Here is a 51,399-nt window from a genome sequence, read left to right as displayed (position 1 = left end):
ACGCAGGCCCTGGTGATACTGGCTCGCAAGCTTGCCCGGATCGTATTTGCACTGCTAAAAGGGCAAGGTGAATACCAACCGAAAGCAGGTTGAGGGCTTCCCCTCAACCATAGAATCTCCCACAATTTGATCTCATCGAATCCAGATTCTGCGACGACATCAATCTGTAAAAACCATCCGCTATACAGGACGCCCCGCTTATAACAAAAAGGCCGTCCACCCATGCCCTTCTCGCCCCAGCGCCTGGCGCTCGTCATCGCCCTGTTGATCAGCACGGGGGCCAGTGCCGCTCCGTATAAAACGGTGCAGATCGATACCGCCACTACCACCGCGCAAACCCTCGGGGGCGCGGACACGCTGACGATCTCGGCGCCGGGCAGCATTACCAATGCCGGCAAGACTGTCAGCCTCAAGGACGGCACGGCCGGTGCCGGTGTGGTGATTGATAACGCGGGGCAGATCGTCTCGACGGGTGGCCGGGCGATCGACAGCAGCGGCGACCTGACCCAGGCGCGCAACTACAGCATTTACAACCGCTCTGGCGGGCAGATTCTGGGGTTCAACGACGCGTTGCGCATCGACAGCAACTTCGTCAGCGGCAGCCTGTTGATCGATAACAGCGGCATCATCCGCTCCACCACCGGGCAAGGTCTGGACCTCGATGCACTGCGCAGCGCCGGTGTCACGACCACGATCATCAACCGCGCGGGCGGACTGATTCGTGGCGACGCCAGCGACGGCATGAAGACCGGCGCCAACGCGACCATCACCAACTATGGCGAGATTTCCACTGGCGACTCGCACAACGCCGACGAGAAATTCGACGGCGTCGACATCGACTCTGCCACCGGCGTGACGGTGACCAACTACGGCAGCATTTCCGGGGGGCGTCACGGCATCACCACGGACCTCGGTGCGACGCTGACCAACTATGGGCAAATCACCGGGCGCAACGGCTCCGGTTTCGGTTCCGACGGCGACGGTACGGTGATCAACCACGGCACCATCACCGGTGCCTATTCCGGATTGCAACCCAACGGCGACGGCGATGGTGTGGACATCGACAAAATCGCGCACATCGAAAACTACGGCACCATCCAGGGTGTCGGTGCCGGTGGCGTGGATAAAAACGGCTTTGCCAACGGCAGCGAAGGTATCGCGCTGGGTGGCGGCTATGTGTTGAACGCCCAAGGCGCGATGATCAGCGGTGCCAACAGCGCCATATTGGTCGACGACGGCAGCGGCGGCTCGGGCTTGGCAGCCACCACGCTGGAGAACTTTGGCACCATTCAGGGCCTCGATGGTTTTGGCGTGAAATTCGTCGGCGAGTTCGCTGACAGCGTCATCAACGGCGGCACCATCAGTGGCAGCAACGGCCTGGCGCTGGACCTCGGCGGTGGCAACGACAACCTGATCCTGCGCAATGGCAGCCGCTTCATCGGTGCCGTCGATGGCGGCAGCGGCTACGACCGTGTGGTGATGGACGACGCGGCGGGCGGCAGCTTAGGCAGCAGTCGCAACTTCGAGTGGCTGGAGGTCAAGCAAGGCGCCTGGACCCTGACCGGCAACGGTGATTTCAGTGATGGCGGCGCCGTGCGCAATGGCGCGACGCTGATCAATCAGGGCGGTATTGCCGGCAGCATGACCGTCGACGCCGGTGGTGTGTACGCCGGCGGTGGTTCGGTGGGCAATTTGCTGGTCAATGGCACCCTGCAGACCAATACCCGCGTTGGCACAGCGACCATCACCCACGACCTGAGCATGGGCAGCGGTTCGACACTGGCTTATGGCGTCAACGCCGATGGCAGCAGCGCACCGGTCAAGGTCGGCGGCACCGCCAACCTCAATGGCGCGACTCTTGCGGTGAATCCCGGCAGCGGCACTTATCCTTGGCAAAGCCAATACACCGTGTTGCAAGCAGCGAGCGTCAACGGCACCTTCAGCAAGGTCACCAGCGACTACGCGTTTCTCACGCCAACCCTGGCCTATACCCCGACTCAGGTCGACCTGACCTACACCCGCAACGATGTCGCCTTCAATGATTTCGCCACCACCGGCAACGGTGGCCGCGCCGCCAACAGCCTGGCGACCCTCGGCAAAAACAACGCGCTGTACAACGCGTTGCTCAACACCACCAATGCCACGGCCGGCGGCGCGATCGAACAACTGAGCGGCGCCAGCAACGCCAACCTGACCAGCGCAACCCTCGGCGCCAGCAGTCAGGTCGGCGGCAGCATGCTCTCGGCGATGCAGCAGATGGGCGGTGGCTCGGGCTTGCTGGTGGGCCTCGACCAGCGCGACACACCGGTCCTCGCGGCTAATGGCGTACCCAATGAAGCCCGCAACCTCAACGATCCGAACGCCCAAGGCCGGCTCTGGCTGCAAGCCATCGGCGGCTACGGCAAGCTCGATGGCGAACATGGCAGCAGCGGTCTGGAACAGCGCAGCAAAGGCACGGTGCTTGGCGCCGATTGGGCGCTCGATGGGCAATGGCGCCTCGGTGTGCTTGGCGGTTATTCGAAAACCGACCTGGACGCCACCGGTGTCGATGGCAACGTCGAGAGCTGGCATGCCGGCGTCTATGCCCTGCGCCAAAGCGGCCCATTGGCTCTGCGCCTCGGCGCGGCGTATAGCGGCCACCAAGGGGAAAGCAAACGTACCGTCGCCTTCAACGGCTTCAGCGACCGACCCGAAGGCGACTACGACGCCGACAGCCAGCAGGCTTTCGCCGAACTCGGTTACGCCATGGGCAGCGGCCGCCTCAGTGCCGAGCCGTTCGCCAACCTCGGCTACCAGCGCTACCACCGCGACAGCTATCAGGAAAAAGGTGGCGCCGCGGCGCTGCAAGTCGACGGGCAAACCGAAGACAATTTCAGCACCACCTTCGGCCTGCGCCTGGCACACCTGAACAGCCTGGATAACGGCATGAGCCTGACCCCACGCATGACCGCCGGCTGGAAACACACCTACGGCAGTGTCAGCAACTCAACACGGCAAGCATTCGTGGTGGGCGGTACGGCGTTCAGTGTCGATGGCAGTTCGCTGGATCGCGACAGCCTGGTACTGGAAGCCGGTCTGGATGTGGGCATCGCCGCCCGTCATACGCTGGGCATCGGCTACAGCGGCGAGCTTGGCAACAACAGCCGAAATCACGGGTTGATCGGACAGTGGCAGATGAGTTTTTGATCGTGGCTAGCCGCAATCGTCCGGTTCTGGTGTAAGAAAAAGCGTCTGTCCGAAACCGATAAATACAGCCGTTTTCCTACGGCTGTCCTTAATTCCTCACGACCTGGCGATACCCCCTGCAACGTCGCCAGATGCGCCTGACATCGCGCTTGCGGCCTCCATTTTAGAGTTTGGTCTCTAGTCAACAGAGGCCAAAATCGATGCCCACTCAACACAAATACCGACCACAAAAACTCGCCTTGGCGATTGCATTTGCCTTGGCTTTTACAGAGTTTGCACAGGCTCAAGAGCCCGTGACGGAACCAGCCCCTCCCACCAACAAATCGGCGCAGACGCTGATCAAAGAGCTCGACGCTTTCGCTAAAACCGCCACGTCCCACTCCATCAAAAACACAGAAGATTGGGGCAAACTTGAACTCGGCGATGTCGATGAAGTGGTCAGGGTGCTTACCCCGCAAGCGTTCAATGGGGTTTTGGAGGGTGGTGCGGGTGAAAACCTCCTGCAACTCGAGGCTACAAAAGGAGGAACGCTTGGCGAAAGCCGCCAATTCCAGCGACTGGATGTAAAGAAAGGTACTTGGACGCTGACCGGTTCCGGTGACTTCAGTACGGGCGCTCTGGTTCGGGCAAAAGCGGCGCTGAACAATGAAGGACATATCGCCGGCGATGCATGGGTCCAGGGTAGCCTGAGCAATTCGGGGAGCATCGACGGTCGTGTCGACATCTACGAACAAGCAACCTTCAGTGGTCGCGGAAGCGTGGGCGCCCTCAACGTAATGGGCCACATGCTCGTCAACAAGGCGCAAGGCGCACCCAAGATAAAAGGCGACATGGCCCTCGCCGAAACGGCGGTATTGTCCTATGAAGTCCACCCGGATGGTTCGAGCGAAACTATCAAGGTCGACGGCACTGCCAGACTCGGAAATGCGACGTTGAAAGTGGTCGGTGTGGGCAATGATTTTCCGCAGACCAGCGAGTACACCATCATTGAAGCCAGCAAGGTTGAGGGCGAGTTCGGTCATGTCGAAAGCAACCTGGCATTCATGGACGCGAAGGCAGATAGCAAAGAAAAGACGGTGGTTCTGACCTACTCCCGTAACAAAGTACCGTTCAAAGTATTCGCACCTGATAAAAGCGCTGAAAACTTCATCGACAGTCTTGAAGAACTTGAAACTGCTCATACGGAGCAGAGCCCATCCCAACCCCCAAATGCCGCCGTCACCGCCCTCCTCGGAGCCAGGACCACAACAGCTCCCTGGATCATCGAAATACTGACCGGCGATAGCAACGCCAACCTCGCCAAAACCACGTTGAACAGCGTCACCCCTGTGAGCGCCAGCATGCTCTCGGCCATGCGCCAATTGGACAGCGCAGGAAACTCCGACAATCAAAACAACGCTCCCCGTCTGGCCGCTGGCAGTAAAGATAACGGTCGGGTCTGGCTTCAGGCATTGGGTCATGGCGGGAAGCTTGATCGCGACTTTCAGGACCTGAAATATTCCACCGAAGGTCTGGTGCTAGGTGCTGATTGGGGCATCGGTGAGCACTGGCATCTGGGTATGATCGGCGGTAAATCCTCGACGCGTATGGACAGCCGACAGCTCGACGGCGACCTCGACAGCTGGCACCTGGGCGCCTATGCCCTGCGTCAGAGTGGCCCGGTAGCGCTGCGGCTGGGTGCGACGTTCAGCAACCACGACGGCAGCACCAAACGCGAAGTCAGCTTCTATAGGTTCAGCGACCGCCCGAAAGGTCGTTACGATGCCAATACCCAGCAAGCCTTCGCCGAGGTCGGCTACAACCTTGGACGCGGCAACGTCGGCTTCGAGCCATTCGCCAGCGTTGGCTACCAACGCTACCAGCGCGACAGCTTCACGGAAAAGGGTGGCGCGGCGGCACTGAAAGTCCACGGGCAAAGTAACGAGAATCTGAACAGCACGTTCGGGCTGCGTCTGGCGCAAATCAATGGGCTGGATAACGGCATGCAACTGACACCGCGTTTCAGCGCAGGCTGGAAACACACCTACGGCGAACTCGACAGTTACACCCGCCAACGCCTGGTGACGGGCGGCCGCGACTACACCGTTTACGGCGCGCCGCTGGATCGTGACAGTTTACTGATCGATGCGGGACTCGACCTTCGGGTATCGGCCAACAACACCTTGGGCGTCAGCCTCAATGGCGAAGCCGGCGGTGACGGACGTAGCTATGGCGTGACGGGGCAATGGCGGATGGCGTTCTGATCATCAACTGACTCAACATAAAACCTGTAGGAGTGAGCCTGCTCGCGATGGCGGAGTGTCAGGCAACATTTAGATCAACTGACACTCCGCCATCGCGAGCAAGCTCGGCTCCTACAAGTTCTGCGTCACTCACAAAAAACGCAGGAAAAAAAAAGGGGAGCACATGCCCCACCGAGGTTTAAAGCGTTGTATCGAGGCCGTTAACTCAGCCCTCGATCTCGATCAGGATTTCGCCCGGGTTCACCCGGTCGCCCTTGGCCACGTGAATGGCAGTGACTTTACCGGCGATGGCCGCTTGTACTTCGGTTTCCATCTTCATCGCTTCGGTGATCAGCACGGCCTGGCCCGCCTTGACGGTGTCGCCTTCCTTGACCAGCACATCGACGATGTTGCCAGGCATGGTGGTGCTGACATGACCCGGCGCGGTGGCTTGCTTGCGCTTGCTGCTGCCGCCGCTGACGAATTCGTTGAGCGGTTCGAATACCACTTCTTCCGGCATGCCGTCGATGGACAGGTAGAAGTGACGCTTGCCTTCAGCCTTGACGCCGACACCGGTGATGTCGACGCGGTAGGTTTCGCCGTGAACGTCGATGACGAACTCGGTCGGTACGCCTTCGCCGCCAGCCGAGGCCACTTTGCCCGCTTCCGGAATCGGCAACAGCACTTCAGGTGTCAGGGTGCCGGCAGCGCGTTCCTCGAGGAACTTGCGGCCGATGTCCGGGAACATGGCGAAGGTCAGCACGTCTTCTTCAGACTTGGCCAGTGCACCGATGTCGGCACGCAGCTTGGTCATTTCCGGTTTGAGCAAATCAGCCGGACGTACGTCGATCACTTCTTCGCTGCCGATGGCCTGGCGACGCAGCTTCTCGTTGACTGTGCCCGGCGCCTTGCCGTAGCCGCCTTGCAGGTACAGTTTCACTTCGTTGGTGATGGTCTTGTAGCGCTCGCCGGCCAGCACGTTGAAGAACGCCTGGGTACCAACGATCTGCGAGGTCGGGGTCACCAGCGGCGGGAAGCCGAGGTCTTCGCGAACGCGCGGGATCTCTGCCAGCACTTCGCTCATGCGATTGAGTGCGCCCTGCTCTTTGAGCTGGTTGGCGAGGTTGGAAATCATCCCGCCCGGCACCTGGTTGACTTGAACACGAGTGTCGACGGCGGTGAATTCGCTTTCGAACTGGTGGTACTTCTTGCGCACGGCGTAGAAGTACAGGCCGATTTCCTGCAGCAGTTCCAGGTTCAGGCCGGTGTCGAACTCGGTGCCCTTGAGTGCAGCAACCATCGACTCGGTACCCGGGTGGCTGGTGCCCGAGGCGAAGCTGGAAATCGCAGTGTCAATGTGGTCGGCGCCGTTTTCGATTGCCTTGAGCTGGCACATCGTCGCCAGGCCTGCGGTGTCATGCGAGTGAATGAACACTGGCAGCGACTGTTCGGCTTTCAACGCCCGAACCAGTTCGCCAGTGGCGTACGGGGTCAGCAGGCCGGCCATGTCTTTGATCGCCACCGAGTCGCAACCCATGGCTTCCATCTGCTTGGCTTGCGCCACGAACGCGTCGATGGTGTGCACCGGGCTGGTGGTGTACGCGATGGTGCCCTGAGCATGTTTGCCGGCAGCTTTCACTGCTTCGATAGCCACGCGCAGGTTACGCACATCGTTCATGGCGTCGAAGATGCGGAACACGTCGATGCCGTTGACTGCGGCCTTGGCAACGAAGGCTTTGACCACGTCGTCGCTGTAGTGGCGGTAGCCCAGCAGGTTCTGGCCACGCAACAGCATTTGCAGGCGCGTGTTAGGCAATGCCGCACGCAATTGACGCAGACGCTCCCACGGATCTTCTTTCAGGAAACGTACGCAGGCGTCGAAGGTCGCGCCGCCCCAGCATTCCAGCGACCAGTAGCCGACTTTGTCGAGCTTGTCGCAGATCGGCAGCATGTCTTCGGTGCGCATGCGGGTCGCCAGCAGCGATTGGTGAGCGTCGCGCAGGATGGTATCGGTTACATGAATCTTCTTGCTCATTGTTCTATTCCTCACAGGCCTGCGTGGGCGGCGATGGCGGCGGCGATGGCCAGGGCCAGCTCTTCGGGTTTGCGCTTGATCGAGTAGTTGGTCAGTTCAGGATGGCTTTCAACGAAGCTGGTGTTGAACTGGCCGCTACGGAATTCCGGGTTGCGCAGGATTTCCTGGTAGTACGCGGCGGTGGTCTTGACCCCTTGCAGACGCATGTCGTCTAGGGCACGCAAGCCACGGTCCATCGCTTCTTCCCAGGTCAACGCCCACACCACCAGTTTCAGGCACATGGAATCGTAGAACGGCGGAATGGTGTAACCGGTGTAGATCGCCGTGTCGGTACGTACGCCGGGGCCGCCGGGTGCGTAATAACGGGTGATCTTGCCGAAGCTCGGCAGGAAGTTGTTTTTCGGGTCTTCGGCGTTGATCCGGAATTGCAGGGCGAAACCACGGTGGTGGATGTCTTCCTGTTTCACCGAAAGCGGCAGACCGGAAGCAATGCGAATCTGCTCACGGACAATGTCGATGCCGGTGATTTCTTCGGTGATGGTATGTTCCACCTGCACCCGGGTGTTCATCTCCATGAAGTACACCTCGCCCTCGGCGAGCAGGAACTCCACGGTACCGGCGTTCTCGTAACCCACGGCCTTGGCCGCACGCACCGACAGGTCGCCAATGTAGGCGCGCTGTTCAGGGGTCAGCTGTGGGCTCGGGGCAATCTCGATCAGCTTCTGGTTACGACGCTGGATCGAGCAGTCACGCTCGAACAGGTGCACCACGTTGCCAAAGCTGTCACCGAGGATCTGCGCTTCGATGTGTTTCGGATTGACGATGCACTTTTCCAGGAACACTTCCGCGGAACCGAAAGCCTTGGTGGCTTCGGAGATCACACGCGGAAAAGCTTGTTCAAGTTCTTCTCGGCTGTCACAGCGACGGATACCCCGGCCGCCACCACCGGAGGTGGCCTTGAGCATGACCGGATAACCGATGCGGTCGCCTTCGATCAAGGCTTCGGCGATGTCCGCTACGTTGCCTTCGGTTCCCGGGGTGACTGGCACACCCGCCTTGATCATGCTGCGACGGGCTTCAGTCTTGTCGCCCATACGGCGAATCACTTCAGCCGATGGGCCGATGAACTTGATGCCGCGCTCGGCGCAGATGTCCGCCAGTTCAGCGTTTTCCGACAGGAAGCCGTAGCCGGGATGCAATGCATCACAACCAGTTTCCACCGCCAGATTCACCAGTTTTCGCGCGTTCAGGTAACCCGCCAGCGGCTCGGCACCAATGCTGTGGGCCTCGTCCGCACGCTTCACATGCAAGGCATGACGGTCGGCGTCGGAATAGATCGCGACCGAGCGAATGCCCATCTCGGCGCAGGCACGCACGATTCGTACGGCAATCTCACCACGGTTGGCGATCAGGATCTTTGTTATCACTTGGAGTTTCCCTTGAGCCGGTGGTACCCACGACCTGCTAGACCAGGTCGACGCGTGACCAAATGTTTCATTTTGGTCGCAGGTCCACACTAGCGCCCGCAAGGGATTAACAAAAATGAATAATTATTGGGTCATGCATAAGTAAAGACTTATAGTTGACGTATCAGCCTACGGCAAGAGCGTCTAAAAAATGCGTAAGTCATTGATGCGTATGACATTGCGTCAATTGCAAATCTTCAATGAAGTCTGTGATTTGAGGTCCTACAGCCGCGCAGCCGACGAAATGTCGCTCACACAACCGGCCGTCAGCCTACAGATTCGTCAATTGGAAGAGCTGATTGGTCAGCCTCTGTTCGATTATGTCGGCAAAAAACTCTACATGACAGAAGCAGCCGAAGCTTTGCAACGCGCCAGCCGGGACATTTTCGGGCGCCTGGAAAACCTCGATATGCAGCTGTCGGACATGCAGGGCTCGTTGCAGGGCCAGTTGAAACTTGCGGTGGAATCCAGCGCCAAATATTTCGTGCCTCACCTGTTTGCCGCGTTCAAGCGCCAGCATCCTGAGGTCAATCTGCAACTGACGGTGGTCAACCGAGGCCAGGTGATTCGGCGTCTCTCCGACAACCGGGATGACCTGGTGATCATGTCCATGGTGCCGCAAGACATGGGGTTGGAGTTCTTGCCATTCCTCAATAACCCGATCGTCGCAGTGGCTCCACCGGATCATCCGCTGTGCCATATGGGACCGCTGCGCTTGCAGGATCTTGAGCCGTACACCCTGCTGTTACGCGAACCCGGCTCCGGGACGCGCATGGCATGCGAAGAGTACTTCAAAGAGAAGCGCGTGCACTTCAACCAGACCCAGGAAGTCTCGTCAGCCGAAGCCCAGCGTGAATGCGTGTTGGCAGGTCTGGGCGTAGCGCTGTTGACGCGCCACGCCCTGAACCTTGAACTGGCGACCGGCGGGTTGATCGAGTTGCCGGTCGAAGAACTGCCGCTATACCGCAGTTGGTGCCTGGTGCAAGCCAAGGCTAAACGCTTGTCACCAGTGGCCCACGCATTCCTTGCGTTCGTGCGTAGCGAGCGGGTGCAGATCAGCGGCCTGGTTGAGCGCTTCGACGGGAAGCTGTCGGTGCGGCCTGCCAGTAATTGAGTTCGAGCTCTTCAGAAAAATCGCCAATCTCGGCCAGAAGCTGACGGCGCTCGCAGCGATCTTCGATAGCGCGGCGAAACTCCATGCGGCGCTGATCTTCTTGCTGACGACGGGTTTTGACAGCGCTGTTGCGTTCTTCGTAAGGCAGGGCCATTTCGAGTCTCCCAAGACGATTACGGGAGTTTCACGATAGGCGCGAGGGATGACGGTTTGGCGGCCGAAGAGTTACAGAGAGATGAAAATTCAAAAATCAAAAGATCGCAGCCTTCGGCAGCTCCTACAGGGAATGTGCATACCTGTAGGAGCTGCCGAAGGCTGCGATCTTTTGATCTTAGTCGTCCAGCGCTTTCACCGACTTCGGCGACAACCGCAAGCTGCGCAGGCTGCGTTTGACGCTCTTGAGGTGGTTGACCAGGCTCGGTCCACGCGCCATGGCCACGCCCATCGCCAACACGTCGATCACCACCAGGTGAGCGATCCGCGAGGTCAGCGGCGTGTAGATTTCGGTGTCTTCATGCACATCGATCGCCAGGTTGACGGTCGACAGCTCGGCCAATGGCGTCTGGCTCGGGCACAGAGTGATCAACGAAGCACCACTCTCACGCACCAGGTTGGCGGTAATCAGCAGATCCTTGGAACGCCCGGACTGTGAAATGCAGATCGCCACATCGGTCGGCTTCAGGGTCACCGCCGACATCGCCTGCATATGCGGATCGGAATACGCCGCCGCGGTCAGCAGCAAGCGGAAAAATTTGTGCTGCGCATCCGCCGCTACCGCACCCGAGGCGCCGAAGCCATAGAACTCGACGCGTTGGGCCTGGGACATCAGCGTCACCGCCCGCTGCAACTCCACCGGATCGAGTTTCTCGCGAACCTCCATCAACGTGTGCAGGGTGGTGTCGAAGATTTTCAGGCTGTAGTCGGCGACCGAATCATCTTCGTGGATCGCGAACTGTCCAAAACTCGCGCCCGCCGCCAGGCTCTGGGCCAGCTTGAGCTTCAGGTCCTGGAACCCGGAGCAACCGATGGCACGGCAAAAACGCACGATGGTCGGCTCGCTGATACCGACGCTATGGGCCAGGTCGGCCATGGAACTGTGCATCACGGCCGCGGGGTCAAGCAGCACGTGATCGGCGACCTTGAGCTCCGACTTGCGTAACAGGTGGCGAGACTGGGCGATGTGTTGCAGCAGATTCAAGGGGCTGGACTCTTTGTTATTGGCAGGTGCCGGGGATGTAGCACGCTTGTAGTTATACTACATGAATCGGCATTTTGCCTGCTCAATGCGTTACCGAATCCCTCGATTTCAGGTGCCCGCGCCTCATGTAGCACGCATGACAGGGACCTAATCGCATGCTCAGAACCTGTCTTAATAGATAAATATCAAATTGGCAGTTCTAATAAAGTTCAAAGATAGTTATGCCTGCAACCCACAACACAACATACAGACTTACAAATACAACCAATAAAAATCACCCACTCATAAGTTGGTCTGGATATATTGATTGCGCAGGAAGCAAAAAATAAATTAAAGGAGTTACACATTATGAGCATTAAAACAAAAGGCTGGACCGCGCAAATCGATCGCATGCCCGGCGCTGCGTCTTTCCGTACCTTTGGCACCGTAACCGTTGCCCATACCGGCATTACGCCTATGCTGGAAAAAACTGCAATCCAGGATAAATCCTTCGATCTGCGCCTGGAACTCAAATTGGTAAAATCCAACGAGGTTTCCTTGCAGGTAGAAACCGACAAGTTTGTAGAATATAAAGTAATGGGCGATTCCAATGTCACTGGCGTCAGCATTTTCTACGAAGGAAAGTTACTGCACCATATCGACAAAGTTCTAATTACCAACTAATAACCCATCAGCTTCCTGGCTTCCCGTCGGCACCTAACGTGTCCGGCGGGAAGTCGAGCCGTTCACACGGCACATTGCTCTCGCAGCAGACTCGCCAAACCATCCGCCTCAATGGGTCGACTGATCAGATACCCTTGCACCTCATCGCAGCGTTCGGATTTCAAAAACTCAAGCTGCTCGCGCCGCTCGACACCCTCCGCAACCACCTTCAACGACAGGCCGTGCGCCATGGCGATGATCGCCCGAGTGATTGCCGCATCCTCGCTGCCCTCCCCCAAACCGCGAATGAACGCCTGATCAATCTTCACATAATCCACCGGAATCCGCTTGAGATAGCTCAGGGATGAATAGCCAGTGCCGAAATCATCAATCGCCAGTTTCACGCCCAGATCTCGTAGCTGCTGGAAGGTCGCGATGATGTGTTCGACGCTGTCCAGCAATTGGCTTTCGGTAAGTTCCAGCTCCAGAAAGCGCGGCTCCAGCCCGGTTTCTTCCAGCACTTGACGCACCAGACTGACCAGTTTTCCCTGGCGCAACTGATGCACCGACAGATTGACCGACACCCGGATCGCTTCAAGCCCCTGGCGCTGCCACTCACAGGCTTGCCAGCAGGCCTGGCGCAGCACGAACTCGCCGATCGGGCCAATCAACCCGGTTTCCTCGGCCAGACCGATGAAATCCCCCGGTGGCACGCGGCCCATGGTCGGATGATCCCAACGCACCAGCGCCTCGGCGGCATTCAATTTGCCCGTGGCGAGGCACAGTTTCGGTTGGTAGAACACCTTCAACTGCTTCTCTTCAACCGCTTTACGTAGCTGGTTTTCCAGCTGCAACCGCTCCAGTGTGCTGGCTTGCAGGCTGTCGGTGTAGAACTGGAAGTTGTTGCCGCCCAAATGCTTGGCGTGTTGCATGGCCATGTTCGACTGACTGACCAATGCAGAAATTTCTCGGGCACTGTCCGGCAACAAACTGATGCCCATCGACGCACTGACCACCAGTTCATGGCCCTCGACCGTCACCGGTATGCGCAACTTGTTCGATAACCGTGTCGCCACCCGCGCGAGACTCGAAAGGTTGCCGTAGGAGTTGAACAACACGGCAAACTCGTCACCGGACAGGCGCGCGATCGTGTCTGCCTCCGGCAAGGCATTGACCAGTCGCCGTGCCATTTTCTGCAATAACTGGTCGGCGACTTCATGACCCAGGCTGTCATTGAGTTGTTTGAACCGGTCGAGATTGATGTGCAGCAACGCCAGGCTGCGATAACCGCCCTGTCGCACCCGTTGATGCGCCTCACTGAGCCGTTCACGGAACATCGAGCGGTTGGCCAGACCGGTGAGCTCGTCGTAATGGGTCAGGTAGCGCATGCGCTCTTCGGATTCTCGCCGAGCGGAGAGATCCGCGAAGAAGCCCACAATATGACTCACCTTTCCCCGGGGATCGCGGACCGTATTCAGCTGCAGCCATTGGGGATACATCTCGCCGTTCTTGCGGGTTTCCACTAATTCACCCTGCCAACTGCCGTGCTGCTCCAGCGCTTGATGAATCGCCGTGTAATGCCGGCGTGCGTCGCGGCTACACGGCAACTCGATCACGTTTCGACCCAGAATTTCCTCGATGTCATAACCCGTCACGCGACTGAAGGCCTGATTCACCGCGATCAGCGCGTAATTGGGGTCAAAAATCACGATGCCTTCGCTGGCGGCCTCGAACACCGTCGCCGCCAATTGCTGTTGTTCTTCAAGCGCCTTGCTCGCGCTGATGTCGCGGCGAGTGCCGACCATGCGGATCACCCGGCCGTTTTCAGCACGCTCGACGGCCCGCCCACGGTCCTCGATCCAGACCCAGTGGCCGTCGCCATGCCGCACGCGATACTCGATCTGGTAATCCTCGGTGCGCCCTTTCAAATGCTCGACCAGCGCCCTTTTCAGCGCGGGAAGGTCCTCGGGGTGCAGGCGAGGCTTGAGGTGGCGCAGGATTGCCGTCACCTGTTCCGGCTCCAAACCAAACAGCTCCTGAATCTGCGTGTGATGCACTTCGTCGGTTTGCAGGTTCCAGTCCCACAGCCCAAGTTCACTGGCCTTCAATGCCAGCGCCAGGCGCGCCTCGCTCTTGCTCAGCGCCTGGTTGGCGGCGTCCAGCTCCAGGTTGCGCTGGGCGACGCGGCTTTCCAGATCGACCTGGATTTCGCGCAACTCGTCTTCAGCACGCCTGCGCTGTTCGATTTCCTTGGCCAGCTTCTGATTAAGCTGGTCACCGCAATTTTGCGCTTGTTGCAGATGCTCGATCAGCGCCTGATTCTGGAAGCGTCGCAACAGGCCGCGATCGATAAGGCGATTGACCTGCCAGGCGACCACACTCAATGCGCCCAGCAAAATCAGGCCAAACCAGCCCCAACCGTGCTGTTGTTCGTCACCACCCCAGAACATGAAGGCGATGGCTGGCAACAGGCAGGGCAAAGTGAAAGACAGGAAGGCCGGCAAACTGACCGCGTAGGCCACGCTGGCCGAGAGCGCCGCCGCGCCGATCAGGCCGAACACCCAGGCTTGCTGAATGAAGTTATCGGCGGGGACCAGCGCGATGCCGGCACCGGCCAGGGTCAAGCCGGTGAGGCCGGAACCCAGCAAAAACATCCGTCGCCAGATGGGGTGGGCCTGCCGATTGGGAATCGCCGAATCGAAGGCCGCCACCTGAATCACCCGCAGCGCCACCAATGACAACAACCACACCAGCCAGACGCTGACCAGGAAGTAGCGCTGCGGACTCCAGAGCAACCCGGCGCAGACCAGACCATTGATCAACATGAACAGTGTGGGCAGCAAGGAGCCCTGATAGAGCAGACGCGTGCGTTCGACCGCCATTTCCATGGCGTACTGTTTTCGGATAACCCGGGGCTCCACGGTGGGGCCCGACAGGTCGGAGCTGAAGGTCATAGGCAATGTTCTTGTTCTTATAATGACGAGCATGGGGCCCGAAACGTCGACGGAGCATACACAAGCCAGTGCCCGGACCAAACTGCCCCCGGTCAAAAAACAGACAAAAGTATTAGCCCGCCGATCCGCTGCAAATTCCGCCGGACGAGTGCAGTCAACGCTTACAGCCAATGACTGACCGGTCGTCCTGCGCGCCTCTTTCATCGGCTAATGCAAAGCGGGGTTTGCCCGGTGTGACGTCGCCCCCTAGAATGCCCCGATGCGCGATGATCTCTCCCTTCTGCTGAACTCCCTCAACGATGCCCAACGGCAGGCCGTAGCGGCCCCCGTGGGTCGTCAGTTGGTCCTGGCCGGTGCTGGTTCCGGCAAAACCCGAGTGCTGGTGCACCGTATCGCCTGGTTGATCCAGGTCGAAAACGCGTCGCCCCACTCCATTCTGTCGGTGACCTTCACCAACAAGGCCGCTGCCGAGATGCGCCATCGCATCGAGCAGCTGATGGGTATCAACCCGGCCGGCATGTGGGTCGGCACCTTCCACGGCCTGGCGCACCGCTTGCTGCGGGCGCACTGGCAGGAAGCAGGCTTGAGCCAGACCTTCCAGATTCTCGACAGCGACGACCAGCAGCGGCTGGTCAAGCGGGTGATCCGCGAACTCGGCCTGGATGAGCAACGCTGGCCGGCCCGTCAGGCCCAATGGTTCATCAACGGGCAGAAAGACGAAGGTCTGCGCCCGCAACACATTCAAGCCAGCGGCGACCTGTTCCTGGCGACCATGCGCGGCATCTATGAAGCCTATGAGGCGGCGTGTCTGCGTGCCGGAGTTATCGACTTCTCCGAATTGCTGCTGCGTGCACTCGACCTGTGGCGCGATCATCCGGGCCTGTTGGCGCACTATCAAAAGCGCTTCCGGCACATTCTGGTGGACGAGTTCCAGGACACCAACGCCGTGCAGTACGCCTGGTTGCGCCTGTTGGCCAAGGGTGGCGACAGCCTGATGGTGGTGGGCGATGACGACCAGTCGATCTACGGCTGGCGCGGCGCGAAAATCGAAAACATCTATCAGTACTCCGAAGACTTCCCGGACGCCGAAACCATTCGTCTGGAGCAAAACTACCGCTCCACCGCCGGCATCCTGAAGGCCGCCAACGCCTTGATCGCCAACAACACCGGGCGTCTGGGCAAAGAACTGTGGACCGATGGCGGCGATGGCGAAGCCATCAATCTGTACGCTGCGTTCAACGAACACGATGAAGCCAGGTATGTTGTCGAAACCATCGAAAGCGCGCTGAAAACCGGCCTGTCTCGCAGCGATATCGCGATTCTGTATCGTTCCAACGCCCAATCGCGCGTTTTGGAAGAAGCCTTGTTGCGTGAGCGCATTCCGTACCGCATTTATGGCGGTCAGCGCTTCTTCGAACGGGCTGAAATCAAGAACGCCATGGCCTACATGCGGTTGCTGGAAGGCCGTGGCAACGATGCCGCGCTGGAACGGGTGATTAACGTCCCGGCCCGTGGCATTGGCGAAAAAACCGTCGAAGCGATCCGCGACCATGCGCGCCACAGCGATGTGTCGATGTGGGAAGCGATGCGCCAACTGGTGGCCAATAAAGGCCTGACCGGTCGCGCAGCCAGCGCGCTCGGCGCATTCATCGAGTTGATCGAAAACCTCGCCGCCAAGTGCATGGAGATGCCGCTGCACCTGATGACCCAGACGGTCATCGAGCAGTCAGGTTTGATCGCCTACCACGAAGCGGAAAAAGGCGAGAAAGGCCAGGCCCGGGTAGAAAACCTTGAGGAACTGGTCAGCGCTGCGCGCAACTTCGAAAACAGTGAAGAAGACGAAGACCTGACGCCACTGGCAGCATTCCTCGGCCACGCATCGCTGGAGGCCGGCGATACGCAGGCCGACGAGCACGAAGACAGCATTCAACTGATGACGTTGCACAGCGCCAAAGGCCTGGAATTCCCTTACGTGTTCCTGGTGGGCATGGAAGAAGGCCTGTTCCCGCACAAGATGAGCCTGGAAGAGCCCGGCCGCCTTGAGGAAGAGCGCCGTCTGGCCTATGTCGGCATCACCCGCGCCATGCAGAACCTGGTGATGACCTATGCCGAAACCCGACGCCTGTACGGCAGCGAGACCTACAACAAGGTGTCGCGCTTCGTACGCGAAGTGCCGAAAGGCCTGATCCAGGAAGTGCGGCTTTCCAACAGCGTCAGCCGTCCGTTTGCTGGAAACCAGTCGATGAGCGGTGGCAGCCTGTTCAGCGGCAGCGAGATTCCGCAGACCGGTTTCAGCCTCGGCCAGACAGTACGGCATTCGGTGTTTGGCGACGGCGTGATCCTGAACTTCGAAGGCGCTGGCGCACAGGCGCGGGTCCAGGTGAACTTCGGCGAAGGCAGCAAGTGGTTGATGCTGGGCTACGCCAAGCTGGAAGCGATCTAGCTCATCTGTAGGAGCGAGCTTGCTCGCGATAGCGGTAGTTCAGTCGATAAAATTTTTGGCTGTGAGTCCTCATCGCGCGCAGGCTTGCCCCCACAGGGTTCAACGCCAAACCTTTCCTACAGAACTTATCCACTCATCCTACAGACCAAAGTTAACAGGCCTTATTGCGCTGACTGAAGCTGAACCCGACCTGTCAGGCAAAAGCCCGAAACACTCTGCCGCTAGCCAGTAACACTTCAGCTGTGCAACATGGCGCGCGTGCCTTCCACAAATGGGAATTCCCTTTATGAAACGTTTTCTTAGCATCGCCATGGCGTTGTGCATCGGCCTGACGATGAGTCTCGACGTCAATGCCGCCAAGCGCTTCGGTGGCGGCAAAAGCGCAGGTGCTGCGCCGACTCACCAAACCAGCCAGATGGCTCCTTCTTCTCCAGGCATGGGCGGCGCTGCGGCGACCGCTGGTGCTGCCGGTGCCGCTGGCGCTGCAGCCAAGGCTGGCGGTGCTTCGCGCTGGCTCGGCCCTCTGGCCGGTATCGCGGCCGGTGGCTTGCTGGCGTCCATGTTCATGGGCGACGGCTTCCAGGGCATGCAGATCTTCGACATCCTGATCATGGCGGTCATCGCGTTCCTGGTCTTCCGTTTCATCGCCGCTCGTCGTCGCAAGCAGCAGGAGCAATTCGCTCCGGCCGGCCACGCGCCGATGCAGCGTGAAGCGTTCGAGCAGAAGCCAGCCATGGGTTCGATCTTCGGTGGTTCGGCCGCACCCGTTGCCGCCCGTCCGGTGATCAACGCTCCGGCCTGGTTCAACGAACAGAGCTTCATAGAAGCCGCGCGCAGCCACTTCCAGTCGCTGCAACAGCACTGGGACGCGAACGAAATGGACAAGATCTCCGAGTTCGTGACCCCGCAGATGCTCGAGTTCCTCAAGCGCGAACGTGCTGACCTGGGTGACGCCTTCCAGTCCACCTACATTGATAACCTCAATGTGCAACTGGACGGTGTGGATGATCGCGCCGACAAGACCATCGCCACCCTGACCTTCAGTGGCGTGTCGAAATCCTCGCGTTTCGACCAGGGCGAAGTGTTCAGCGAAAGCTGGAACATGGAACGTGCACAGGGTGAAAACCAGCCTTGGCTGGTCGCAGGTATCCGCCAGAACGGCTGATTACCCTCCGCGCTTCACTTGCTGTAATAAAAACCCCAGCCTCGGCTGGGGTTTTCTATTTCGCGGTTGCATCTATAGCAAGCTACTGTATAAACCGCCCCATATAAACCGCGCCATACAAGCAAGAGGATCCCGGACGTGGAAGAAATCATCGAACAACTGCGTGAAGCCAACGAACCGGTACCGGTCCCCTTGGAGTTGCCCGACGAAGATCTGCTGGTGGAAATCGAAGAACAACTGTTCATCGATATTCCGTTTGTCTTCAGAGAGTTTTTGCTGACCGTCAGTGACGTTGTCTACGGCAGCCTGGAGCCGGTGACCGTCACCGACCCGCAATCCCACACCTACCTGCCGGATGTTGCTGCCAACGCCTGGGACGCCGGTGTCGATCGTAGCCTGATCCCGATCTGCCAGGACGGTGATGACTACTACCTGGTCGAAGAGGATGGCACCGTAGTGCTTTGGCAGGCGGAAGAAGAGCTGATCGCCGAAGAAACCTGGGAGTCGGTATGGCACTGGGCGCGGGACGTCTGGCTGGAAAGCTGAGTCAGCCGACGCCCCACTGGATCAGTGCCCTGGCGAATCCTTGTGATTGTCCAGGGTATCCAACAACGCCACCTGCATGCGCGTGTGGACGCGGATAAACCAGCGCCACAGCACCGCCGCCACGGCGGCTGCGACCACAGCGATCAGCACCAGCAACTTGTTGGTCGGCAGAATACTGGCCGACAAGGCTGCCAAAAGCAGGAAAATCACCAGCAGCGAGAGAATCGGGATCACTTCGGAGATCACCCGGCGCACTCGCTCTGTGTGGCGGCCCGCCATTTCAGGCTTCACGCCCATTTCCGCGAGCAACATCGACAACGCCTTGAGCTTGCGATAAGCGGCAATCAGGAATGGTAGCGACAGCAGCAACGCACCGCCCCAGATCAATGCCTTCTGCCAGCTCGGATCGCTGACCCAGTCTTGCAGGTAGGTGGAGATTCGTTCGGCGAAGTAAGCACCCGCGAAGAAGATCGCGATCACCAGCGCCAGATTGACCCCGACCTGAAGCAGGATCCGTCGAATCATCGACGCCAGCAGCGCGCCCTGGCCCTGCGGCTGAATACTGCGCAGCCATTCGCCATACATCCCCAACACCCGGCCCAGGCGCTGCGGCATCACTGCAGCCAATTTGATCGACAGCGGATCTGCCGCTCGAATCAGATAAGGCGTCAGCAGCGTGGTGATCACCGAAACCGCCACAGCAACCGGATAAAGAAAGTTGCTGGTAACCTGCAAGGTCATGCCCAGCGAAGCGATGATGAAAGAAAATTCCCCAATCTGTGAAAGCCCCATCCCGACGCGTAGTGAGGTGCGTCCGTCGTTGCCGGCGATAAAGGCGCCGAGACCGCAGGACAACATTTTGCCGAGTACCACCGCCACCGTGATCACCGCGATTGGCCAGGCGTATTGCAGCAGGATCATCGGGTCGAGCATCAGACCGATGGCGACGAAGAAAATCGCACTGAACAGGTCGCGAACCGGTTCGATCAGGCGTTCGATCTTCAGCAACTGCCGGGATTCGGCCATGATCGCGCCAATCAGGAACGCGCCCAGGACCATGCTGTATTCAAGCTTGACCACCAGCAGGCAGAAGCCGAAACACAGGCCCAGCACGGTGATCAGCAGCATTTCATTGCTTTCGAATTTGGCCACGTAAGCCAGCAATCGCGGCACCAGCAAAATGCCGATCACCAATGCGACGATCATGAACAACGAGAGCTTGCCGACCGTCGAGAACACTTCGCCGGAGCTGACCGTGCCGCTGACCGCGATGCTCGACAGCAAGGCGATGATGCCGATACCGAGGATGTCTTCGACGATCAGCACACCGAAAATCAGCTGTGCAAAACGCTGATTCTTCATCTTCAGGTCGTTGAGCGCCTTGACGATGATGGTGGTCGAGGAGATCGCCAGGATCGCGCCGAGGAACAGTGAATCCATGGTGTTCCAGTCGAACCAGCGGCCGATTTCGTAGCCGATCCAGATCATCAGCACGATTTCCAGGAACGCTGCAATAAACGCCGTGGCGCCGACCTTGAACAACTTGCGCAGGCTGAATTCCAGGCCCAGGCAGAACATCAGGAAAATCACCCCGAGTTCCGCCAGGGTCTTGATGGTCTCTTCGTCGTGGATCAGCCCGAACGGTGGGGTGTGCGGGCCAATGATGAAGCCCGCGACAATGTAGCCCAGGACCACCGGTTGTTTGAGGCGATGAAAAACCACGGTCACCACGCCCGCGATCAACATGATCACTGCCAGATCCTGAATAAAACTGATGGCATGCATGGCGTGGGGCTCCTTGGGTGACATGGCTCAACCAGCAGACGCAGGAAACGTCCGATTGAACGGGATACAAATCTGCTTTTCGCGTAGGAATTTGCCCTTTGGAGTGGGCTTTTGCAGGGTAACACCGCGACTTCCAGCAGAAAGGCGGTGCAATATATGGAAACAGATCGATCCGGCGTGACGGCGGCTTCCCGCCCGGCGTCCCGATAACTGTTGGTTTGAAAAAACCACGCAGGCACCCGCAGAGGTGCGCCCCTCAAACCTTGCCTTGATCCGTGAGAACGCTATGGAACCCGGAAACGCCCAGCTGTCGATGACGGTACTGATGACCCCCGACATGGCCAACTTCTCTGGCAATGTTCACGGCGGAACCCTGCTCAAGTATCTCGACGAAGTCGCCTACGCCTGCGCCAGCCGTTATGCCGGGCGTTACGTGGTGACCCTGTCGGTGGACCAGGTGATTTTCCGTGAGCCGATCCATGTCGGCGAACTGGTGACCTTCCTCGCTTCGGTCAACTACACCGGCAACACCTCGATGGAGGTGGGCATCAAGGTGGTGACCGAAAACATTCGTGAGCGCTCGGTGCGCCACACCAACAGCTGCTTCTTCACCATGGTTGCGGTGGATGACCAGCGCAAACCCGCCCCGGTGCCGCCGCTGCAACCGGAAAACAGCGAAGACAAGCGCCGATACATTCAGGCCCAGCAACGCCGCCAGATTCGTCAGGAACTGGAAAAGCGCTATCAGGAAATCAAGGGCGACGCCTAAAGCAAAAGATCGCAGCCTGCGGCAGCTCCTACAGAGAAATGCGAATTCCTGTAGGAGCTGCCGCAGGCTGCGATCTTTTTGTTCTGATCCGCTTACAAGCTAATCGAAGTCGCTTCGAACCGCACCCGCGGATGGGCAATCCGGTCCTGCGCCCGCACCAGTTCCAGCTCGTAGCTCGCGCAGGCCTGCGTTTCCAGCAACACTTCATGCACCGCCGATGCGGCGAATTCGAACGCGGCCACCAGGCTGTCGCCCAACAACACCCGCGCCAGGAACAACCCGGACGTCAGGTCGCCAACGCCCACCGGCTGACGCGGAAACGCCAGCAGCGGACGTTGCAGATGCCAACTGCCTTCGGCAGTCACCAGCAACATCTCGAACACGTCCGAAGTTTTGCCCGGATAGTCCAGATGCTTGACCAGCACCGCTTTCGGCCCGCGCGCCAGCAGCGCTCGTGCCATGGCCAGACAATCGAACAACGACTGCGGCTTGCGCCCCGAGAAGCTGTCGAGCTCCAGTTGGTTCGGGCACATGAAATCGGCCATGGCGGCGGCTTCTTCCAGCAGGAAATCGCTGACTTCCGCCGGCACGCTGCAACCCTTTTCCGGATGGCCCATCACCGGGTCGCACAAATACAGCGCTTTGGGATTCATCGACTTGATCCGCGCCACACCCGTAAGGATGGCCCGACCCTGTGCCGCGCTGCCGAGGTAACCCGACAGCACCGCGTCGCAATTGCCGAGCTCGCCAATGGCTGCGATGCCTTCGACCAGAACAGGGATCTGGTGCGGCGCCAGCACTTCACCGGTCCACTGCCCGTACTGCGTGTGGTTGGAGAACTGCACGGTGTTGAGCGGCCAGACATTCACCCCGACCCGCTGCATCGGGAAAACCGCGGCACTGTTGCCTGCGTGACCAAACACCACGTGGGACTGGATAGCGAGCAGATGGGGCGTACGTTTCATGCGGTGAGTTTCCGTAAAACGATTGAAATTCGAGCGGCGCAGTATGCGACTAAACGCAGCCTGTACGACAGACCGGCGACGCAGTTAAGCTGACACTATCTTGTTGGAGCGCCCTGTTGATGTTGACCCTTGGAAATATTTTCGTGTTGATGCTGCTCGCTACCGCCGGGGCCTGGCTGTGGCATAACCACGGCTTGCGCGAACGCGCGCTGGAGCGGGTCAAGCAGCATTGCAGCAACGTCGGCATCGAGCTGCTGGATGGAAACGTGGCGCTGAAAAAAATCGCGTTCCTCAAGGATGCCCGCGGTCGGCGGCGCCTGGCCCGAGTGTATAACTTCGAATTCACCGTGACCGGCGAAAGTCGGCATAACGGCACCATCACCCAATTCGGTGCCCACAGCGCGCAGATTGAATTGGCGCCTTATCCGATGCCGTTTGACGAAACGCCGCCCGTCGTCGATGTGGTCAAGCCGAGCGCCGAGGTGATCGAGCTGAGCCATTGGCGGCAGGAACACAACAAATGGCGGCCGTGATATTCAGATCGACCGGCAGTCGGCCAGGCCTCTTTGCAACAATTCCACATCCTGCGGCTCACTGAAAATCAACTCGACTCGCGAGTCCTGCCGCCATTCGCTGGGCTGCCACGTCAACACCGAGTTATCCAACGCATTGGCCGAAACCCAGCCACCGCTACTATGGATAACCAGCTTCGCCCGCCGCCACACAAGGCCTTCCAGCCACCGGCCGACAAATGCCGCATCGAAGGTCTGGCTCGGATGCCAGCGCCATCCGATACTCCAACCGCCCTCCTGCGCCTGACTTAAACAAATCGGCAGCGTCGGGTCGCTCCAGATCGCCGGAAGCTGCGCCAGGCTCTTGGGCATCACAAAGTTATCCACACCCGCCACCGCCCGCGCCTCAAAACCGGGCAACTCGCTCAATGGCAACACGGCTTCTTGTGTCCAATACAAAGGACGTACCGGCAACGATTCAGCAATCCGCTGGCGATCACCGTCCTCAAGACCTTCAGATTTGTTCATCAGCAACAGACCCGCGCTGTTCAGCGCCTCCTGTTGCGCCGCAGGCAGCGGCTTGCCCGCGATGAGCGCCTGCGCATCCAGTACCAGCACGCTGGGTTGCACATTCAGGACGCCTTGCCACGGCGCCTCGCTTAACTGCTGCAAGAGCTGCACCGGATGCCCCAGCCCCGAAGGCTCGATGAACAATCGATCCGGCCGTGCCTTGCGCAGCAAACGACCGAGCCCAATCTGAAACGGCGCACCATTGACGCAACACAAACAGCCCCCGGCGACTTCGCCCAGTGCGATACCATCGGCGTCACGGGTCAGCAACGCGGCATCGAGGCCGATCTGGCCGAACTCGTTGATCAATACCGCCCAGCGCTCACCCGCGGGACGCTGCGCCAGCAGGTGCCTAATCAGGCTGGTCTTGCCGGCCCCCAATGGCCCGGCGATGACGTGGGTGGGTATGTTCTGCAACATGATCGAAGGTGTCTTGGGAGGTTAGGATGCGGTGGATGGGATTTTCGTTGCTACTGATTCTGCCCTGCGGCGAAGCGCTGGCCCAGGCCTGCGTCGTCCACAGCCAGGCGGAACGGCTTGACGTGAAAGTCTGCCAACAGAACCGCAACATCCCGGAAAAACTCTTCGCCGACGGTTTCTGCCAGCCGAAACTGGCCGGGCAGAAGGTCGAGGTGCAGTACGTCGACCAATGCCCAAGCGGGGCGTTCGGTGTGTGCAGCAACGCCCAAGTCGCCAATATGCCTTACCGGCAGGATATTCACTATTACGGCGTAGCCACGGATGCAGCGTATCTGAAGCCGTTTTGCGAAGCCCAGAGCCAGGGAACCTGGCTCAAGCCTTGAGGCGTCACGCGGCGTCTTCGTACCAAGGGCCGAATGGGTCAGGCAGCAATCGCCAGCCCTCGACACCCAGTGCCATTTCTTCATCTGTCAGCAGACAATCATCGAGTTCGGCAGTGAGCTGCGCGAAGTCGATGTTCTGGCCGATGAACACCAGTTCCTGTCGGCAATCACCGGTGTCAGCGGTCCAGTTCTCCATGATCGCGGCGGTGCTCTCCTCATCCTGCGGCCACTGATTCTTCGGCACGAAACGCCACCAGCGTCCGGCGAAACCATGGCGCATCAAACCACCGGCCTGTGACCAGCTCCCGGCATCCATGTGCTTGCTCGCCAACCAGAAAAACCCTTTGGAGCGCAGCAGTTTTCCGTTCACCCATGGCCGGTCGAGGAAGCTGAAGAAGCGCTGTGGATGGAACGGTCGGCGCGCACGGTAAGCGCTGGAGGCGATACCGTACTCTTCGGTTTCCGGTACATGTGCACCGCGTAGTTCTCGCAACCAGCCCGGCGCCTGAGCGGCTTTTTCGAAGTCGAAATAACCGGTGTTGAGGATTTTCTCCAGCGGCACTTCACCCATGACCATCGGGATGATTTCCGCCTGGGCGTTGAGCCGTTCAAGTATCGCGATCAGCTCCTGACGCTCGCGGCTGCTGATCAGGTCGATCTTGCTGATCAGGATGACGTCGGCGAACTCGACCTGCTCGATCAACAGGTCAGTAATCGAGCGCTCGTCGTCTTCACCCAGTGTTTCGCCACGGGAAGCGAGGCTCTCGGCGGCCTGGTAGTCGAGCAGGAAATTCATGCCATCGACCACGGTCACCATGGTGTCGAGACGGGCGATGTCGGTGAGGCTCTGGCCGTTTTCGTCGCGAAACGTAAACGTCTCCGCCACTGGCAGCGGTTCGGCAATACCGGTTGATTCGATCAGCAGATAATCAAAACGACCTTCCCGGGCGAGCTTGCTCACTTCCTCCAGCAAGTCTTCGCGCAAGGTGCAGCAGATGCAGCCGTTACTCATTTCCACGAGTTTTTCTTCGGCGCGATTGAGGCTGACATCACGCTGGACTTCACTGCCGTCGATGTTGATTTCACTCATGTCGTTGACGATGACAGCGACCCGCAAATTATCTCTATTACGTAGTACGTAATTGAGAAGTGTACTTTTTCCGGCACCAAGAAAGCCCGACAGGACGGTAACGGGTAGACGATTGGGCATCAGATGTTCCTCACAAGGTACCCGGTCAAATCGTCGGGCTTGTTTTTTATGTTATAGTATAACAACACAATCAAGCCACTCCCTCTTGCCCACAACGTTAAAGCGCACGATGCTGGAGACCTTCCCGTTGGTGAGAAACGCTATGCGCAATGCCCTGAAACTGGCGCTGTTGAGCATTGCACTGCTGGGTACGGCCGATGCCTGGCCGCAAATTCCAGCGCTGGCCAACTGCACCCGCAGCGCCAACTTACTGGCCTGCGTGGATGGCGAGGGCAACGCCTACAGCGTCAACACTGTCGGGAGTACGATTTACTTGCGGGGCTTCGAAGCGGCCGGAAAACGCTACTGGGCGCAGACCAACAGCCGCTATGGCCAGCTGACGTTTTTCACCGGCATCGCTTCCGACGGTGAAGCCTGGGTCGGCTATAACCGGCGCGTTGGCTGGACCACGATCAACCGGTTTTCCAGTTCCGGTGGCAGCAGCGCCAAGTTCACTTGCAGCCGAATTGCCGGTTGTTAGGCGCGGAACATTTCAGTTTCTGCGGCTATGTGAGAAATGAAAATCTGTTCATGAAAAAGGCATCGTCAATTTTGTTGTTATAACATAACATACAAAATCAACTCACCGATGGACCTGCTCATGAATGCGCTGACTCTGCCGGATATCGCCGCGCAGGCTTCACGCCAAGCCCTGCCACTGGAGTGGGTGGGCATGTGTGGCATTTCTCTTCCTGTTTTGCTCGATGGCCAAAGACTGCCCGCGACGGCCGATGCCGGCGTGAGCCTCGACGACGGCGAGGCACGCGGCATTCATATGTCGCGGCTCTACCTGGCGTTGGAAATGCTGGAGCAGGAAACCCTTTCGCCCGCTCTGCTTCGACGGGTGCTACAGAGCTTCCTGAACAGTCATGAAGGACTTTCAAGCAACGCTTATCTGAACATTCACACCGATTTATTGCTGAAAAGACCAGCCCTGATCAGTCCGCTGGCTGGCTGGAAGACCTATCCCGTAAGCATCGAAGCACATCTGAAAAACGCTATGTTCCACGTGGAACTAAAAATCGACGTGCCTTATTCCTCAACGTGCCCTTGCTCAGCGGCGCTTTCCCGGCAACTGATTCAGCAGCAATTCGTCGATGATTTTGCCAATCGCGCTTTGCATCACGCTGAGGTATTGGCCTGGCTCGGCTCCCCTAAGGGCATCGTCGCCACGCCGCACAGTCAACGCAGCTCCGCGCAATTACGTCTGCATCTGGATGACTATCTGGACGAGTTACCGCTGATCGCACTGATCAACGATGCCGAAGTAGCCCTCGGCACCGCCGTACAAACCGCCGTGAAGCGCGCCGACGAACAAGCCTTCGCCCTCGCCAACGGACAGAACCTGATGTTCTGTGAAGACGCTGCCCGACGCTTGAACCTGGCCCTGAAGCGTTCACCCGGTATCAACGGATTTCACATACGAGTGGTCCACGCTGAAAGCCTTCACGCCCACGACGCGGTCGCCGAGAGTCGATGGAACCGGGAGGTCGCATGATTCGTTGTCAGAGTTTGCGTTGGGGCGCTCCGGGTCAGCCACTGACACCGCCCCTCGATATCGAGCTACCGAAGGGAAGTATGACCGCCGTGATCGGCGCCAACGGCAGTGGGAAAAGCAGCCTGTTGAAAGTCATCGCCGGCCTGCAAAAGCCACTCGCGGGAAAAATTCTGGTGGACGCGCCACGCAAGGGCGGACTGTCGTTCATGCCACAGCAGCAGCATTTGGACCGCCAATTCCCTATCAGCCTTCAAGAGTTGGTCGCCGCTGGTTTCTGGGGCAGCAAACAATCGCCGGAACAGCGTCGCCAACGCCTCGAATCGGTCCTCGACGATTGGTGCCTGAGTGGCCGGGAACAACGCCCGTTGATGGCCCTCTCCGGCGGCGAATTGCAACGCGCCCTGCTCGCTCGTTTGAGTCTCGCTGAAGCACCTCTGCTACTACTCGACGAACCCCATGCCGCGCTCGATGAACTTGGTCAGGTACTGCTGTGGAAACACCTCCACGCTTGGCATGCAGAAGGCAAAACCCTGATTGTCGTGTGCCACGATCTGGCCGCCGTTCGCCATCACATTCCGAACACACTGCTCATCAAAAGCAGTGGCTGCGTCTTTGGAGCGAGCAGCGATCTGATCCAGCAGCAGCCGCAAGCGCAGGTGGCCTGATGCTTGCCGCCGCTCAACTTTGGCAACCGTTCCACGAGTTCGTGTTCATGCGTCGGGCGCTGCTCGGCGGTCTGGTACTGGCCTGCAGTACAGCACCGCTGGGCGTGTTTCTGATCCTGCGACGGATGAGCCTGATCGGCGATGCGGTGGCGCACGGCATTTTGCCCGGCGCGGCATTGGGGTTCTGGTTTGCCGGTTTGAGCCTTCCCGCCCTCACCCTTGGCGGCCTTGGTGCCGGCCTGAGCATGGCCGGACTCGCAGCCTGGATCACCCGTCGCACCGGCCTGCGAGAGGACGCCAGCCTCGCGGCGATCTACCCGATTTCCCTGGCCAGCGGTGTGCTGATTCTCGGCATCGCCGGCAAACGTCTGGACTTGTTGCACCTGCTGTTCGGCTCGGCATTGGCAGTCGATGGCCCGACCCTCACGGGCATGCTTTGGGTCTGCGGAGTGAGCCTGATCGCCATGCTGCTGATCTACCGCCCCCTGTTGCTCGACACCCTCGACCCACTCTTTCTGCGAACCGTGAGCCGCCTCGGTCCCCTGGCCCATGGCGTCTTCCTGACGCTGGTGGTGCTGAACCTGGTGATCGGTTTCCAGGCCATCGGCGCTTTGATGGTGGTCGGGCTGATGATGCTGCCCGCCGCCGCGTCACGCTTCTGGAGCCGACGCTTGCCGGTATTGATAGCCATTGCCGCGCTGCTCGGCAGTCTCTCGGTGTGGCTCGGTTTGTTGCTGTCGTTCCATTACTCGCTGCCCAGCGGCCCGGCCATCGTGCTGGTCGCTGGCGGTTGGTATCTGCTGTCCGTGGTGTTCGGGCCGGTGCACGGTTTGCTGCGTCGGCCACCTTTGCTCACATCCCAATGAGGTTTTTGCCGATGCGCGCTTTACTCGTGCTGTTCAGTTTGATGCTGTCGATGTCGCTGTCTGCCGCTGAAAAACTTCAGGTGGTCACCAGTTTCAGTATCCTCGCCGACATGACGCATCAGGTCGGTGGTGATCACATCCAGATTACCAACATGGTCGGCCCCGACGCCGACGCCCACACATACGAGCCGACACCGGACGACGCCCAAGCTCTGTTGAAGGCAAAACTGATCATCAAGAACGGCCTGGGATTCGAACCATGGCTTGATCGCCTGGTAACCAGTACCGAAACCAAAGCGCCAGTGATCAGCGCAAGCCACGGCGTCATTCCGCGCGATCTGGATGAAGACGGCGAAACCGTTCCCGATCCGCACGCCTGGCACAATCTGGCGAACTCCGAGTTGTACGTCAGCAACATCACCAAGGCATTGATCGCTGCCGATCCGGCCAACAAGGACGACTACCAGCGCAACAGTCAGGCTTACCTGAAACAGATCCATGCCCTGCTCGCGGAAGCCAAGGCCAAACTCGGTTCGTTGCCACCGGGCAACCGCAAGATCGTAACCTCCCATGATGCCTTCGGTTACCTCGGTCAGGCCTATGGCATCGACTTCATGGCGCCGCAGGGGCTGTCCACCGAACGCGAACCTTCGGCTAGCGAAGTCGCTGCGCTGATTACTCAGATCCGTCAGGCCAAGGTCAAAGCGGTGTTCATGGAAAACATCAAGGACGCGCGTCTGCTCAAGCAGATCGCCGACGAAAGCGGCGCCCGGATTGGCGGCACCCTGTACTCGGATGCGCTCGCGGCGAGTGGTCCGGCGAGTACCTTTACCGGGTTGTTCGAATACAACCTCAATACCCTGTACAACGCGTTGAGCAAGCCATGATCCGTAAATTGTCGACCTGGTGCGCGGCTACAAAGCCCTGCACAACGAGTTTTAAACGGGCACGACAAATGTCTACATGACAGCGGCCCGGGTTTGGTTCTAAGGTTTATCCGCTAGTGCGTGTGATCGAAGCATTCGAGAACAACAATCATGATCCAGATCACCCTGCCCGATGGTTCATTGCGAGAATACGATCAACCGCTGTCCGTACATGAAGTTGCCGCGAGTATTGGCCCCGGGCTGGCCAACGCTGCGGTAGCGGGTCGGGTGGACGGCGTGTTGGTGGACTGTGAATTCATGATCCGGGCCGATGCCCGGGTCAGCATCGTGACGCCACAAGAGCCCGACGGGTTGGAGATCCTGAGACGCTCCTGTTCGCTGATGCTGGCGATGGCGGTCAAGCAACTGCACGCCCACGCGCAATTGCGCACGGGCTCGGTACTGGGTGACGGGTTCTATTGCGAGTTTGATGTCGAGCGCCCGTTGTCGTCGACTGACCTGCCGCTGATCGAAGCACGCATGCAATCACTGGCGGCGACCAATCATTCGATCCGCCGACGCCAGACGCCCTCTGCGTCGACGCATTCCGAGACCCTGTCGTTGTATCGCCTTGGCGACACCGAATATTTGACGACGGGACCGCATGTGCCCACCACCAAGGTGTTGCAGGCATTTGCCCTCGATCACATCAACGGCACTCTGCAACAACGCATCTATGGCACGTGCTGGTCCAGCCACCAGGAACTGCAACAGTGGCGCCTGCCGCCCCACGTGATGGTCGTCAGCATGGATGACCGGCAGACAACCTACGCCCATGCGGTCACCGAGCGTCTGCGCCGCAGCGGTGTGCGCGCCCTCGCAGATCTGCGCAACGAAAAGGTCCGCTACAAGATTCGCCATCACAGTCAGACGGTGCCGTACCTGGTGGTGGTCGGCGAGAAGGAAAAGGCTGGCGAATTTGTCAGTGTGCGCAGTCGCAGCGGGGAGGATTTCGGCAGGATGAAGGTTGATGCGGTGTGTGAGTGGTTGAGCTCAATAGGCGCGCTCCCACGGGGTTGATCTGACCCGTGGGAGCGCAGCTTGCCTGCGAGGTTTTAAGCGCGTGGCTTGACCGTGCCGCAATCTTGACCCAACCACACGGCGCGACTCTCGAGGCTACCCTTCTGATTGATGCCGGTGGCATTGAACGTGCCGTTGACCTTGGTGGTGAACTCACGGTCACTGAGGAACGTAGCGACACCCGCACCCTGCGCTTTCGGGCAGCTGAAGCGGAATTTCCACTGGTTGCCGGTGCGATCGGTGATTTCCTGCTTGCAGCCCGATTGCGGGTCGGTCAGCGGAATATTGTCGCTTTTGACCTGCTCTGGCGTCAGGCACGCGCGAATCCCTTTGCCGCCCATGGTGATGCCCTGTTTCTCCAGTTGCGCACGCTGTTCTGGGGTCATCTGGCTTTGTATTTGACCGAGGATCAGTTGCAGATCCGGCAAGTTCTGGTCATCGACCTTCATGTTGCTGGTGGTCAATTCCCACAAACCCGGCTGCAACATCTGCGCCTGAGCGGCCACAGGAAGTGCCAAACCCAGCGTAATGGCCAAACCCAGCAGACGAACGTTCATCGTGTAACTCCTGATCAGTAGTGGCCGTTAGACGTCAGCCGCGGGCTTCGGTTCATGGGCCAATTAAATAGCGACATTCTGCCCGGAACATGGTCTGTTAAGCATTGAATCTTCAGGAGCAAGGCTGCCCCCATGGATTATTTCGGACCGCATATCTTCGGCTATACCATCGCACTACTGCACTCCCTGGGCACGATCGCCGCGATCCATGCCGTGTTGACCGTTCGGACCGCCCAAGGCTCGATCGCATGGGCCCTGTCCCTGGTGTTCATGCCTTACCTGACACTCATCCCCTATCTGGTGTTCGGCCGCAGTACCTTCGACGGCTACATCAAGGCGCGGCGCCAAGCCAACGAAGAAATGCGCAAGGCCATCTCCGAGCTCAACTGGCGGCCGTGGGTCGAGGAAGCGCTGACCGCTCGTGCATCCAACGCTTATGCATCCCTGAGGGCGATGCCGAAACTCGGACGCATGCCCTGCCTGGCAAACAACGAAGTGCACCTACTGATCAATGGCCGGGCGACCTTCGATGCGATTTTTGATGCCATCCGCCAAGCCAAAGAAGCGGTACTGATCCAGTTCTTCATCATTCACGATGATCGCCTCGGCCAACGGCTGCATAAGCTGCTGCTGGAAAAAGCCGCTGAAGGCGTGGCGATCTATCTGCTTTACGACCGCATCGGCGGCCATTCCCTGCCCCACAGTTATGTGCAGCCGTTGCGCGATGGTGGCGTCGAGGTCAAAGCCTTTGCGACCCGCAGCGGCTGGCTCAACCGTTTCCAGGTCAACTTCCGCAATCACCGCAAGATCGTCGTGGTCGACGGCATTCTCGGCTTCGTTGGCGGACACAACGTCGGCGATGAATACATGGGCGAGAAGCCGCCTCTCGCGCCTTGGCGCGATACCCATGTGCAAGTACGCGGGCCGGTGGTCGCCTGTATGCAGGAGTCCTTCGCCGAAGACTGGTTCTGGGCGGCCCGCTCGCTGCCGCCGTTGATCCTGCCGGAGGTCTATCCGGACGACGGCGTATTGTGCCAATTGCTCGCCAGTGGACCGGCAGATTCCTACGAGACCTGTTCACTGTTCTTCGTCGAAGCCATCCACGCAGCAACTGAACGGGTATGGATCACCAGCCCGTATTTCATCCCCGACGAAGCGGTATTTGCGGCATTGCGCCTGGCGGTACTGCGCGGTGTCGATGCGCGGATCTTGCTGCCGTCACGGCCCGATCACCGGATCGTTTACGCAGCCTCCAGCCTGTATGCCTTTGAAGCGGTGCGCGCGGGCGTGCGGGTGTTCCGTTACGAACCCGGTTTCCTGCATCAGAAAGTGGTGTTGATCGACAACGAAATCAGCGCCATTGGCAGCGCCAACATGGACAACCGTTCGTTCCGGCTGAATTTCGAGGTGATGTTGTTGACCGTCGACAGCGTGTTCGCCGCCAAGGTGGAACAGATGCTCAACGATGACTTCGCCCAGGCTCACGAAATCGCCAAGGACGAAGGCCGGGAGACCCACCGCCTGCAAAAGGTCGGCATGCGGGTCGCCCGGCTCATTTCGCCGATTCTTTAAGGCGTGTAGATATCGTCGCGGGTCCATGGCAGTTCGTGGCTGCCATCGGGATGAGCCTTCACCGCAAGGATCTGGTGCAAGTTGATCCAGCCCTTGGCAAACGCATAGGCGCAACCCGCCAGGTACAGGCGCCAGATGCGCAACGCTTGTTCCGGCACCAGTTTCCCCGCGGCCTCAAGGTTGTCTTCAAGGCGCTCGCTCCAGTGGTCCAGCGTGCGTGCGTAGTGCAGGCGCAGACTTTCGACATCGACGATCTCAAGCCCCGCTTCGCTGATCTCGGCAGAGATCATCGACAGGTGCGGCAGCTCGCCGTTGGGGAACACATACTTTTCGATGAAGTCACCGGCACCGCGTCCCACCGGACGGCCATCGGTGTGTTTGGCGGTGATCCCGTGGTTCATCACCAGGCCGCCCTCTTTCACCGCGCCGAACAGGGTTTTGCAGTACTCGGCCAGGTTCGCATGACCGACGTGTTCGAACATACCGACGCTGACCACTTTGTCGAAGCGTCCGTCTTGGGGCAGATCGCGGTAGTCGAGCAGTTGCAGTTCGACCATGTCCTCCAGCCCTTCCGCTTTAACGCGTTCACGGGCCAGGGCCAGTTGTTCCTTGCTGAGGGTGATGCCGAACACTTTGGCGCCGAATTCACGGGCCGCATACCGCGCCAGCCCGCCCCAACCACAACCAACATCCAGCAAATACTCGCCAGGTTGCAGGCGCAATTTGCGGCACAAATGGCGGAATTTTGCCTGCTGAGCCTGTTCAAGGGTTTCACTGCCGGTCTCGAAGTAAGCGCAGGAATACGCCATGTCGCTGTCGAGCCACAGCTGATAGAACGCGTTGGAAAGGTCGTAGTGATAGGAAATCGCCTTGGCGTCAGTCTCCTTGTCGTGGAGGGTGCGCACCGGCTGACTGTCGTCATCCTCATCCAGCAGCGCCTGACTCCATTCATCGCAGACGCGGATCACGTCGCTGATGGAACCCTCAAGCTCCAGTTTGCCCTCGACGAATGCCGCTCCGAGCGCGTCCAGGCTGGGATGGGTGAACTGGGTGACCATTTGTGGGTCCTTGACCACAATCGTGACGCTGGGCGTCGGCCCCAGATTGAATTCATGGCCGTCCCAGAGTCGCAAGCGAAGCGGCAATTGCAGATTCTGTAAGGCCGGTGGAAGTTGCGCGAGCATGGATAATCCCCCTTGTTTCAGACGTCTGATGAGAGGGTAGACCATCCTTGAAAAATAGCAGGCTATCGATTTAATAGCCGTTTTCTATGATTCCCAAGGCTGCAAACACCCTCACGAACCCACAAAAAACTGCTGTGTCCTCACCCTAGATGACTGCGAACACAGCAAACAGTTCTAAAAACTCACTTCACTCAGGCCTCGTCTTTGAGCTTGAGCAATGGCTCCTGAAACCGCAGCAGGCGCCCGGCATTCCCCAGCACCAATAAAGTGCTGAGGTTATGCAGCAATGCGGCAATCATCGCTCCCGCCGCGCCGAGCCAGCCAAAGGCCGCGAAGGCAACGATTGCCGCCGTCCAGCCCAGACCGATAATCACGTTGACCTGCAAGGTGTGCCGGCACTGGCGACTCAAGCGCACGCAGGTGCCGAGGCGGCGCAAGTCACTGCCGATCAATACGATGTCGGCCGAGGCCAACGCGATATCCGCACCGCCCGCGCCCATGGCAACGCCGACCACGCCGGCCTTGAGGGCCAGCGAATCATTGATGCCGTCGCCCACCACCATAGGCCTGAATCCGTTACCGATTTCTTTCAGCACGCGATTGAGCTTGTCCTCGGGCAAGGCCTGCGCCTCGACATCGCTGATGCCGACATCCCGCGCCAGCGTGTGCGCGACACTTTGCCGGTCACCGGTGAGCAACAGTTGCCGACCCAATCCGAGGTCGCGCAACTCACTCAGGGCAAACCTGGCTTCGGGTTTGACGCTGTCGGCCAGTAACAGCCAGGCGAGGAATTCACCGTTGAGCGCCAGCCCGGCAATCGGGCCGTCGTGTTCGGGAACCGCTGAGGTGGGAATCTGCAACTGTGCGAACAGTTCAGGTCGCCCGAGTGCAGCCTCGCCCTGCTCCGTCATCGCCACCACGCCCAGCCCCTGACGCTCATGAACATCCGAGAGCAGCAGAAAATGCTCTTGGGTTACCAGCCCGGCCAACGCGCGGCTGACCGGATGGCTACTGGCGGAACCGAGGCTGGCGGCCAGTTTCAGCACGTGGCTACGATCCTCCAGCGGACTTTCGGTCGATTGCAGGCGCAACGTGCCGAAGGTCAGGGTTCCGGTCTTGTCGACGACCAGCGAGGTCAGGTCCGCCAGCTCTTCGAGAAACGCCGAACTGCGGATCAGAATTCCGTGCCGCGCTGCCACTGCCACGCCGGCAATTGCGGTTGCCGGTGCTGACAACACCAATGCGCACGGACACGCCGCCACCAATACCGCGAGCATGGCTTGGGCATCGTTGGTGATGAACCAGGTCACCGCCGCCAGCAGCAACACCAGCACCATGTAGCTGCCGGCGTAACGTTCGAGCAGTCGCGTGATCGGTGGCTTGGAGCGCTCTGCGTTTTGCATCAGCGCTATGACTTTCCCGAGGGTCGACTCGTGGCCGGTACGGGTCACTTCGATGCACAGCAGGCCATCGAGGTTGATCGCACCACCGAACACCGACATGCCGACACCGGCCTCCATCGGCACCGATTCGCCCGTAATCGATGCGGTGTCCAGGCTCGCCTGTCCGGACAGCACCCGTCCATCCGCCGGCACACGATCACCCGCGCGCACTTCCACATGGTCACCCGCCTTGAGCGTGCCGTTGTCGACTTCGATGATGGAACCGTCGGCCTGCACCTTTCGAGCGTGGCTGCGCGTCAGTTTGCCGAGGGCATGAATGGCCTCCTGCGAACCGATCACGCTGCGCTCTTCCAGCACATGGCCGAAGATCATGATGATCGGCAGCAAAGCCGCCGTGAGCAGATCGCCGGTGGCCCAGGCACCGAGCATGGCCAACGCGATCAACTGATCGGTGATGCCGTGCAAGCTCGGATAGCGCAGGCTATACCAGGCCGAGCGCATCACGGGCACGGCCACCAACAAGGAAGCAAAACCCAGCAGCAATTGGCTGACGCCGGTCTGCTCCGGCGACAACCAGCGCCAGGCCAAACCGAGCGCCAGCAAGCCAAGTGCGAGCATGGCCAGGGTCAATTGGCGGGCGGCGCTGCGTTGTTCGGCCGAGGACAACAGACTCGGTGCAGCGGCGGTTTGCGCAGTCATTGTGCAGCTCCCTGAATGATCAGGCGGGAATCGTCTTTCGGATTGACCGTAGTCACCGAGCCAGCCTGATTCAGAATTTTCGGCATCCGCTCGCGGTAGATTCGCAGCAACATTTGCGGGTCGGTGCCTTGTTGTTGCGCTTTGGCCAAGCTCAACACCGTCGCCGTGTCAGCCGACGCTTTGGCCAACCGTTCACTCGCCTGGGCGTGGGCAACTTGCACCGTGCGGTCGGCTTGCTCGTTGGCGGTTTGGGTCAGTTTCTCGGCTTCGGTGCGGGCATTGGCCACGGCTTTGTCGGCCTGCTGGCTGGCCGTCAGTACCGCGTTGAACGCGTTCACCGCCGGGCCGGGCAAACTCGATTGCACATCGACCCGCGCCACTTCGATCCCCAGCCCTTGTCCGGTTGCGGCCAATTCCGCGAGCCGTTGATTGATGCCTTGCACAAGATCACCGCGCAGGCGTTCGCGTCTTTCAGCCGCTTTATTATCGGCGCCGATAAGCTCCGGACGTGCGACCAGAATGGCGTCCAGATCACGCGCCGCCGTCAGTGCCACAGCGCTGCGGGTGACGAGGCGATCCAGTGCCGGCAGCACGTGTTCACTTTGCAGCACGAAGGCGTAGGGATCGGTAACTTTGTAGAAGACCCGCACATCGAGTTGCACTACCCCGGCATCACCGGTCAACAGGTAACCGGAGCCCGCCAGGGCATCGCTGATCGGAGTGGCAAAACTGGCTACGCGATCGGCCTGTAACGCCGCATCACTGCGCAGAAGATTCTCCACGCGACGCTCGATCACCCGGTCCGCTGCCGGCAACAAAATCACTTGTTCAAACGGTCGCGGCCAGGCCAACAACAGCCCTGCATTCTGGATGCGATCCAGCGCACCGAAGTGCAAAACCACTGCGCGATTCTGCGGATCGATTTGCCGAACATTGGAAAATACCCACGCCAACGCAGCCAACACCGTGACCGCGTACAGCGCAAGAAAGGCCAAGCGTCCGGCTTGAATCCAGGGGCTACTAAGCTCATTTGTTCCACGTGGAACCAAACTCATGGCTGCGATCCGGACTTGTTATCGAGGCTCGGCGGACCGTCAACCAAAACCCGGAATGGTGCGGCATCGGTGCGCAGAATCAGTTTTGTGCCCGGAGTAACGACTGTGCCCAAGGTGTCGAGTGAACGCAGCAGGTTGTAAAGCTGCGGCGAGCCCGCATAAGCACGACCGTAAATCTGTGCGGCTTCGACGCGGGATTGCGCTTCGATGTCAGCCGCTTTGACGGTGGCATCGGCTTGTACGATTCGCGCATCACGCTCGGCGGCGGAACGAATTTGCGCAGCTTCACGTTTGCCAATGGCGGTGCGTTCGGTGGCGATGGTTTCGCGCTCGGCACGCATGCGATCGACCGTGGCGGTGAGCGTGACCGATGGCAATGTCAGCCGCTCGATGCCGACTTGCAGCACACGCACGCCGTAAGTGGTAAGTAACTGCTGATCGATTTGCTGACGCAGCTGCGCTTCAAAATCGGCAATACGCACCTGACTGGCGTCGGTGTTCACTAGGTTGGCCAGATCGAAACTGCTGGCCGTGGTCTCCAGTGCCGAACCAATAAAGGTACGAATCTGCCGTGCGGCTTCGTCCGGCTGATTCTGCACGGCGCGCATGAAGCGCTGCACGTTGTCCGGATCGCCTTGCACCTGCCACGCCACATAAGCCTGAACGATGATGCGCAGACCATCCCGCGTGCCCACGTCCTGCAAACCGCTGGAGGTAGTGCGCAATCGCAGGTCAACCGGGATCGCCGCTTCGAAAGGCGCCGGCCAACGCCAGCCAAGACCCGGCTCCAGCAACACCCGCGACGGGTTACCAAAACGGGTAATCACCGTGGCCTCCCCCGACCTCACTTGCACCAGGCTCGCGGCTGCAACGGCGAATGCCACCAGCAACGCTGCCCAACCCATGCGCCGCCAGGGAAACGGGCCGGCTTCTTGCGGATCACCGTGATGGTGATGATGGTGACCGTGGTGATGATGCCCGCCATGGCCGTGATCGTGGCCGGCGTGATCATCGTGATCATGAGTGTGCGACTGGCTCAATGGGCAGCTCCTGGCTGGGCGGTTTGACGCGACGGCGCAGGGTCAACCGGCAGCGTGAAAGTACGGAGGTCGATGGTCGGCGCATTGCTGCTGCCGCCCAGGCGATGATCAAGGATCAGCAGTTTGGCGTTGGCCAAGCCTTGGGAAAGTTGACTGAGATATTGCTCCAACACAAAGGCCTGACCAGCACTGGCGTAAGCCTTTTGCTCGGCGCTGAACTTGAGGTCCGTCGCTTGTGCACTGGCATTGATTTCGCGGGCACTGGCCGTTGCCTGATCACGAGCGATGCTGGCCTGCAATTGCGCCTGGTTGGTGGCTTCGGCCGCCGCTCCGCGCTCACGGGAGATCAACGCCTGGGCACCAATCTGCGCCGCTTGCACACCGTGATAGGCATTGGCTGCGCCGGCCGGTGGATGTATCGCTTCGACCACCGTGGCGAGAATCTCCACGCCGCTGTCGAGCTTCAGCAGGTCCGCCTGCACGGCCCTGCCAATTTCTTCAGCGAGCCCTACCCTGTCCTCACCGAGCAAACCGTCGAGGGTCCGCGAAGCAAAATCGTGAACGAGAATTCGGCCGGCGGTGCTGCGAATCAGTGTCGGCACATCCGCACTGTTGTAAGTCGCCGCCAACGCTGCCTGATCGCTCAGGCCAATACGGTAGACGAAGCGCACGTCCATGTTGACGATCTGAAAGCTCTGCTTGTCGGCACGGCTGCTGGCGATGACCTGGGATTTGTCGTTCACATGGCTGGCGTCCCACAAGCGGTTGGCCGTGATCGGCGCCGGGCCTTCGGCGGGGGCAACCTGTATCGGTGCGGAAGCATCGCCGACACTGGTGGCCAATTCGTGGACCACGCCATTCTCGACGCTCAGTACCCGGCCCAATGGCCAAGGTAAACCCGCATGCAAACCGGGGCCGAACACCGCCACCGGTTTGCCGAAACGCTCGTAGATTCCGCGCCCTTGCAACGGTATTTCGTGGATGCCGGTAAGGGACCAACCAACGATCGCTACCACCGCCAGCACCGGCAAAAACGCCCGGCGCATGTAAGTGAATGCCCAGATCTGCCGCAGATCGATGCCGAAGCGGTTGTGCAATTCGTGCTGCAACGCCAGCAATGGCTGTGGTGGCCAACGCAGCATGTCCGCGACGAAGCTGCGTGCCAGCAACGTCGGTTCGATCTGTTCACGGCGAGGACTGAACAATGACAACACGGCGCGCAGCAACAACTCCACCGCGACCAGTCCCGGTAGCAGGCCGATCATTACCGCCAGCCGCACCGGCCAGACCGAAGCTTCACTGCCGAACAACAGGCACAACGCACCAAGCACCAGGCTGATGATCGCTACGCGAGACAGCTGCGCCAATGCTCCGGCTTCGGGCCAAGCGGCCGTATTTTCCTGAGCCAGTTGGCGCTCCAGCACCAGCAAACCGAAAGCCAGCAACAACGCCAGGGCCGCGCCGACAGTGGCCGACAAGCCCAGCGCTGCGGGTGGTAAACCAAGGTTCCAGACCTGTTTGACGCTGAGCAAAACCACTAAAGCCCAACCGCCCAACCACAGCGTCGGCGCACCGATTTGTTTGATCAGGTTCAGCCAGCGCTGGCCCATGCGATCCAGCAGCCGTTCATACCAACCCGCCGGCGCCTCGGCTGCTTGCTCGACAACCACCGGCAGCACCGGACTCATCGCCCGCGCTCGCCATTGCGTCACCCACCAGGCAGATTGCAGACCAGCCACCAACACCAGCAACGCGGCGCTTTGATTGAACAACATCGCCGGCCAAAGTGACTGCGGTGCAAACAGCCCGACAAAGAACCCTAGCATCAGGCCCACTGCCGCCAGCACACCGAAGCCAATGGCGAACAGACGCAAACGCCGCCCTTGAAAAACCGCCTGCTGGAATCGCGGCAGCTCCGCTACCTGCGCCCCCTCTACATCGAGATCGACTTGCATACCACCCCAGTGCTCAGCGTTGCTCACATGGCAATTCGTTACGATATAACGAAAACGGTGAAATTTTCGTACTTTATTGCGCTATCTAAAGATGCCCAACCTGTCGCTTCGCTGAAGCCTTGACCGAAACGCGTGAAAACGCACATATTACGTTCGTAATTTTATTGAGGAACTACTTTTACACCTCCCGATCCCCTTTCCAGGAGTAGATCCATGAGCACTTATGACGTCGTGATTCTGGGCGGTGGCCCCGGCGGTTACAACGCGGCGATACGCGCCGGCCAACTGGGCTTGAAAGCGGCTTGCGTAGAAGGACGCGCGACCCTGGGCGGCACCTGCCTGAACGTCGGCTGCATGCCTTCCAAAGCGTTGCTGCACGCCTCCGAACTCTACGACGCGGCCATGGGCGCGGAATTCGTCAGCCTGGGCATCGAAGTCAAACCGACGCTCAACCTTCTCCAGATGATGAAACAGAAAGACGAAAGCGTGACCGGGTTGACCAAGGGCATCGAGTTTCTCTTTCGCAAAAACAAGGTCGACTGGATCAAGGGCTGGGGTCACATCGACGGACCGGGCAAAGTGACGGTGACGGATAGCGCGGGCGGCAAGACCGAACTGAGCGCCAAGGACATCATCATCGCCACCGGCTCCGAGCCCACTCCCCTGCCCGGCGTGGACATCGATAACAAACGCATCCTCGACTCCACCGGAGCGCTGTCGCTGACAGAAGTGCCAAAGCATCTGGTGGTGATCGGCGCGGGTGTGATCGGGCTGGAGTTGGGCTCGGTGTGGCGGCGCTTGGGTGCACAGGTGACGGTCGTCGAATTCCTCGACCGAATCTGCCCTGGCGTCGACGGCGAAGCAGGCAAAACCCTGCAACGTTCCTTGAGCAAGCAAGGCATCAGCTTCAAGTTGAGTTCGAAAGTGACCAGCGCCACCACCTCGGCTACCGGCGTTCAGCTCAGCGTCGAACCCGCCGCTGGTGGCACCGCTGAAATACTGGAGGCCGATTACGTTCTGGTGTCCATCGGACGCCGGCCTTATACACAGGGCTTGGGGTTGGAGAACGTGGGCCTCGCCACGGACAAACGCGGCATGCTCGCCAACAAGGGCCACCGTACCGAAGCCGCCGGCGTCTGGGTAATTGGCGACGTGACGTCCGGGCCGATGCTCGCGCACAAGGCCGAGGATGAAGCCATGGCCTGCGTCGAGCAGATCGTCGGCAAGGCAGGCGAAGTCAACTACGAGTTGATTCCCAACGTGATCTACACCAAACCGGAACTGGCCAGCGTCGGCAAAACCGAGGAGCAATTGAAGGCCGAGGGCCGCGCCTATAAGGTCGGCAAGTTCCCCTTTACCGCCAACAGCCGGGCGAAGATCAATCACGAAACCGAAGGCTTCGCCAAAGTGCTGGCCGATGAACGCACTGACGAAATCCTCGGCGTGCATCTGGTCGGCCCGAGCGTCAGTGAAATGATTGGCGAGTATTGCGTGGCCATGGAGTTCAGCGCTTCCGCCGAAGACATCGCCTTGACCTGTCACCCACACCCGACCCGCTCCGAGGCATTGCGCCAGGCGGCGATGAATGTGGAGGGAATGGCGACGCAGATGTAACAGATCAAAAGATCGCAGCCTGCGGCAGCTCCTACAAAGTCTTGTGAACACCTGTAGGAGCTGCCGCGCAGGCTGCGATCTTTTCGCTTTAGACAGGCAAATGCTCCAACGGCAACGCGCCCGGCGACTTCACCGTATGAATCGCAAAGTTGCTGCGGATATCGCTCACGCCCGGCAACTTCAACAAGCGTCCGGTGAGAAACCGATCATAGGCTCGCAGGTCCGGCACCACCACTTGCAACAGAAAATCCGATTCCCCTGACACCAGAAACGCCGAAATCACCTCCGGCAATGCCGTCACTGCCAGGCGAAAAGCTTCGGCCTGTTCGTCGTTGTGGCGCTCGACTTTCACACCGACGAATACCGTCAAACCGAGCCCGACTTCATCGCGATCCAGATTGGCCTGATAACCGCGAATCACCCCGGCCTCTTCAAGCATCCGCACCCGCCGCAAACAGGGCGACGCGGACAGGCCGATCTCGTCCGCCAGTTGCACATTGCTCAAACGGCCATCTCGTTGCAGCGCGGCGAGAATCTTGCGATCAAAAGCATCGAGTTTCATGATTTGGCAGATCCTGATGGTTTACCTCTTATGGATCAGCAGATTATGCCAATCCATGGTGCATTAGAAGCAAACTACGCAAGCACCTGCCCTACCTCAGCCCCGTAGACTGGCCATACCGAATCGACAACGAATGGGGTGCAACATGACGGAACTCTGGCTATTTTTCATGGCGCTGGCGGTGGTGTACCTGCTGCCCGGACCCGACATGATCCTGCTGCTGCAAACCGGTGCTCGTCAGGGCAAAGGCGCGGCGTTGGCCACTGCCGTGGGTTTGGCCATCGCCCGAGGCTGCCATGTGGCATTGGCAGCTTTGGGATTGGCGGCACTGTTCAAGGCTGCGCCCTGGACCTTCGACGTGGTACGTCTGGCCGGTGCCGCCTACCTGCTGTGGATCGGCATTCAGTGCTTGCGATCAACCCTGCTGCCGAACCTTGACGGCGCACACCCAACCGGCGAAAAACCGCGTTATCGGGAAGCCATTCAGCGCGGTTTGCTCACCAATCTGCTCAACCCCAAAGCGCTGCTGTTCTGCTCGGTGCTGCTGCCGCAGTTCATCAATCCGCAGGCGGGGCCGGTGCTCGCGCAGTTCGTCACCCTGGGCGTGGTGTTGGTCGCCGTGGGTTTGCTGTTCGACAGCGCCTACGCCCTGGCCGGTGCCGCGCTCGGTCGATGGTTGCAACGCAGCCCATCAGCCCAACGCCTGCAACAATGGCTGTTCGGCAGCCTGTTGATCGGTTTCGCCGTGCGGCTGACCTTCGTTCAACAGGCTTGAACTTCACTCAACCTTGCGGCGGCGACGAACGATCAGCAACAACGCCGCCGCCATAACGGCCAGCACACTGCCCACCTGCAGCGCTGTTTTATATGGGCGCAGCGCCGAACGAGCTGAGTCGGTAACCTGGGTGACATAGCGCCTGTCGGCGTTCTCGAAGTCGGGATACGGGCACTGATGACCGAAGTCCGCTGCCCACTCCACAAACGGGCCTTCCTTGACGTAACGCTGATAGAGCGCACTTTGATCTTCAAGGCTGCTGTTCCACCCGGCCGCTTCACACAACACTGCGGCAAACGCCTGGCTGGTATGCGGCAAATTGTCGGCAGCGCGGCTGGCCAACGTCGTGGCGACAAATCGGTAGTGGTAACGCTGATCGGGTTGGGCGGCGCTGGCCTGCTGACGCTTCACTTCGTCCTCGGCCACCAGCGGACCGACTTTCAACTCGGTGTTTTCAAGGCTGTAGTTACCGCCGAACGTGGCGTAGTCCGGGGCCATTTCATAGCCGAGGATATCCATGCCCCACTCGCGGGCCGTCCACGCGGCATTAAACAAGGCGGCAGCGCGACGGGTCGGCCACCACGCTGCATCGGCCGCCAGACGTTGTTCGCCATACAGCCTGGCCTTATGGCGCAAACCGTCGTTATCGAAATAGGCCGGCGCCTCTTCATAGTGCCCTTCACGTAACAAACGCCGCCCAAGCAAATTGCGCAGGCTCGCCGCCACTGGCAATGGCACGTAGTTATCGCGCTCCTGCTGAGTAAGCGGCGGCGGTGCCGGAACTTGGGTGTCGACGTAGCGCTTGAGTTCTTCGAGGGTCAGTACACGCTCGGCAACCGTCGCCGCGTCGAACCAATAGATACTTTGGCTGCGATAGAGCTGATCGAACGCTTGCAGGTAATCCCCGCGTTGCAGGGCCAAAATCGCACTTTCACCTTCGACCCGGCATTTGGGTTGAAGCGTTTCGTAATCGAAGTCCGGCGTTCTCCGATCGCCCCAGGATTCATTCTGCGGGAAGGCCTGAGCTGCCTTTGCATAAGCCGCCGCTGCGGCGATTTTGTCACCGTCACGCACCGCCAGTTTGGCCCGCAACCACCAAGCCAACCCACCATCGCCGGCGTGTTCGAGGAATCCCTTGGCGCTGGCGTAATCGCCCTGTTGATAATTCATCGCTGCCAAGCGATCAGCGTTGTCGAAGCTGCCGCGGGTGCTGCTTTGCAGCAGTTTGATCAATTTCAGTTCGTTCGGCGGTTGCTCGCCGAATGACCAACCCACTCGACTGATCAGCGACGCGGTCACCAATTGCTGCACCGGTTTGTTCTTGAGCAACTCAGCCAACTCTGTATCGGGCATCGCCGCCAGATCGGCCATCAACACCTTCAACGAGGTGTAGCCCACCGCCGAACCGTGAAGGTTTTGCGTGGCATAGAGTTCAATGGCGCTGTTCCAGTCGCCCGCAGTCCGAGCCACGCGTGCCTCTTCACCGAGGCTGGCGACGCCCAATTCCAATGGGTCACTGAAGCCATCGATACTCAGTTGCCGGGTTTGCTCGAACGCCTTTCGTGACTGCGCCAGCAGGTCCGGCCCCGTGCCCGCTTCCGAGTTCATGGCGAACAATGCACGGCCCAAGGAATAGGCCGCCCAAGTGCTGCGCAACGCTCGTTGGTCTGCCGGCAGCGCGAGTACCTTCTGAAAATACTCCGCAGCCAAACCCTGATCATCGGCTGCAAACGCCACGGCACCGGCCAGATACAGTCTGATCTCGACCGGCAGGCTCGCGCCTTGCGCTTCGACCTGACGGGCATCGGTCAGGCCACGCAGCTGTTTTGCCAACGCTTGCTGCTCGGCGCTCAAACCGTTTTGCTCGGCCTCGCTGCGCTGTTCGGCATAGTCCGGCTCGTCCATGCTGTAGGCCGTTACGCTGACATTTTTCAGCCCGGCGATGGCATGCCCCAGCCGACCGACTTCGAAATTGAAGTTGCCTTCCGGCAGCTCCGCCATTGACTGGCCACGGTTGTCCAGCAGGCGCATGGGAAAGTCCGGCCCGCACGCCAGCGCCGACCCCAGCGGCAGGCTGAGACTGAGGCAGAGCAGATGGCGTGGCCAGTTACGGGTGAACATTCGAAGCTCCTTGATCAATTTTTGCGCAGCGCGCCCAACCGATGGCGCGCTGACCGCCGGCCGCTATCCGACCTTCACGCAGGCGGGTGAAGGTAAGCAGATCCGGGCTTTGTTGCAACGCATAACCGGCCAGCGCATCCGCACCTTCGCAACCCTGCACCGCCAGTATCAGCCGCTCGGGCCAGGCACTGTCGAGGTTGCCCTCATTGGTGATCGCGATGTCATAGAGGCCTTCATCAGCCGAGAGTTTCAGCGCCAACCGACTATCGAGTACATCACCACGCGACACGGCGCGAAGAGTCGTCAAACTCCAGGCTCGACGGTCATTGGCCAATGGCAAACGAAACCAGATCAGGCCGGCCAGATGTGCCGGTGGATCGTTGCGCAATTGGGTCGCAAGCTTACTAAGCTGCTGCGGATCGGCCAGTAACTCCCGACGCTCGCCATCACGTTCGATGCGTATTTCGCTCTCAACGACGGGTGCACCGCTGGCGCCGGGCAACAGCGCCACACCATAGGCCGGTAACGCTAGATAGAAGGATTTGTCGGTGATGCGGCTCCAGGCCTTTGCCCATTGCCGGGCCTGATCGGGATCAAACAGGCCACGACGCGGATCACTCACCGCATGCACCTGCAATACGCTGCTGTCGACTGTGGATAGAAGCGCCGGCAACTCCGGGCTGTCGAGCCAGGCCGGTAATGCGGTGATGCTCAACGGCAAAGACGCCGGCAACGTCGTGCGCAAGTGCGCCAGAAATTCCCGGTAGGCCGGTAGCCGGGCGTTGCCCGCGTCGTGGTCGATTTCCACGCCGACAAGGTTCAGGCCTTGTGCCTGCCAATCAATGATCAGCTGTTGAATCTGCAGCGTGACTTCATCCTGACTCAACGACTTAAGTTGGCCATCGAGGCGAATCACCGCGATCAGCGGTCGGCCATCACGCTTGAGCAGCAACGGATCAATGTGTGCCCGACTCCAACCCGCCCGAGGAAAGGCCTGCAACGCCAGCACGCGCAAGGTTGAGAAATCTGCGCGACTGTCTCGCAGGGCCGATTCATGGGCCGGGGTCCATTGCCGCTGCCAGATGTAGAGCTGTTGGTCGAGCGGTGGCGCGGGCTGTTGGTCGCAGCCATTGAGCAGCACCAACGCCGTCAGCAGGATGATCAAGCGAGTGAAGAAAACCATGAAGCGTCTATCCCTGGAATGCAGAAAGGGCCTGTCACGGCCCTTTTTCGTTCTGCTCCCACCCTACTCAGCCATCGACCGCTGGGCAATGTTCTAGCGCAACATCATTCAAATATCGAGAACCAAAGGCTGCGAGCCCTGAGCCGGAATCGCGCAGCAGATAAGAACATGTCCTTTATCCGGCACTTCTGCCGGTGGTTGTGGATAATTCACCTGACCGCTGATCAAGCGTGTTTTGCAGGTGCCGCACGAGCCGCCACGGCAACTGAATTCCGGGTGCAAGCCACGACTTTCCGCCAACTCCAGCAGGCTGCCGCCATCGGGTTGCCACCGCGCCTCCTTGGCCGATCGCTGGAACACCACCGGCACTGACGTGGTAGCAGCCGGTGGTTGTTCGATGACAATCGCATCGGGGTCAGGTCGACGGCGCAAAGTGGATGGGCCAAAGGTTTCGGCGTGAATCCGCACATCGCGTATGTCCAGTTCACGCAGGCTGTCGTACAGCGCTTGGGTAAAACTGCCGGGGCCGCAGAGGACGAAATCCAGTTGATCGTAGTCCTCGACCTCAAGCATTTCCGAGAGTCGTGCAACATCGATCCGCCCGGTCAAATCGAAGTCTTCACCTTCCCGAGCGTCGGGCTCCGGTTGACTGATCAGGCGTACCACTTTCACCGCATCACCAGCGCCCTCAAGCAAGCGATCCACCTCAGAACGAAACGGCTGGTCCGCCAGGGTGCGCGAACTTTGCAAAAACAAGGTCGGGCGAATTCGACGGGTGCGCAAACCTTGATAGACCACCTCCCGCAGCATCGACAGCAACGGCGTGATGCCGACCCCGGCGGCCAGTAGCACCAATGGCCGACGTTCATGGGGCGCGACCGTGAAATGCCCTTGGGGAGCGCGCGCCTCCAGCAAATCACCAACGCTAATGTGATCATGCAGGTGCGAAGACACTCGGCCGTCACGCTTCACACTGATACGAAAAAAGTCATCCGACGGCGCACTCGACAGGCTGTAGGTGCGGATATGCACCTCGCCATCAATGTTGAAGCGCAGCGGTAAATGCTGCCCGGCCTGAAACAATGGCAACCCGGCTCCATCAGCCGGCTCCATATAGATTGAGCGGATGTGATGGCTCTCCGCTTCGATCCGCACAACCTTCATTGGCCGCCATTGATCGCCCAACGCCTTGGCTTGCAGACGGGCGGCGGCTTGCTCCCAGGTGCCGGTGAGCAAACTGGTGGGCGAGACGCCGTCGAAACGCCAGCGCAAGGCCAGTGCGGCAGGACGGCGCACAACATGTTCCACGTGGAACGTCCACAAACGTTCGGCACCTTGAAAGGCCTCGACCTGCGGACCTTCAAGGATGATTTCGGTACGCCCACTGAGATGCAGCAGATCGCCAGTGTTGAAATCGATAAACAGCAATCCGGCCCGGGGATTGACAAGCAGATTGCCCAAGGTGTTGAAAAACAGGTTGCCGGCAAAGTCCGGGATGGTCAGGCGATTGCCTTCCACTTGTACGAAACCCGACTGGCCACCACGGTGTGAAACATCCACCGAACGTACGCCATCGACATCGACATAGCTGGCGACGAAGAAGGTGTCTGCCTCGGCGATCGTGGCCTTGGCCGCATCATCCAGCTCGTTGAAGTGCTGCGCTGGACGTGTTGCCGGATCCGCCAACGGCACCGAACGAAACTGCCTCAACTGGATGTACTGCGGGCAATTGCCGTAGGACTGATCCACCGTCACGGCAAAACCATTCGCAGTCATCGCGCCGATATGGCCATTGATGCGGTTGCGGCGGCGGGTATGCAGTTCGATGCCCAGAAGGCCGATGGCCGCGCCATCGCCCAACTGCGCAGGATCGTCCGCCGCAGGCAGGCTGCTGAACTGCAACAACTGAGGCTCTGGTGATTGCACAAAACCGGCATCCCCTTCAAGCACGCTGGCCCACGGGTTTCCGGCCGCATCCACTGCGCCGTACAACATGAACGGCAGTTGCTCATAGAACGTGCGGTGCTGGTCCGGCATGTGATCGCGAATCACCCTGCGACCTAACGCTTCCATTCGCTCGCTGACTCCGACATGAGCCTGCAATTGGATCTCGCCTGCATGCCACGGTGAATGTTCCATTACGGCTTCTCCCCTGCGCCAGCGGCACAGCGTGTAGGGCCCGACTAGGTCGGGCCACCAACGTCAGGCAGTTTTTTGCAGACCGGCGACAGTGCGCGGCATGCCGACAAAACCAGGCAAGGCTTCGACCCGTGCCAACCAGGTGCGGATGTTGGCGTAGTCGTCGAGCGACACGTTGCCCTCCGGTGCATGGGCGATATAGCTGTAGGCAGCCACGTCGGCGATGGTGGGCTCGCTGCCGGCCAGGAACGGCGTGTTGGCCAATTCCTTATCGATCACTTTGAGCACGGTGTGGGCGTAAGGGATCACTTCGTCAGCGTTGTAAGGCGCACCAAACACCGTGATCAACCTTGCCCGGGCTGGGCCAAAAGCAATGGGGCCCGCGGCGGCGGACAGCCAGCGTTGCACCTTTGCAGCGCCAACTGGATCGGCAGGCAACCAACGACCGTTGCCATATTTTTGAGCCAGATAAACCAAAATCGCATTGGAATCGGCCAACACCACACCCTGATCGTCCAGCACCGGCACTTGACCAAACGCATTGAGCGCCAGGAATTCAGGCTGCTTGTGTTCGCCTTTGGCGAGGTCGACGAAGATCAACTCGGTCGGCAGTTGCAGCAGCGAAAGCATCAGTTCCACACGGTGAGCGTGGCCGGAGCGTGGGAAGTTGTAGAGTTTGATGGCTTGCATAGAGGACTCCGCGAGTGAGTGGCGCTGTTCAGGAAAGATCAGCACCGATGGCAGCCATCTTCTACCACTCATGGAAACAACAGAATAACCAGCAAACGCAATCCATTATTTCATCCAGTGAAACAACCCATCAGCCCTGCAAGGCCGGATGCTCCCTGAGCGCCTTCACCGTAAAGTCGACAAAACTGCGGACCCGCGCCGGTGCCTTGCGTCCGCCCTGGTAAACCACGTGGATTGGCAGGGGCGCAACTTCGAATTCGGCCAGAATGATTTCCAGCTCCCCGGTCGCAATCTTGCTCGCCACTTGATAGGACAAGACTCGGGTGTAACCCAGACCAAGCGCCGCTGCGGTAATCGCGGCTTGATTCGCCGTCACCACTAGACGCGGCTCAGTGCGCACACTCAGTGGCTCGTCACCTTCGAGGAACGGCCAGCTTCTTTGCTGACCGATCGACGACGTTGCAATGATCGGTGCCTGAGTCAGGTCTTGCGGATGTGTCGGTCGACCATTGGCAGCCAGAAACTGCGGTGACGCAACGATGACTCGCCGCACTTCACCCACACGGATCGCATGCTGGTTGCTATCGGGCAGATCGCCAATGCGCACCGCCACATCAACGCCCTCCTCGACCACGCTCACCACCCGGTCAACCAGCAGCGCATTGATCATGACGTCCGGAAACTGAGTCAGAAAATCCACCATCAGCGGTGTGACAAACAACTCACCGAACAAAACCGGCGCAGTGATCGTCAATTGCCCACGAGGCTGAGCGTGACTACCCGCCGCCGAATCCTCGGCTTCCTGCACCTCGGCAAGAATCCTCCGACAATCTTCAAGATAACGCTGACCGGCCTCGCTCAAATGCACACTGCGTGTCGTGCGCGTGAGCAATTGCGTACCGATGCGCTTCTCCAACGCCGCCACCGCCCGTGTGACGCTGGCCGCCGACAGCCCCAACCGCCGCGCCGCAGCAGAAAAGCCCTGGTCTTGGGCGACAGCAGTGAAGACCTGCATTTCCTGGAAGCGGTCCATGGGTACTCCTTTGTTTTAGATCCAGAACATGGCAACGTCAGTTGATCTTCGCAAGTTGACCTAAAACCCGAAGTCGAACCTCAGCAGATGCATATATAGCGGGAAGCCAATCATTACAAAAGTCGGAATGCTCCTGACCTTGGATGAAAGGAGCCAGCGGCATCGTTGCTCAGTAAAAAAAGTAATCAAAGAGCGGACGATCAAATTCGCCTCACGAGGTTTTCGTGGCAAGGCTGCGTGCCCACCCAAAAAAGTTAGATCCGACATCAACAGTTGCGCCACTGAGATTCGGCAAATTCAATGAAATTTGAAAATGAGTATCTCACCGGAGGAAAAATTTTTTTGCGATTGCGACGAACTGGAGTCGACCTGGTTACCTCCGCGATTTCGTGAGCGGTTCAGAATGACCTAAAACCTAAACGCATTAAACAATGACATTACTCGCCTGCTACAAATAACGCTTCTGTATTTAATCAACAACTTATACCAAAGGCCAATTGTCTGACCAGTAAACCAAAACAACTACCGATCTCTCACCCGTCTTGATTTATTGTCAGAATGCTCCGAAGTCAATGTAGGCTGCTGTTGTAGGAAATAGCGACAGCAAAAAGTGTGCAGTCGAAATAAAAATATTTAATTTGACATTAACTTCGTCCTCTGCGAGAAATTATAGGCGTTGCGCAACAGAACCTCTTATTCTCAACATAAAAAAGGACTACGAGAAATGGATTCCACAGCTAATGATGTGACCTTCGAACTCCAATTAGACGTAGAAACCGCGGAGAAATTTTCCGTCATTCTTAATGATGAAAGTCTGATGCATGCAGGCTTTGTAGCTCATCAGTCAAACAATAATACATTGGCACTACCTGAAGATATGAAAGTCGCAGCCTGACAAAAGTGGGGGGGGGGGGGAACTATTCCCTCCCATTTTCTATTCCTTCGAACATTATGCTTGATAGATCTCATCACTAAAAGTGAGGTTCTTTATGCACAGACTTAGCTCAAGCCTTCGTCGCCGCAGTGCCGAAGAAACATTAAAAATTATCGCAAATGATTTAGCCCCACAGTTGGGTATTACTCGAGTGACTGACACGACGTGGTTGGACCGTATAGGAATACCCGTATTTGCTAGTATTCGGCCCGATGCATTGAAGGGCTCGCTGTGCGTAAATGCTGGAAAAGGGCTAAGATCGGTAGAAGCCAAGATAGGCGCAT

General features: G+C 59.2%; 42 protein-coding genes and 1 pseudogene (1 of these 43 only partly in view). 22 read left to right on the top strand and 21 right to left on the bottom strand.

Annotation, left to right across the window (positions count from 1 at the left end):
• The 3 genes and pseudogenes from ACM110_RS17985 to ACM110_RS17975 form a co-directional block, all read left to right on the top strand.
• A pseudogene (locus ACM110_RS17985) lies at positions 1–93 on the top strand (IS110 family transposase); the annotation flags it as partial.
• A 129-nt stretch (positions 94–222) separates the two neighbouring features.
• On the top strand, positions 223–3,186 hold the full coding sequence (locus tag ACM110_RS17980) for an autotransporter domain-containing protein (RefSeq protein WP_416128819.1): 2,964 nt from the start codon (positions 223–225) through the stop codon (positions 3,184–3,186).
• 200 nt (positions 3,187–3,386) lie between these two features.
• The gene (locus ACM110_RS17975) at positions 3,387–5,429 is read left to right on the top strand and encodes an autotransporter domain-containing protein (protein ID WP_416128818.1); all 2,043 of its coding nucleotides are present in this window, start codon (positions 3,387–3,389) and stop codon (positions 5,427–5,429) included.
• A 205-nt stretch (positions 5,430–5,634) separates the two neighbouring features.
• Here the strand turns inward: ACM110_RS17975 and oadA are convergent, their stop codons facing one another.
• Together oadA and ACM110_RS17965 are read right to left on the bottom strand one after the other, a co-directional pair.
• Entirely contained in the window at positions 5,635–7,443 is a 1,809-nt protein-coding gene (gene oadA, locus ACM110_RS17970) for a sodium-extruding oxaloacetate decarboxylase subunit alpha (protein ID WP_338583918.1), read from the bottom strand.
• Positions 7,444–7,454: 11 nt separating this feature from the next.
• Positions 7,455–8,870 (bottom strand): acetyl-CoA carboxylase biotin carboxylase subunit, encoded by a 1,416-nt coding sequence (locus ACM110_RS17965; protein WP_338583919.1) that lies wholly within the window; start codon positions 8,868–8,870, stop codon positions 7,455–7,457.
• Between the two features lie 190 nt (positions 8,871–9,060).
• Between ACM110_RS17965 and ACM110_RS17960 the strand changes: the two genes are divergently transcribed.
• Positions 9,061–10,023, top strand: a complete 963-nt coding sequence (locus ACM110_RS17960; protein WP_338583920.1) for a LysR family transcriptional regulator — start codon at positions 9,061–9,063, stop codon at positions 10,021–10,023.
• Here ACM110_RS17960 and ACM110_RS17955 read toward each other — a convergent pair.
• Positions 9,965–10,177: a PA3496 family putative envelope integrity protein gene (locus ACM110_RS17955; protein ID WP_416128817.1), complete on the bottom strand. Its 213-nt coding sequence runs from the start codon at positions 10,175–10,177 to the stop codon at positions 9,965–9,967. The two genes, ACM110_RS17960 and ACM110_RS17955, sit on opposite strands and share 59 nt — an antisense overlap.
• Before the next feature lie 177 nt (positions 10,178–10,354).
• Positions 10,355–11,221, bottom strand: coding sequence for a transcriptional regulator HexR (hexR, locus tag ACM110_RS17950; RefSeq protein WP_007927594.1), 867 nt, complete (start codon positions 11,219–11,221; stop codon positions 10,355–10,357).
• 348 nt (positions 11,222–11,569) lie between these two features.
• Between hexR and ACM110_RS17945 the strand changes: the two genes are divergently transcribed.
• Positions 11,570–11,884: a hypothetical protein gene (locus ACM110_RS17945; RefSeq protein WP_416128816.1), complete on the top strand. Its 315-nt coding sequence runs from the start codon at positions 11,570–11,572 to the stop codon at positions 11,882–11,884.
• Positions 11,885–11,946: 62 nt separating this feature from the next.
• On the opposite strand, the gene ACM110_RS17940 is transcribed toward ACM110_RS17945, so the two are convergent.
• On the bottom strand, positions 11,947–14,817 hold the full coding sequence (locus ACM110_RS17940) for an EAL domain-containing protein (RefSeq protein ID WP_416128815.1): 2,871 nt from the start codon (positions 14,815–14,817) through the stop codon (positions 11,947–11,949).
• A 259-nt stretch (positions 14,818–15,076) separates the two neighbouring features.
• On the opposite strand from ACM110_RS17940, the gene uvrD reads away from it, so the two are divergent.
• From uvrD to ACM110_RS17925, 3 genes are all read left to right on the top strand, one after another.
• Complete coding sequence (gene uvrD / locus ACM110_RS17935) at positions 15,077–17,260, top strand: DNA helicase II (protein ID WP_416128814.1); 2,184 nt, start codon at positions 15,077–15,079, stop codon at positions 17,258–17,260.
• 286 nt (positions 17,261–17,546) lie between these two features.
• Positions 17,547–18,425: a Tim44 domain-containing protein gene (locus ACM110_RS17930; RefSeq protein ID WP_338583925.1), complete on the top strand. Its 879-nt coding sequence runs from the start codon at positions 17,547–17,549 to the stop codon at positions 18,423–18,425.
• Between the two features lie 138 nt (positions 18,426–18,563).
• Positions 18,564–18,971, top strand: a complete 408-nt coding sequence (locus ACM110_RS17925) for an SMI1/KNR4 family protein (protein ID WP_416128813.1) — start codon at positions 18,564–18,566, stop codon at positions 18,969–18,971.
• A 21-nt stretch (positions 18,972–18,992) separates the two neighbouring features.
• On the opposite strand, the gene ACM110_RS17920 is transcribed toward ACM110_RS17925, so the two are convergent.
• The gene (locus ACM110_RS17920; protein WP_416128812.1) at positions 18,993–20,756 is read right to left on the bottom strand and encodes a cation:proton antiporter; all 1,764 of its coding nucleotides are present in this window, start codon (positions 20,754–20,756) and stop codon (positions 18,993–18,995) included.
• Positions 20,757–21,042: 286 nt separating this feature from the next.
• Here ACM110_RS17920 and ACM110_RS17915 point away from each other — a divergent pair, with 286 nt between their 5' ends.
• Entirely contained in the window at positions 21,043–21,525 is a 483-nt protein-coding gene (locus tag ACM110_RS17915; protein WP_095194575.1) for an acyl-CoA thioesterase, read from the top strand.
• A 92-nt stretch (positions 21,526–21,617) separates the two neighbouring features.
• On the opposite strand, the gene pdxY is transcribed toward ACM110_RS17915, so the two are convergent.
• Positions 21,618–22,490 (bottom strand): pyridoxal kinase PdxY, encoded by an 873-nt coding sequence (gene pdxY / locus ACM110_RS17910; RefSeq protein ID WP_416128811.1) that lies wholly within the window; start codon positions 22,488–22,490, stop codon positions 21,618–21,620.
• Between the two features lie 119 nt (positions 22,491–22,609).
• Between pdxY and ACM110_RS17905 the strand changes: the two genes are divergently transcribed.
• A complete protein-coding gene (locus ACM110_RS17905; protein ID WP_416128810.1) occupies positions 22,610–23,023 on the top strand; it encodes a DUF3301 domain-containing protein in 414 nt (137 codons plus the stop codon).
• A gap of 3 nt (positions 23,024–23,026) precedes the next feature.
• Here ACM110_RS17905 and ACM110_RS17900 read toward each other — a convergent pair whose 3' ends face one another.
• Positions 23,027–23,992 (bottom strand): CobW family GTP-binding protein, encoded by a 966-nt coding sequence (locus ACM110_RS17900; RefSeq protein WP_416128809.1) that lies wholly within the window; start codon positions 23,990–23,992, stop codon positions 23,027–23,029.
• A 26-nt stretch (positions 23,993–24,018) separates the two neighbouring features.
• Here ACM110_RS17900 and ACM110_RS17895 point away from each other — a divergent pair, with 26 nt between their 5' ends.
• Positions 24,019–24,375, top strand: a complete 357-nt coding sequence (locus ACM110_RS17895) for an NADH:ubiquinone oxidoreductase (RefSeq protein ID WP_416128808.1) — start codon at positions 24,019–24,021, stop codon at positions 24,373–24,375.
• A gap of 4 nt (positions 24,376–24,379) precedes the next feature.
• Here ACM110_RS17895 and zigA read toward each other — a convergent pair whose 3' ends face one another.
• Positions 24,380–25,585, bottom strand: a complete 1,206-nt coding sequence (gene zigA, locus ACM110_RS17890) for a zinc metallochaperone GTPase ZigA (protein WP_416128807.1) — start codon at positions 25,583–25,585, stop codon at positions 24,380–24,382.
• A gap of 142 nt (positions 25,586–25,727) precedes the next feature.
• Here zigA and ACM110_RS17885 point away from each other — a divergent pair, with 142 nt between their 5' ends.
• From ACM110_RS17885 to ACM110_RS17860, 6 genes are all read left to right on the top strand, one after another.
• Entirely contained in the window at positions 25,728–26,105 is a 378-nt protein-coding gene (locus ACM110_RS17885) for a glutamine synthetase (RefSeq protein ID WP_416128806.1), read from the top strand.
• 120 nt (positions 26,106–26,225) lie between these two features.
• Entirely contained in the window at positions 26,226–27,122 is an 897-nt protein-coding gene (gene folE2 / locus ACM110_RS17880) for a GTP cyclohydrolase FolE2 (RefSeq protein ID WP_416128824.1), read from the top strand.
• Positions 27,119–27,787: a metal ABC transporter ATP-binding protein gene (locus ACM110_RS17875; protein WP_416128805.1), complete on the top strand. Its 669-nt coding sequence runs from the start codon at positions 27,119–27,121 to the stop codon at positions 27,785–27,787. The genes folE2 and ACM110_RS17875 overlap by 4 nt, the downstream gene beginning before the upstream one ends.
• Positions 27,787–28,653, top strand: coding sequence for a metal ABC transporter permease (locus ACM110_RS17870; protein WP_416128804.1), 867 nt, complete (start codon positions 27,787–27,789; stop codon positions 28,651–28,653). The genes ACM110_RS17875 and ACM110_RS17870 overlap by 1 nt, the downstream gene beginning before the upstream one ends.
• A gap of 11 nt (positions 28,654–28,664) precedes the next feature.
• Positions 28,665–29,540, top strand: coding sequence for a metal ABC transporter substrate-binding protein (locus ACM110_RS17865; protein WP_416128803.1), 876 nt, complete (start codon positions 28,665–28,667; stop codon positions 29,538–29,540).
• Positions 29,541–29,690: 150 nt separating this feature from the next.
• Complete coding sequence (locus ACM110_RS17860) at positions 29,691–30,599, top strand: His/Gly/Thr/Pro-type tRNA ligase C-terminal domain-containing protein (protein WP_416128802.1); 909 nt, start codon at positions 29,691–29,693, stop codon at positions 30,597–30,599.
• Between the two features lie 35 nt (positions 30,600–30,634).
• On the opposite strand, the gene ACM110_RS17855 is transcribed toward ACM110_RS17860, so the two are convergent.
• Positions 30,635–31,156: a DUF3617 domain-containing protein gene (locus ACM110_RS17855; protein ID WP_338583939.1), complete on the bottom strand. Its 522-nt coding sequence runs from the start codon at positions 31,154–31,156 to the stop codon at positions 30,635–30,637.
• 132 nt (positions 31,157–31,288) lie between these two features.
• On the opposite strand from ACM110_RS17855, the gene cls reads away from it, so the two are divergent.
• Complete coding sequence (gene cls, locus ACM110_RS17850) at positions 31,289–32,728, top strand: cardiolipin synthase (RefSeq protein ID WP_416128801.1); 1,440 nt, start codon at positions 31,289–31,291, stop codon at positions 32,726–32,728.
• On the opposite strand, the gene cfaB is transcribed toward cls, so the two are convergent.
• The 5 genes from cfaB to hflK (ACM110_RS17825) all read right to left on the bottom strand — a co-directional run bounded on the left by cfaB (position 32,725) and on the right by hflK (ACM110_RS17825) (position 40,064).
• Positions 32,725–33,912, bottom strand: coding sequence for a C17 cyclopropane fatty acid synthase CfaB (gene cfaB, locus ACM110_RS17845; protein WP_416128800.1), 1,188 nt, complete (start codon positions 33,910–33,912; stop codon positions 32,725–32,727). The two genes, cls and cfaB, sit on opposite strands and share 4 nt — an antisense overlap.
• A gap of 191 nt (positions 33,913–34,103) precedes the next feature.
• Positions 34,104–36,014, bottom strand: coding sequence for a heavy metal translocating P-type ATPase (locus ACM110_RS17840; protein WP_416128799.1), 1,911 nt, complete (start codon positions 36,012–36,014; stop codon positions 34,104–34,106).
• On the bottom strand, positions 36,011–37,069 hold the full coding sequence (hflK, locus tag ACM110_RS17835; RefSeq protein ID WP_416128798.1) for a protease modulator HflK: 1,059 nt from the start codon (positions 37,067–37,069) through the stop codon (positions 36,011–36,013). The genes ACM110_RS17840 and hflK (ACM110_RS17835) overlap by 4 nt, the downstream gene beginning before the upstream one ends.
• Entirely contained in the window at positions 37,066–38,109 is a 1,044-nt protein-coding gene (gene hflC / locus ACM110_RS17830; protein WP_416128797.1) for a protease modulator HflC, read from the bottom strand. Before hflC ends, hflK (ACM110_RS17835) begins: the two co-directional genes overlap by 4 nt.
• Complete coding sequence (hflK, locus tag ACM110_RS17825) at positions 38,106–40,064, bottom strand: protease modulator HflK (RefSeq protein ID WP_416128823.1); 1,959 nt, start codon at positions 40,062–40,064, stop codon at positions 38,106–38,108. Before hflK (ACM110_RS17825) ends, hflC begins: the two co-directional genes overlap by 4 nt.
• Before the next feature lie 213 nt (positions 40,065–40,277).
• Here hflK (ACM110_RS17825) and lpdA point away from each other — a divergent pair, with 213 nt between their 5' ends.
• Positions 40,278–41,678: a dihydrolipoyl dehydrogenase gene (lpdA, locus tag ACM110_RS17820; protein WP_416128796.1), complete on the top strand. Its 1,401-nt coding sequence runs from the start codon at positions 40,278–40,280 to the stop codon at positions 41,676–41,678.
• A gap of 88 nt (positions 41,679–41,766) precedes the next feature.
• On the opposite strand, the gene ACM110_RS17815 is transcribed toward lpdA, so the two are convergent.
• Positions 41,767–42,240, bottom strand: coding sequence for an Lrp/AsnC family transcriptional regulator (locus tag ACM110_RS17815; protein ID WP_416128795.1), 474 nt, complete (start codon positions 42,238–42,240; stop codon positions 41,767–41,769).
• A gap of 145 nt (positions 42,241–42,385) precedes the next feature.
• On the opposite strand from ACM110_RS17815, the gene ACM110_RS17810 reads away from it, so the two are divergent.
• Positions 42,386–43,015, top strand: coding sequence for a LysE family translocator (locus ACM110_RS17810; RefSeq protein ID WP_416128794.1), 630 nt, complete (start codon positions 42,386–42,388; stop codon positions 43,013–43,015).
• A 3-nt stretch (positions 43,016–43,018) separates the two neighbouring features.
• Here ACM110_RS17810 and ACM110_RS17805 read toward each other — a convergent pair whose 3' ends face one another.
• The 5 genes from ACM110_RS17805 to ACM110_RS17785 all read right to left on the bottom strand — a co-directional run bounded on the left by ACM110_RS17805 (position 43,019) and on the right by ACM110_RS17785 (position 50,181).
• On the bottom strand, positions 43,019–45,136 hold the full coding sequence (locus ACM110_RS17805; protein ID WP_416128793.1) for a hypothetical protein: 2,118 nt from the start codon (positions 45,134–45,136) through the stop codon (positions 43,019–43,021).
• Positions 45,123–46,319 carry a DUF3142 domain-containing protein gene (locus ACM110_RS17800; RefSeq protein ID WP_416128792.1) on the bottom strand — a complete coding sequence of 399 codons (1,197 nt, stop codon included), beginning with the start codon at positions 46,317–46,319 and terminating at the stop codon, positions 45,123–45,125. The genes ACM110_RS17805 and ACM110_RS17800 overlap by 14 nt, the downstream gene beginning before the upstream one ends.
• Before the next feature lie 108 nt (positions 46,320–46,427).
• A complete protein-coding gene (locus tag ACM110_RS17795) occupies positions 46,428–48,458 on the bottom strand; it encodes a pyridoxamine 5'-phosphate oxidase family protein (protein ID WP_416128791.1) in 2,031 nt (676 codons plus the stop codon).
• Positions 48,459–48,521: 63 nt separating this feature from the next.
• Positions 48,522–49,148 carry a glutathione S-transferase family protein gene (locus ACM110_RS17790; RefSeq protein ID WP_416128790.1) on the bottom strand — a complete coding sequence of 209 codons (627 nt, stop codon included), beginning with the start codon at positions 49,146–49,148 and terminating at the stop codon, positions 48,522–48,524.
• A 130-nt stretch (positions 49,149–49,278) separates the two neighbouring features.
• A complete protein-coding gene (locus ACM110_RS17785; protein WP_416128789.1) occupies positions 49,279–50,181 on the bottom strand; it encodes a LysR family transcriptional regulator in 903 nt (300 codons plus the stop codon).
• 724 nt (positions 50,182–50,905) lie between these two features.
• Here ACM110_RS17785 and ACM110_RS17780 point away from each other — a divergent pair.
• Together ACM110_RS17780 and ACM110_RS17775 are read left to right on the top strand one after the other, a co-directional pair.
• A complete protein-coding gene (locus ACM110_RS17780; RefSeq protein WP_416128788.1) occupies positions 50,906–51,076 on the top strand; it encodes a hypothetical protein in 171 nt (56 codons plus the stop codon).
• A 94-nt stretch (positions 51,077–51,170) separates the two neighbouring features.
• Positions 51,171–51,399 carry the 5' end (the start) of a YcaO-like family protein gene (locus ACM110_RS17775; RefSeq protein ID WP_416128787.1) on the top strand. The gene runs 989 nt beyond the window's last position, so only the first 229 of its 1,218 coding nucleotides appear in the window; the start codon lies at positions 51,171–51,173; its stop codon lies off the right edge, out of view.

This window comes from Pseudomonas sp. NFX98, from assembly GCF_047784845.1.
Classification (GTDB): domain Bacteria; phylum Pseudomonadota; class Gammaproteobacteria; order Pseudomonadales; family Pseudomonadaceae; genus Aquipseudomonas.
This window is presented reverse-complemented; position numbering and strand designations above follow the sequence as displayed.

What these genes read in the sequence shown, in the direction of transcription:
- cfaB (WP_416128800.1), bottom strand. Translation starts at nt 33,912, where the DNA reads ATGCTCGCGCAACTTCCACCGGCCTTACAGAATCTGCAATTGCCGCTT.
- pdxY (WP_416128811.1), bottom strand. Translation starts at nt 22,490, where the DNA reads ATGAAACGTACGCCCCATCTGCTCGCTATCCAGTCCCACGTGGTGTTT.
- hflK (WP_416128798.1), bottom strand. Translation starts at nt 37,069, where the DNA reads ATGAGTTTGGTTCCACGTGGAACAAATGAGCTTAGTAGCCCCTGGATT.
- hflK (WP_416128823.1), bottom strand. Translation starts at nt 40,064, where the DNA reads ATGCAAGTCGATCTCGATGTAGAGGGGGCGCAGGTAGCGGAGCTGCCG.
- cls (WP_416128801.1), top strand. Translation starts at nt 31,289, where the DNA reads ATGGATTATTTCGGACCGCATATCTTCGGCTATACCATCGCACTACTG.
- ACM110_RS17815 (WP_416128795.1), bottom strand. Translation starts at nt 42,240, where the DNA reads ATGAAACTCGATGCTTTTGATCGCAAGATTCTCGCCGCGCTGCAACGA.
- ACM110_RS17790 (WP_416128790.1), bottom strand. Translation starts at nt 49,148, where the DNA reads ATGCAAGCCATCAAACTCTACAACTTCCCACGCTCCGGCCACGCTCAC.
- ACM110_RS17980 (WP_416128819.1), top strand. Translation starts at nt 223, where the DNA reads ATGCCCTTCTCGCCCCAGCGCCTGGCGCTCGTCATCGCCCTGTTGATC.
- ACM110_RS17860 (WP_416128802.1), top strand. Translation starts at nt 29,691, where the DNA reads ATGATCCAGATCACCCTGCCCGATGGTTCATTGCGAGAATACGATCAA.
- ACM110_RS17940 (WP_416128815.1), bottom strand. Translation starts at nt 14,817, where the DNA reads ATGACCTTCAGCTCCGACCTGTCGGGCCCCACCGTGGAGCCCCGGGTT.
- ACM110_RS17875 (WP_416128805.1), top strand. Translation starts at nt 27,119, where the DNA reads ATGATTCGTTGTCAGAGTTTGCGTTGGGGCGCTCCGGGTCAGCCACTG.
- ACM110_RS17900 (WP_416128809.1), bottom strand. Translation starts at nt 23,992, where the DNA reads ATGTTGCAGAACATACCCACCCACGTCATCGCCGGGCCATTGGGGGCC.
- ACM110_RS17895 (WP_416128808.1), top strand. Translation starts at nt 24,019, where the DNA reads ATGCGGTGGATGGGATTTTCGTTGCTACTGATTCTGCCCTGCGGCGAA.
- ACM110_RS17920 (WP_416128812.1), bottom strand. Translation starts at nt 20,756, where the DNA reads ATGCATGCCATCAGTTTTATTCAGGATCTGGCAGTGATCATGTTGATC.
- ACM110_RS17855 (WP_338583939.1), bottom strand. Translation starts at nt 31,156, where the DNA reads ATGAACGTTCGTCTGCTGGGTTTGGCCATTACGCTGGGTTTGGCACTT.
- ACM110_RS17785 (WP_416128789.1), bottom strand. Translation starts at nt 50,181, where the DNA reads ATGGACCGCTTCCAGGAAATGCAGGTCTTCACTGCTGTCGCCCAAGAC.
- ACM110_RS17800 (WP_416128792.1), bottom strand. Translation starts at nt 46,319, where the DNA reads ATGGTTTTCTTCACTCGCTTGATCATCCTGCTGACGGCGTTGGTGCTG.
- ACM110_RS17810 (WP_416128794.1), top strand. Translation starts at nt 42,386, where the DNA reads ATGACGGAACTCTGGCTATTTTTCATGGCGCTGGCGGTGGTGTACCTG.
- ACM110_RS17915 (WP_095194575.1), top strand. Translation starts at nt 21,043, where the DNA reads ATGGAACCCGGAAACGCCCAGCTGTCGATGACGGTACTGATGACCCCC.
- ACM110_RS17945 (WP_416128816.1), top strand. Translation starts at nt 11,570, where the DNA reads ATGAGCATTAAAACAAAAGGCTGGACCGCGCAAATCGATCGCATGCCC.
- uvrD (WP_416128814.1), top strand. Translation starts at nt 15,077, where the DNA reads ATGCGCGATGATCTCTCCCTTCTGCTGAACTCCCTCAACGATGCCCAA.
- ACM110_RS17870 (WP_416128804.1), top strand. Translation starts at nt 27,787, where the DNA reads ATGCTTGCCGCCGCTCAACTTTGGCAACCGTTCCACGAGTTCGTGTTC.
- oadA (WP_338583918.1), bottom strand. Translation starts at nt 7,443, where the DNA reads ATGAGCAAGAAGATTCATGTAACCGATACCATCCTGCGCGACGCTCAC.
- ACM110_RS17865 (WP_416128803.1), top strand. Translation starts at nt 28,665, where the DNA reads ATGCGCGCTTTACTCGTGCTGTTCAGTTTGATGCTGTCGATGTCGCTG.
- ACM110_RS17955 (WP_416128817.1), bottom strand. Translation starts at nt 10,177, where the DNA reads ATGGCCCTGCCTTACGAAGAACGCAACAGCGCTGTCAAAACCCGTCGT.
- ACM110_RS17780 (WP_416128788.1), top strand. Translation starts at nt 50,906, where the DNA reads ATGGATTCCACAGCTAATGATGTGACCTTCGAACTCCAATTAGACGTA.
- ACM110_RS17905 (WP_416128810.1), top strand. Translation starts at nt 22,610, where the DNA reads ATGTTGACCCTTGGAAATATTTTCGTGTTGATGCTGCTCGCTACCGCC.
- lpdA (WP_416128796.1), top strand. Translation starts at nt 40,278, where the DNA reads ATGAGCACTTATGACGTCGTGATTCTGGGCGGTGGCCCCGGCGGTTAC.
- ACM110_RS17960 (WP_338583920.1), top strand. Translation starts at nt 9,061, where the DNA reads ATGCGTAAGTCATTGATGCGTATGACATTGCGTCAATTGCAAATCTTC.
- ACM110_RS17930 (WP_338583925.1), top strand. Translation starts at nt 17,547, where the DNA reads ATGAAACGTTTTCTTAGCATCGCCATGGCGTTGTGCATCGGCCTGACG.
- ACM110_RS17885 (WP_416128806.1), top strand. Translation starts at nt 25,728, where the DNA reads ATGCGCAATGCCCTGAAACTGGCGCTGTTGAGCATTGCACTGCTGGGT.
- ACM110_RS17795 (WP_416128791.1), bottom strand. Translation starts at nt 48,458, where the DNA reads ATGGAACATTCACCGTGGCATGCAGGCGAGATCCAATTGCAGGCTCAT.
- ACM110_RS17805 (WP_416128793.1), bottom strand. Translation starts at nt 45,136, where the DNA reads ATGTTCACCCGTAACTGGCCACGCCATCTGCTCTGCCTCAGTCTCAGC.
- folE2 (WP_416128824.1), top strand. Translation starts at nt 26,226, where the DNA reads ATGAATGCGCTGACTCTGCCGGATATCGCCGCGCAGGCTTCACGCCAA.
- ACM110_RS17840 (WP_416128799.1), bottom strand. Translation starts at nt 36,014, where the DNA reads ATGACTGCGCAAACCGCCGCTGCACCGAGTCTGTTGTCCTCGGCCGAA.
- zigA (WP_416128807.1), bottom strand. Translation starts at nt 25,585, where the DNA reads ATGCCCAATCGTCTACCCGTTACCGTCCTGTCGGGCTTTCTTGGTGCC.
- ACM110_RS17975 (WP_416128818.1), top strand. Translation starts at nt 3,387, where the DNA reads ATGCCCACTCAACACAAATACCGACCACAAAAACTCGCCTTGGCGATT.